This is a genomic window from Gordonia marina (assembly GCF_052036135.1).
GTDB lineage: Bacteria > Actinomycetota > Actinomycetes > Mycobacteriales > Mycobacteriaceae > Gordonia.
In genome coordinates this window covers 56153-113823 of sequence record NZ_JBPSDN010000014.1, presented here as the reverse complement: position 1 = coordinate 113823, position 57671 = coordinate 56153, and the positions used below count along the sequence as shown (strand labels likewise).

Genomic DNA, 57671 nt, shown 5'->3' with positions numbered 1-57671 from the left:
TTCCCACGGCCGATCCCTCCGGCCCGCCGGCCGCCGACGTTCCGCGGGCCGGCGGTGAGCTCACGGCCGCCGATGTGCCGGCCGCCGGCGAGGTGCCGCCGTCCGATGAGGTGCCGCCCCTCGGTGCGGCCGGGGCCGACGGGACGAACGGCGCCGGAGTCGCGGCCGCCAGTCGTCCGCGCCGCCTCACCCGGTCCCGGACCGATCGCATGCTGGGCGGCGTCTGCGGCGGCATCGCCGAGTACTTCGGCCTCGACGCCACCTGGGTGCGCGTGGCGTTCGTGGTGTCGATCATCCTGCCGGGCCCCCAGTTCCTGCTGTATCTGCTGTTGTGGATCGTCATTCCCCGAAACTGAGATACCGGGCCGGACACCCTGGTCGAGATCGTCGAGAATCACGGGGTCGCTCGGGCACATGGTCCGGGACACCCCAGAATTCCTACGATCTCGACTCGAAGAGGTGGGGTTTCGACAAGCTCAACCGGCGGGACGACTCAACCGGCGGGACCGCCCAGTCCGCGGGACCACTCAATCCGCGGGACCGCTCAATCCACACGGCCACTCAATCCGTGGGACCGCTAGACCGGCGGAACGACTCAACAGGCGGGACCGCTCGACCGGCGGCGCCACTCCGTCCGCGGGATCGCTCAGCCGACGGAAGGGTTCGACCGGCGAGAGCCGGGCACGACAGGATCAGGGAATGACCGCGGCGAACTGGCCGGTCTCGACCGCGAAGTCGCCGCGGCGGCGGGCCGCCGAGGCGATCCCGAGCCCCGGGTGCCCGGCACCGGCCGGGAACCAGCCGACCTGCGGCGCCGCCGGACGTCCGCCGCCGTCGCGCCCCGGGCCGCCGGTGATCCAGACCGCGGGGACACGGGCGTCGTACCGGCCGTCCGCGGTGACCCGTCGCGAACCGGCGGCCAGGAAGCAGTGCCCCATCTCCAGCACGGCCGGGCTTTGCAGCACCCAGGCGATCCCCTCGTTCAGCAGCAACGGCGACCGGCCGCTGGTACCGATCACCGGCACCGCGTCGTTCGGCGAGTCGTCGGTGAACTCATCGCCGCGATCAGGCGCGATGACGGCGTAGAGCGGGCAGGCCGGAATCTCGATCGGCGGCACCGGCGCGAAGGCGTCGAGGTCGGCCATGCCGTCGCCGACCACCCCGGGCGCACCGGATCCGGGTAAGCGCATCAGTGGCACGAGACGGGACGGCGGCAGCATCGCGGGATCGATCGCCAGGAGCGTTTCGGGCCCACCGGGTTGCTCCAGTTCGCTGGCGCGCGACACGAACTCGGCCGCACGCATGCCCAGCATGTCGTGCACGCCGAGGTCGACGAGGCGCACGGCCTGGTCGGTCGGTGAGGGCAGCGGCGGTCGGGACATGGATCAGCCGTACAGCGCCCGCGCCCCGTTGTAGAAGTCCAGCGGGACCCTCTTGGTATGACCGACGGCCTCGGCGAACGGCACCCGCACGATCTGGGTGCCGCGCAGCGCCACCATCTTGCCCCAGTCGCCGTCGGCCAGGACATCGCTGATCGCCTGCCCGAACCGGGTGCCCAGGACGCGGTCGTAGGCGGTGGGGACGCCGCCGCGCTGGATGTGGCCGAGGACGGTCGCGCGGCTGGTGATGCCGGTGCGCTCCTCGATGAGCGGCGCCAGGATCTCCCCGATGCCGCCCAGTCGCGGCCGGTTGAACTCGTCGAGGCCGCGATCGGAGAACGCCTCGTCCATGTCCGGAAGCGTGAACCCCTCCGCCACGATCACCAGCGGTGCGCGCCGCCGGTCCTTGACGTGCACCACCCACTCGCAGATCTGGTCGAGGGTCTCCGGGGCCTCCGGGATCAGGATGGAATGAGCGCCGGCGGCGATGCCGGCGTACATCGCGATCCATCCGGCATGCCGGCCCATCACTTCGAGGACCATGCAGCGCATGTGCGAGTCCCCGGTGGTGCGCAGCCGGTCGGCGGCCTCGGTGGCGATCTCCACCGCGGTGGAGAAGCCGAAGGTGAAATCGGTGGCTTCGAGGTCGTTGTCGATCGTCTTGGGAACGCCGACCATGGGGACGCCGTCGTTCAGGAGCCGGTTGGCGGCGGCCATCGTGCCGTCGCCGCCGACCGCGACCACGCCGTCGATCTCCAGTTCTTCGAGAACCCGCTTGATCGCGTCCGGTCCGCCGTCGGGCTGCGTGTACGGGCCGAACCTGCTGGTGCGGAGGATGGTTCCGCCGTTCTTGGAGATCCCGCGGACCGCCGAACGGGTGAGCAGCTTGATGTCGCCGTAGACCAGACCCTTGTAGCCGTCGAGGAAACCCACGAACTCCTGGCCGTGCACCGCCGTGCCTTGCAGAACCATGCCGCGGATCACCGCGTTGAGGCCGGGGCAGTCGCCACCCGAGGTGAGAATTCCGTATCGAGCCATCTGCGTCGCCCCTCGATCGCTATCGCTTGCGGGTAGGAAGAACCGGTCCGCCCCATTCGATCAGATCGACGGGCCCTGGGCCACCGGGCCGGAAGATTTGGTCATTACTCGAACTATTTGAGGCCGTTCTCGTAGGCGAAGACCACCGCCTGGGCCCGGTCGCGCAGACCCAGCTTGGCCAGCACCCGGCTGACGTGCGTCTTGACGGTCTCCTCGGACACGAACAGTTCGGCGGCGATCTCGGCGTTCGACTTGCCGTCGGCGACGACGATCAGCACCTCCCGCTCGCGGGGCGTCAGCACGTCCGCGGCGGCGGTCGGCGTCCGCGTGCGCCGGGAGGTCACCTCGGTGATGAGACGCCGGGTGACCGACGGAGCCAGCAGAGCGTCGCCCGCGGCGACGACGCGCACGGCGCGCACCAGTTCGTCGGCCGGTGCGTCCTTGAGGAGGAAGCCGGAGGCGCCGATCGAGAGCGCGGTGTAGACGTAGTCGTCGATGTCGAAGGTGGTCAGCATCAGCACCCGGGTCGGCAGTCCGGCCTCGATGATCTGACGGGCCGCCCACAGCCCGTCCTTGCGCGGCATGCGAACGTCCATCAGCACCACGTCGGGCCGGAGCCTGCGCACCAGGTCGACGCCGTCGATCCCGTCGGCGGCGTCGCCGAGGACGGAGATGTCCGGCGCGGCGTTCAGCAGCGCCGCGAATCCGGCGCGCACCATGGCCTGGTCGTCGACGATCACCACGGTTGTCGGCACGTCTGCAGACTCTACGTGTGCTTCTCGGGGCCGACGGGCACGACGGCGGTCACCGCGAAGCCGCCTTCGGCGGTCGGTGCCGCGGTCAGGGTGCCGCCGAGCGCGGTGGCCCGCTCGGTCATACCGGCGATCCCCAGGCCGGGCGCGTCGGCGGTCGGTGCCGGCTGTGTGTCGTCACCGGGCGGGTCGTTCAGCACCGATGCCCGCACCGCGGCTCGATCGTCGGCCTCGGCCGGTTCGAGGGTCACCAGGATCGGCGCGCCCGGCGCGTGCCGGAGCGCGTTGCTGAGCGACTCCTGGACGATCCGGTAGAGCACCAGCCCGGCCGCGCCACCGACCGAATCGGCGTCGATCCGCGAGTCGACGTCGACCTGTGCGCCGGCGGCGCGCACCGAGCCGATCAAATCGTCGAGGTCGGTGAGTTCCGGCGCGGGCGCGAGGGGTGCGGCATCGTCGCCGGGCACCCGGGTGTCGTCCGTGCGCAGCACCCCGAGCAGGCCGCGGACCTCGTCGAGCGCATCTCGGGCGGCCACGGCGATCGACTCGAACTCGGTCACGACGGCCGGCGACATCGGGACCTCCGGGTCGGCGACGGCCAGCCGGTACCGCGCGGTCTGCGCCATCACGACCACCATCGACATCCGGTGCGCGACGATGTCGTGCAGTTCGCGGGCGATCCGCGCCCGCTCGGCGAGCACCTCCTCCCGGGCCTGCGCCAGTTCGGTCTGCTCGGCCTGCGCGGCGATCTCCCGGCGCGAACGCACCGAATAGCGGAGGAACGCCACGCCGATCGCCAGCACCGTCAGCCCGAAGATCCAGCCCAGCGCCAGGTGCCACGGCACCGCGAACAGCAGGGTGACGGCGGTGACCGCCCAGATCACCGGCACCCGGCCGAGCGGCTGGGTCACCAGCGCCGCGAAGGTCACCGCGATGAGCACGAGGAACTGCGGTACCGCGACGCGCAGATCGTCGTGCCCGGCCTCGCGCGGCAGCAGCGAGGTGAACAGGCAGACGACGACGATCAGGACCCAGCCGAACCGGACGGCGGCGCGACCGGCCGCGATCGTGGCGACCGGCAACACCGTGGCCAGCGCCAGCACCGGCAGCACGTACGCCGGGATGGCCAGGGTCTCGCCGAGCACCGGCCAGGTGCTCGCGAACATGATCACCGCGGCCAGCAGGGTGAGCCGGTTCCAGCGGTTCGCGGCATAGGTCCGCAGCTGCGGATCGGCGATCCGCTGCGGGTCCAGGCGGCGGCGCGCGGACCGGTATCTCGTTCGTATTCCCACGCCCTCCACGGTAGGGACTTCCGGTCGAGACGACGTCCCTCCGCAGGGGGATTCCGGGGTCCCCCGCGGGGGTGAACCCGGCCCGGCGCGGCCCCTTCGCGAGCACGTCCGGATTCCCTCTCGTGCGGGATCCGTGCAGGTGAACGGCATTCCTAGCGTCGACGACATGTCCGGATCACCTCGCCCCCGCCCGTTCGACCGAACCCTCGCCGCCCTGGCCCTCCTCGGCCTCGCGGCCGTCTTCTTCCTCTCCGGCCACGAGTCGGCCCGGCCGCCGGCCGCACCGCCACCGGCGACCGGGCGACCGGTGGCCGTCGCCGCGGTCACGACCCTCCCGGGTGCCGGGGCGTCGTCGGCGCTGGAGGCCCTCGTCGGGTCCCGTCCGGCGAGTGCTCTCGCGCTGATCCCCGCCGACTTCCCCGCCCGGCTCGGCTACCGCCCGGCGCTGGAGGACGGCCTGCCGGTGAACCCGGGCGGGTCGTGCTCGTCACCGGTGCCGCTGCCCGCGCGCTTCGCGGCCGCGTGCCGCATGCACGACTTCGGCTACGACCTCCTGCGGTACGCCGAGCAGACGCGCACTCCGCTGCCGCCGCACATCCGCGCACGACTCGACGCCCGGCTCGTCTCGGCGATGCACCGGTCGTGCACCGACCCGGCATGTCATTCGGCGGCGGAGCTGAGCCGCGCCGGCCTGGCGCTCAACACCTGGCGGCAGCGCGGGGGCGCCCCGGTGCGCGAGACCGGCGCGCAGATCACGCTGAGCGTCGTCGTGCGAGTGGGCGAGACTCTGGCGGGGCTGTCGTGAACGCGGACCGGCGTCCGGCGGCGCTCTGCGGTGCGGTGCTCGGCTGGTCGGCGTCGTTGACGCCGGGCGCCGTCCCCCGCTCGGCTGCCGTCGTGACGACGGCCGGGACCGTCTGTGCGGCAGTGGGTCTACTGATCGGGCTGCTGTCCGCCACCGTGTTCGGGCGGGTCCGGCGGCTACGGCTTCCGGGGATCGTCCGGGTGGCACTCGGCGTCTACGTCGCCGCGGTCCTCTGCGCCACGGTGGTCTGGGAAGAACGGCTTCGATCGGCCATGGACCTGCCTCCGGCCGGTCCGCTGTGGGTGCTGGGCGCGGTCGCGGTACCCGCGACGGTCATCGGACTCGTGGCGTGGATACCGTGGCGGCGCTTGGTGATCGGCGGTGTCGTCGCGCTGATGACGTTGCTCGGCACCCCCGGCTCACCGGCCCGTGCCGCCCCCGACGTCCCGGACTCGCCCCTGGTCCACTACGCGGGTCTCGACGGCCGGGCCGACACCGCACGCGCCGTCGACCTCGTCGCTCGCTGGCGCGCGGACGGCGGTGCGCACCAGCGCGCGGTGGTGGTCGCGGTGCCCACCGGATCGGGATGGGTCGACGGCGGCGCCGTGCGCGGCTTCGACAAGCGTTTCGGCGGATCCGTGCGGGTCCTCGCCGTGCAGTACAGCGCGATGCCGTCGTGGCAGGCCTATGTCCGGTCACCCGAGCGGGCCGGGCAGAGCGCGACGGCGCTGGTGGCCGCACTGAGCCGCGAGATCGGCACCCTCCCGCCCGGGCAGCGGCCGCGGGTGTACCTGTACGGCCAGAGCCTCGGCGCGACCGGCGCCCAGGTGGCACGACGCTGGGCGCACGAGCACCGGGTCCCGCTCGCCGGAACCGTGCTGGTCGGCGTGCCGGGCGGCGGGGCGTCGTGCCGCGACGACCCGTCGTGCGTGGTGCTGAACAATCCCAGCGATCCGGTCGCGGCGCTGAGCTGGTCGTTGCTGTGGCGACCGCCGGCGCGGAACGTGTTCACCGGCGAGGCGGGCCCGCGGCCGCCGTGGGTACCGGGGCTGTCCCTGCTCGCCACGGTGATCGACCTCGTCGGATCACGCGACGTGCCCGCCGGGTTCGGTCATCGCTACGGCACCGAACAGGGACTCGTGGCGCCGATTCCTTCCGACCCGGGACCTCGTTCCTCGGCCCCGGCTCAAGGAGCCGAGTAAGTGGCGCGGGACCTCAGTCCTCGGCCCCGGCCCGGGGAGCCGAGTGAGGGCTCAGCCCTCGAGGGGACCGCGGGCCGACTCGTAGGCGGCGCCGACCCGGTAGAGGCGGTCGTCGCGCAGCGCCGGGGCCATGATCTGCAGGCCGATCGGGAGGCCGGAGTCGTCGAGCCCGGACGGGATCGACATGGCGGCGTTCCCGGCCAGGTTGACCGGCAGCGTGCAGAGGTCGAAGAGGTACATCGACAGCGGGTCGTCCACCTTCTCGCCCAGCTTGAACGCGGTCTGCGGGGTGGTCGGCGAGACCAGGACGTCGACCTGCCCGAAGGCCTCGGCGAAGTCGCGCGCGATCAGCGTGCGCACCTTCTGCGCCTGGCCGTAGTAGGCGTCGTAGTAGCCCGAGCTCAGCGCGTAGGTGCCGATCATGATGCGCCGCTTCACCTCGGGGCCGAAACCGGCCTCGCGGGACAGCGCCATCACCTCCTCGGCACTGTGCTTGCCGTCGTCGGCGACCCGCAGGCCGTAGCGCATGGCGTCGAACCGCGCGAGGTTGCTCGACACCTCCGACGGCAGGATCAGGTAGTACGCGCCGAGCGCGTACTCGAAGTGCGGGCAGTCGACCTCGACGATGGTCGCGCCCTGCGCGCGCAGCGTCTCGCACGCCTGCTGGAACGACGCGAGCACCTCGGGCTGGTAGCCCTCGCCCTGCAACTGCTTCACGACGCCGACGCGCACACCGGTCAGGTCACCGGCCGCGCCCTCGCGGGCCGCGCGGACCACCTGCGGCACCGCGACGTCGATCGAGGTGGAGTCGCGCGGGTCGTATCCGGCGATCACCTCGTGGAGCAGGGCGGTGTCGAGCACGGTGCGGCCGCACGGACCGCCCTGGTCCAGCGACGACGCGCAGGCCACCAGGCCGTAGCGGGAGACGGTGCCGTAGGTCGGCTTCACGCCGACGGTCGCGGTGACCGCGGCGGGCTGGCGGATCGAGCCGCCGGTGTCGGTGCCGATCGCCAGCGGCGCCTGGTACGACGCGAGCGCCGCCGCGCTGCCGCCGCCGGAACCGCCGGGGATGCGGCTGGTGTCCCACGGGTTGCGGGTCACCTGGTAGGCGGAGTTCTCGGTCGAGCTGCCCATGGCGAACTCGTCCATGTTGGTCTTGCCGAGGATCGGCAGTCCGGCCTCGCGCAGCTTGCGGGTGAGCGTCGCGTCGTACGGCGACACCCAGCCCTGCAGAATCTTGGAGCCGCAGGTGGTGGGGGCGTCGACCGTGGTGAACACGTCTTTGAGCGCGATCGGCACACCGGCCAGCGGCGACGGTGCCTCCCCCGCGGCGATCGCGTCGTCGGCGGCCTTGGCGGCGGCCAGCGCCTCGTCGGCGCCCACGTGCAGGAACGCGCCCAGTTCGCCGTCGATCTCGGCGATGCGGTCCAGGTGGGCCTGCGTCGCCTCCACCGACGACAGCTCGCGCGCGGCGATCTTGCCGGCGAGCTGCGCGGCGGACAGGCCGGTGACCTCGTTGCTGGTACGGGTGCTCACGGTGCTCATTCCTCCCCGAGGATCTGCGGAACGGCGAAACGGTCCTGCTCGACGGCCGGCGCCCCGGACAGCGCCTGCTCCGGCGTCAGACCGGGCACGACGACATCGGCGCGCACCACGTGACGCAGGTCGGCCGGGTGTGCCGTCGGCGCGACGTCGTCGGCGGCCACCTCGGAGATCTGGGCGACGTGCCCGAGGATCGAATCGAGCTGGGCGGCGTACTGATCGAGTTCGTCGTCGGTCAGCGCCAGACGCGACAGGAGCGCAAGGTGAGCGACCTCGGCGCGGCTGATGGCGGGCTCGGACTGCGTCATCTAGAGCGTTCCTCTCTCGGGCTGCTGCGATGCTCCCAGGGTAGGCGGTCAGCGCCCGGCCGCCCGCCGCGGCCCCCGGCGCGACGGGCACCGGCAGCGGGTGTCGCCGATCGGTACCGTGGAGACATGATGATCGTCACAACCAACGACCTGCCCGGCTACCGGATCGATCACGTCTTCGGCGAGGTCTTCGGCCTCACCGTCCGCTCGCGCCACATCGGCTCGAACATCGGCGCGGGACTCAAGTCGCTGGCCGGCGGTGAGCTGCGCGGAATCACCCAGCTGCTGCACGAATGCCGCCAGGAAGCGCTCGGCCGGCTCGCCCAGGAGGCCCAGGGCAAGGGCGCCAACGCGGTGGTCGCGTTCCGCTTCGAGACCACCGAGTACTCCAACGGCGGCGGCGTGGAGGTGTGCGCCTACGGGACCGCCGTGGGCGTCGTGTCGCTGGCCGCCGGAACTCCGGCGTAACAGTCCCGCAACAAAGGACTCGATAATGGGTGAAGTGTCCTTCCTGATGCGCGTGACCCTGACCGACCGGCCCGGCAGCCTCGGCCTCCTCGCCGCTGCCCTCGGTTCGGTCGGCGGCGACATCCGCTCTCTCGAGGTGGTCGAACGCGGCACCGGCTACGCCGTCGACGACGTCGTGGTGGAACTGCCAACCGGCGCGCTGCCGGACACCCTGATCACCGCCGCGGAGAGCGTGCCCGGCGTCCAAGTGGACTCGCTGCGCCCGTTCACCGGCAAACTCGATCTCCACCAGGAACTCGCGCTGATCGACGCCGTCGCCGCGGCCCGCCGCGACAGTCTTCAGGTCCTCGCCGATCTGGCCCCGCGGAGCCTCAACGTGTCGTGGGCGATGGTGGTGACCCGCACCGGCCGGGACGCGGTGACGCTGACCGGCAGCGGCGGCGCCCCCGAGACCCCGCTGACACAAGCCGATTGGCTGCCGCTGCCCGCCGCGTGCGCCTTCGACCCCAACGCCGACTGGATCCCCGGACCGTGGCGCGAACACGACACCCTGCTGGCCGCGGCTCCGCTGGGCGACGGGGTCAAGGCGCTCCTCCTCGGCCGGGTCGGCGGGCCCGCCTTCCGGCCGTCCGAGATCGCCCGCCTGGGTCACCTGACGGGCATCATCTCGGGCCTGGTGCACGCGAGCTGAGACGCCGGCCGGGGGCTCGGCTTCGACTCGATCTCGGCTAGCGCCTCGATCGGCTCAACCAGCGGGCGAACACCTCGGTCGGCTCAGCCGGCGACGAAGCACCGAGATCGGCTCAACCAACGGCGAAGCACCGAGATCGGCTCAACCAGCGGGCGAAGCACCTCGGTCGGCTCAGCCGGCCGCGAAGCACCACGACCGGCTCAGCGAACGGCGAAGCGCCACGAGCAGCGACGATATGGCGCGCGATCGCCTCGATTCGGCGATTCTCAGCCCGGCAGCCAGGCCGTCACCCGGAATCCGTCCGGACCGTTGATCGCCCGCACCTCGCCGCCGTGTGCGCCGACGATCCCCCGGACGATCGGCAGGCCGATTCCCGCGGAGGCGGGCAGTGAATCGCCGGACGATCCCTCGCCGGCCGGGCCGCCACGGGCCGCGTCGGCCCGCCAGCCGACCTCGAAGATGCGGTCGAGCTGATCGATCGGCACGCCCGGACCGCGATCGGTCACCGAGATCAGCGTGCCACCGGCATCCGCGGTCTCGGCGCTGACGGTGACCTCGCTCCCGGCGGGTGCGAAGCGGATGCTGTTGCTGAGGAGGTTGACCAGGACACGGGTCATCTCGGCCGGATCGGCACGGACCACTCGGCCGGCCACGCCGTCGTGCACCACCCGCAGTCGGCGTTCGGCCGCGTAGTCGCCGATCTCGGCGACCGCATCGGACACCACGTCCAGCAACTCGACCTCATCGACCTGCAGGATCAGGCCCGCCTCGTCCAGCCGGGCGAGCGCGAACAGGTCGTCGACCAGCTTGTTCATCGAGTCCACACGCAGCCGGATCCGCCGGTAGTACTCCTGCGGATCGTCGGTGGCGCCGTCCTCCAGGACCTCGGCCATCGCCCGCAGTCCGGTGAGCGGGGTGCGCAGATCGTGCGACACCCAGGCGAAGAACTGGCGCCGGGTGGCGTCGAGCGCCTCGGCCGCGCGGCGCGCCTCGGCGAGTTCCCGCGAGGCCGCGGCGAGTTGCCGGGAGACCTCGGCGAACTCGCGCCACACGGTGGGATCGGCGTCGACCACCTGCCCGTCGCCGACGCGCCGGGCCGCCGCCGACAGACCGGACGAGGCGGCCCGCACCCGGTAGCCGAGGAACAGGGCGGCGGCCACGCTCAGCACCGCCGAGACCCCGGCGACCCACAGCAGCACCTGCAGATCGTGGCGGGACACATACATCTGCGCGGCGATGGCGGTCACCGCGAGGACCATCGACAACGGGGCGGCGAGTCCCACCAGCCACAGCTGGACGGCGATGCTGTCGCGGCGGCGCCACCGGGCGATCAGCAGACCGGCCACCGTCACCGCGACGGCGGCGCCGGCCGCGATGAGCAGGATCTGGAGGATGGCCTCGCCGCTCAGCATCCTCGGTTCCCCCCGGATTCTCCCGGCTCGTCGTCGGCCACGAAGCGGTAGCCTGCGCCCCATTCGGTCAGCAGGTGCCGCGGATAGCGGGGCTCGGCCTCGATCTTCTCGCGCAGACGGCGCACGTGGACGGTCACCGTCGACGCGTCGCCGAACGACCAGCCCCACACCTCGGCCATGATCTCGTCCCGGCCGCACACCCGGCCCGGGTTCTGGACGAAGAAGGCGAGCAGTTCGTACTCGCGGGTGGTGAGGTCGATCCGGACGCCGCCGCGGTAGGCGATGCGGTGCGCCGGATCGACACGGAACGGGCCGGCCTCGAGCAGCCCGACGTCGGTGCGCGCCCGGGTGCGCCGCAGCAGTGTGTCGATGCGCAGGTGCAGTTCACGCATGGCGAACGGCTTCGTCAGGTAGTCGTCGGCGCCCTGTTCCAGACCGCGGATCCGTTCCGGTGCCGCGCCGAGCGCGGTCAGCATGATCACCCCGACCTGCGGCAGGGTGTCGCGGATCTGCCGGCACAGCTCGTCACCGCTCACCCGCGGCAGCATCCGGTCGAGCACCACCACATCCGGGATCCGTTGCCGCAGCGCCGTGCGCGCGGCCGCGCCGTCGGCGATCTCGACGACCCGGAACCGGTGGGCGCGCAGATAGTCGCCCACCGCGCCGCGCACGGTGGCGTCGTCCTCCACCACCATCACTTCGGCCTGCTTCGTCGTCACTCCTCCGAGGCTATCGCCGCACGACGCCCACCGGACCGCCGCAATTCTTACGCCCCTGAAATGTTTCCCCTGCGCCGCGGCTGGCGTGCCTAGATTCGGCCTTGTCCGACGACGGCGGCACCGGAATTCCGCCGTCTCCCCCGATGAAGGAGCACCACCATGACGACTCGAACCCGCACCACCGGCGCCCTGGCCGGCGCCGCCGCCCTGGCCCTGGTCCTGACCGTCTCGGCCTGCGGCAGCGATTCCAGCGACGACCACCCCGCGATGGCGAGCAACACGATGAGCGCCATGACGCCGTCGACGGGCGCCCCCATGCCGATGGCCACCGGCGCCGAACGCACCGGCATGTTCGCCGGCGAGAACGGCAAGTCGGTCACCGGCACCGCGACGATCAGCGGCGACACCCTCATGCTGACCGGCTTCCACTCCGACGAGGGACCTGACCTGCACGTGTACCTCACCGACGGCACCGACGAGGCGGCGGTCGGCGGTGGCAAAGAACTCGGCAAGGTGACCTACGACCGCGCCGCGCAGTCGTTCTCGCTGACGGGCGCCGACGCGGCGAAGTACACCCACGTGGTGATCCACTGCGACAAGGCCAAGGCCGTCTTCGGCGCCGCGATGCTGTCATGACCGGCCGGCTCCGGCCGCCGCCGGCCGTCGGGCACGCGGCAGCGAGCCTGGCCCGCACGGTGCTGGGCGCGCTCTGGCTGCACGAGGCGTGGGTGAAATATCACGCGGGGTTCGGCGCCGCCGACATCCGGCTGGTGACGTCGAGCATCGCCGCGAACCCGCGGGTACCCGACGTCTACCGCGTGCTCGGCGATCACCTGGTGGCCCCGAACGCCGGCGTGCTGGGCGTCGCGGTTCCGCTGCTGGAAGCGACCCTCGGGGTGCTGCTGATCTGCGGGATCGGCACCACCGCGGCCGCGGCGGTCTCGGCCCTCACCCTCACCGTGTACTGGCAGGCCGATCAGCTGATCTGGGAGTATCCGCCGATGATGGTGCTTTCGGTTCTGACGGTCCTCGCCCGGCCCGCGGCGTCCGCGTGGTCGCTGCCCGCGCTCTTCGCCAGACGCGGTATCAGGCGCCGGAGGAATCCGGCGCCTCCTGTTCCGGATCCTCCGTCCCCGGCTGTTCCGGCTCCTCCTGTTCCGGCTCCTCCTGCTCCGTCCCCGACCGCCCCGTCTCCAGCAGGATCTTGAAGGCGTCCTCGTCGAGGATCGGCACGCCCAGCTGCTCGGCCTTGGCGGCCTTGCTGCCGGGGGCGTCGCCGATCACCACGTAGTCGGTCTTCTTCGACACCGAGCCGGACGCCTTGCCGCCGCGGGCGATGATCGCCTCCTTGGCGCCGTCGCGGGTGAAGTCGTTCAGCGAGCCCGTGACGACGATGGTCTTGCCCTCCAGCGTCCGCGGCGTGGACTCGTCCACCTCGTCGGCCATCGACACCCCGGCCGCGCGCCACTTGGCGACGATCTCCCGGTGCCAGTCCACCTCGAACCAGTCCCGGACGCTCGCGGCCAGGGTCTCCCCGACGCCGTCCACCTCGGCGAGCTCCTCCACACTCGCCGCCTCGATCTTCGCCAGCGAGCCGAAGGCGGTCGCGAGCGCGCGGGCGGCGGTCGGGCCGACGTGCCGGATCGAGAGCGCCACCAGAACCCGCCACAGCGGCGCGTCCTTCGCGGTCTCCAGGTGCGTCAGCAGCCGTTGCCCGTTGGCCGACAGCTCCCCCTTGGTGGTGGTGTAGAACGACGTCCGCGCGAGGTCGTCGGCGGTGAGCGTGAACAGGTCACCCTCGTCCTCGATCACGCCGCTCGCCAGCAGCGCCGTCGCCCCCTCGTAGCCGAGCGCGTCGATGTCGAACCCGCCGCGCCCGGCCAGATGGAAGAGCCGTTCCCGCAGCTGCGCCGGGCAGTGGTGCGCGTTGGGGCAGCGGATGTCGGCGTCGCTCTCCTTCTCCGGCCGCAGCGCGGCGCCGCACTCCGGGCAGTGCGTCGGCATCACGAACTCGCGTTCGGTGCCGTCGCGCAGATCCACCACCGGCCCGAGCACCTCCGGGATCACGTCGCCGGCCTTGCGGATGGTCACGGTGTCGCCGATCAGCACGCCCTTGCGCTTGACCTCCGAGGCGTTGTGCAGCGTCGCGCGAGCGACCGTCGACCCGGCGACCAGCACCGGTTCCATGTCGGCGTACGGCGTGACCCGTCCCGTGCGGCCGACGCCGACCTTGATGTCGAGCAGTTTGGTGGTGACCTCTTCGGGCGGATATTTGTAGGCGATCGCCCAGCGCGGGGCGCGCGAGGTGGACCCCAGCCGCCGTTGCAGGGCGACGTCGTCCACCTTCACCACCAGCCCGTCGATCTCGTGCTCCACCGAATGCCGGTGCTCGCCCCAATAGGCGATGGTGTCGAGGATCGCGTCGGCGCCGGTCACCTTCGAGGTGTGTGCAGACACGGGGAGACCCCACTCACCGAGGGCCAGGTAGACGTCGTGCAGCGACTCCGGGCGCCAGCCGTCGATCCGTCCCACGCCGTGGCAGATCATGTGCAGATTGCGTTGCGCGGTGATCTGCGGGTTCTTCTGGCGCAGCGATCCGGCCGCCGAATTGCGGGGGTTCGCGAACGGGGGTTTGCCCTGCTCCACCAGCGAGGCGTTGAGGACCTCGAAATCCTCCAGCCGGAAGTACACCTCGCCGCGCACTTCCAGGAGGTCGGGCAGCGGGCGGCCCGGCGCCGGAGTCAGCTGGTTCGGGACGTTCGCGATGGTGCGGGCGTTGAGCGTCACGTCCTCGCCGGTGCGGCCGTCGCCGCGCGTCACGCCGCGGATCAGCCTGCCGTTCTCGTAGGTCAGCGCGAGCGCGACGCCGTCGATCTTGAGCTCACAGAGGAACTCGACGCCGCCCGGTTCCGCGGCGCCGGCGTCGACCTCGGTGCGTGCCACCCACGCACGCATCTCGTCGTCGTCGAAGACGTTGTCCAGCGACATCATCCGTTCGAGGTGGTCGACCGGGGTGAAGGCCGTGGAGAAGCCGCCGCCGACCAGCTTGGTCGGCGAGTCCGGGACGGCCAGCTCGGGGTGCTCGTCCTCCATGGCCTGCAGGCGCCGCAGCAGCGTGTCGAACTCGGCGTCGCTGATGATCGGCGCGTCGTTGACGTAGTAGCGGAACTGGTGGTCGCGGATCTCGGCGGCCAGCTCGGCCCATTCATGCTCGGGAGACGTCACGAGACGATCTTAGGGCCGGGCGCCGACAGCCCCGCCTACCCTGGTGGCATGCCGCATCCGATCATGTTCGACGACTCCGATCCGATCCTGGGCAAGCTGCGCGAGATCGCCCTCGCCCTGCCGGAGGCCACCGAGAAGATCGCGCACGGCCGGCCGACGTTCCGCTGCGGCAAGATGTTCGCGATGTACGGCGGGGCGCGCAAGGGCGAGACCAAGGTCCGGCGCGATCACGCGCTCCTCTTCATCCCCGACCCCGGCGAGCGGCGAGCCCTGGAACAGGACGAACGCTTCTACGTGCCCGCGTACGTCGGCGCCTACGGCTGGCTCGGCCTCGACCTGGCGCTCGACGTCGACTGGGCCGAGGTAGCCGAACTGCTCGACGCCAGCTTCCGCCAGATCGCCCCGAAACGCGCCATCGCGCGGTTGCCGGCGGCCGACTGACCGGTCGTTCCGCCCCGGCGTCGTCGGCCATGGGCATATCTGGGGCCACGACGGGAATCTTCCCCCGTGACCCGGCATATGCCGGTCACCGACACGACCGGGCCGCCCGCGACGACGGTCGTCTCCGCGCGCCGGTCGGTACCGAACCCGCGGCGGGCGTCAGTGCTGACCGAATGCCCCGCGACGTGCACCGATCCAGAGTCCGGGCAGCAGCGCCAGGGCCACCACGGCTCCGACGTAGCCGACCGCGCCGAAACCCGCGCCCGCCATCAAGAGCCCGGCGAGGGCACCGGCGGCCGCCCCCGACAGCGCGATGAGCACGTCGATCGAGCCCTGTGTCTTGGGCCGGTTCGTGGTCGTCGTCGCGTCCACGACCAGCGCGGTGCCGGTGATGAGCCCGAAGTTCCAGCCCAGACCGAGCAGGATGAGCGCCACCGTCAGCCAGCCGGTGGATCCGGCCGGCGCCAGCGAGGCGAGCAGCCCGGCGACCGCCAGGCAGAGGCTCGACGCCGCCGCCATCGGCAGGCGGCCGATCCGGTCGACCAGCGGGCCGGTGACCAGCGACGGCAGGAACATCGCGGCGATGTGCAGGCTGATCACCAGCCCCACCGCCCCGAGACCGTGGTGATGATCCACCATGTGCACCGGCGTCATCGTCATCACGCCGGTCATCACGATCTGCGTGGTGACCATGACGGCGGCACCGGCGTACAGGGCCGACCGGGGCAGCGTCGCCGCGCCGGATTCGGCCACCTGGACACCGTCGCCGGCCGGTGCGGCCGCCTCAGCCTCGGCGACCCGTCGCGCCAGCAGATACGGGTCGGGGCGCAGCAGCAGCTGGAAGCAGATCCCGGCGGCACCGAACGCGACTGCGGCGAGCAGGAACGGACCGGCGAGCACCGGGATGCCGAGCGTCTTCGCGAGGTCGCCGAGCGGCGTGATCAGGTTGGGACCGGCCACCGCGCCCAGCGTCGTCGCCGCCAGTGAGACGCTGATCGCCCGGCCCCGCCGATACGGTTCGGCGAGATCGGTGCCCGCGTAGCGTGCCTGCAGATTGGTGGCGGTACCGGAGCCGTAGACGAACAGCGCGACCAGCAGCAGCGGGATGTTACCGATCGTCGCGGCCACCAGGATCCCCACCGCGCCGAGCGCACCGGCACCGAAGCCGAGCGCCAGACCGGCCCGGCGGCCGCGCCGCTGGGCGATCCGGCCCACCCCGAAGGCGGCGAGCGCCGAGCCCAGCGTGAACAGCGCGGCGGGCAGCCCGCTGAGCGCATCCGAGCCGAGCATGTCCTTGGCGAGCAGCGCGCCGACCGACACTCCGGCCGACAGACCGGCGCCGCCGAGGATCTGGCTGGCGACCACCACGGCGAGGGTCCGGCGCTGCACGCGATCGATCTCCGCACGATCGATCGCCCCCGCGTCGATCTCCGCGGGGCCGATCTGCACGGGATCCGCGGCGGCGGAGGTCGGGACGTCGTTCACAACGACTAGGATCCTAGTTGGATCCCAGATGCGCAAGCCGTATTCCGGACGCGGGCCGTCCGCGGCCACGACGATAGGCTCGTCTGACAGGGAACAGCGGGAGGAAGGTGACCGATGAGCGAGGCTTCGGCGGCCGATCGCGCGCTCGCGCACATCCGCTCGGCGGTGCTGTCGGGCACCTATCCCCCCGGGACCATGCTCAGCGAGTCGGCGCTCGCGGCCGACCTGGCGCTGAGCCGCACCCCGATCCGCGCGGCCCTGCGGCTCCTGCAGGACGAAGGGCTGCTCACCATCTATCCCCAGCGCGGCGCGCTGGTCCGGGAGCTCAGTCCGCGGGAGGTCCGGGAGGCGGCCGAGGCACGGAACGCGCTGGAGACGGCCGGGGTGCACTTCGCCGACGAGGCGGCCCGCCGGGGCCTCCGCGCCCGGCTCGCCCCGAGTCTCGCCGCGCAGGAACGCGCACTGGAGGCCGGCGACTTCCCCACCTTCGTGCGGGCGGCCATGGAATTTCACCGCAGCTTCGCCGGGCTCGCGCAGAACGCGGTGCTGCTGGACCTCTATGACCGGCTCCAGGACCGCCAGATGCTCTCGATCCTGCGCAGCACCCCGGCCATCACCGGTCAGCCGCGGCAGGTCCTCGACGAGCATCGGGCCCTGCTCGACGACGCCGAGTCCGGCGACTGGGTGTCGTTCGCCGGGCGCCTCCTGGCGCACCAGGAGGAGAGCCATCGCTTGCCGTGACGACGACGCTTCCGATTCTCACCGATCGACGACACCGGTCACGCGGTGGCCTCGCCCCGGTCTCACGACGGCCGGGCGCAGCCCCACGACGACCGAGCACAGCCCCACGACGGCCGAGCACAGCCCCATGACGATCGAGCGAAGTCGAGATCACCCACAACGACCGAGCACAGCCCCACGACCACCGAACCCAATCGAGAACACCCGGCCACTTAAGCGGTCTCGACTCCGCTCGACCACCATGCCCGCACCACTCACGCGGTGGTGAGGGCGTCCGCCACGGTCGTGGAGATCGCCAGGGCGGCGCGCGCCCAGGAGGCCGTCGCACCGGCGAGACCGCACGTCGGAGTGACGAGCAGTTGCTCGCGAAACACACCGCGCGGCAGGCCGATCCGGTCGATCAGGCCGGTCAGCCGGGTGACCAGGTCGTCGGCCACCTGGTTCTGCGGCAGACCCGGATCGACGGCGGGGACCACTCCGGCCAGCAGCGTGCGGCCGGAGTCGAGGGTCTCGCCGAACCGGTCGTAGTCGGCCACCCGCAGCTGTGTGAGGTCCATCGAGAGCGCGTACGACCGCGCCGCGCGCAGCAACTCCCAGCGAGGCGGCGCACAGCTGTGCAGGATCATCGGGCGCGCGACCTGCTGCGCCACCCCTTCCAGCAGCTGCGCGATCTCCGGGACCGGGATCGGCAGAATGGGGTCGAGTCTGGTCAGCGGGGTGACGGTACCGTCGATCACGTCACCGATCGAGGGCTCGTCGAGTTGCACCACCACCCGCACACCGAGGCGACGTTCGAGTTCGGCCGCCTGCCCGTCGAGCCCCGCGGCGAGCGAGGCGGCGACGTCGCGCAGCGCCCCGCGGTCCCGGATCACCTTGTGTCCGCCGCGCAGTTCGACGTGGGCGGCGAACGTGAACGGCCCGGCGGCCTGGATCTTGACGACCCCGGCCTCGCCGCGCAGGCCCGCCGTCTCCCAGCGCTCCTCGAGCGCGTCGAGATCCCACCGAAGGTAGTCCCGGGCGCGCCGGGTCTCCGCCGTCGGCGACGCCGCGAGACGGTAGGTGCGGTGCACGTAGTCGACGGGGAGGTCGACCAGCAGTCCGGCGGTGCGGCCGATCACGTCGGCGCCCACCCCGCGCGCCGGCAGTTCGGGCAGGAAGACGAGTCCGGACCCGCCGAGTTCCCCGGCCGCGAGTGCGGCGGCGCCGCGGGGATCGGTGCCCGGCAGCGAACCGATCCCGGTCGCCGTCCCCGTCGGGATCGCGCTCTGCGCGTCATCACTCACAGTGGCCCACCCAATTGTCGCGTGCGCTACCCGGCCGCACGACGATCCGCGTCACTCACCGGCATGCGCGTCACCCGCGACCGCCGCGGCGGTCGACGACTGCCGCGGATCCGCTCGGAACAGAAGGGGTACACGCCACGCCGCAGGACTCAGGGGGTGGCCGAGGAGATGCGGCCGGAGCCCAGGACCAGGTCACCGCGCTCGGCGTCGGGGCGATACAGCACTGCGGCCTGACCACGGGCGACGCCGCGCAGCGGCTCGCGCAGCGCGATCTCGATGCCCGGCCCGTCCCCCGAACCCGTCGCGGGGATCGGGGTCGCGACGGCCTCCGCCAATCCACCGTGCGCACGCACCTGCACGACGCACTCGATCGGCCCGTCCGGCACCACGCCGGACGACCACACGGCCTTGGTGGCGACGATGGTGCGCACGTCGAGATCCTCCGCACCGCCGACGGTGACGGTGCCGCTGGCCGGGTCGATGGCGGTCACATAGCGCGGTGCGCCGTCCGCCGCGGGCGCGTCGATGCCCAGGCCCTTGCGCTGGCCGATGGTGAAGCCGTGCACGCCGTCGTGCCCGCCGAGCCGCTCCCCCGTCGCCCCGTCGACCAGCGCTCCGGGACGCACGCCGATGCGGGCGCCGAGGAAAGCGCGGGTGTCGCCGGTCGGGATGAAGCAGATGTCGTGCGAATCGGGCTTGTTCGCCACCAGCAGGCCGCGGCGCTCGGCCTCCTCGCGGATCCGCGGCTTGGGGGTGTCGCCGATCGGGAACATCGCGCGGGACAGCTGGTCGTGGTCGAGCACGGCCAACACGTACGACTGGTCCTTGTCGTGATCGACCGCCCGCCGCAGTTCCCCGCCGGACAGCCGCGCGTAGTGACCGGTGGCCAGCGCATCGAAGCCGAGGGCCTGCGCCCGCTCGGCGAGCGCCGCGAACTTGATCTTCTCATTGCAGCTCAGGCACGGATTCGGGGTCTCACCGGCCGCGTACGACGCGACGAACTCGTCGATCACGTCTTCCTTGAAGCGGTCGGCGAAGTCCCACACGTAGAACGGGATGCCGAGCATGTCGGCGACGCGGCGGGCGTCGTCGGCGTCCTCGCGCGAACAGCAGCCGCGCGAGCCGGTCCGCAGTGCGCCGGGCGCGGTCGAGAGGGCCAGGTGAACGCCGGTCACGTCGTGTCCGGCCTCGACGGCGCGGGCCGCGGCGACCGAGGAGTCGACGCCGCCGCTCATCGCGACGAGGACCCTTCGACGGCGTGTCGTCGCAAGCTCCGCCACGGGCTCAGGGACCGCCCTTCGACGGGGGGACGTCGCAGGCTCAGGGATCGTGCCTCGACGGGGGGTCGTTTCGACACGGTCACTCACTTCGTTCGCGACCGGCTCAACGGGCTGCGAGACGACGGGCTGAGCGGCAACGGGCTGAGCGGCAACGGGCTGCGAGGCAACGACGGGCTGAGTGGACGCGGCCGGCGGTGACGACGGGGCGGGCTGCGAGGTCATCAGCGCACCCCGGTCAAGCCGGCGGCGAGGGCGCGGTCGATCACCTCGTCGAGCACGACCCCGAGCCGCACCACGTCGGCGGCGGTGTTGTCCGGCCCGAACGAGAATCGCAGCGAGCCGCGGGCGGCGGCCCGGTCCATCCCCATCGCGAGGAGGACGTGACTGGCCGAGGCGACCCCGGCGGTGCAGGCCGAGCCGGTGGAGCACTCGATGTCGCGGGCGTCGAGCAGCATGAGCAGCGAGTCGCCCTCGCAACCGGTGAACGTGACGTGCACCAGGCCGGGCAGGCCGTCGGGCCGCGAGTTCACGACCGCCCCGTCGATGCCGTCCACGATCCCCAGCAGGTCGTCGCGCAGCCCTCCGAGGTGCGCGGTGTGCGCGTCCATCCGGTCGACGGCCACCCGCAGCGCGGCCGCCATGCCCGCGGCCCCGGCCACGTCCTGGGTGCCCGACCGCAGGTCGCGCTCGTGTCCGCCGCCGTTGAGCAGCGGCTGGCACGGGACGTCGCGCCCGAGGATCAGGGCGCCGACGCCCTGCGGGCCGCCGAACTTGTGCGCGGCCACACTCATCGCGCAGAGTCCGCTCGCGGTGAAGTCGACCGGCACGTGCCCGATCGCGGCCACCGCGTCGGAATGCATCGGGATGTGGTACTCGCGCGCCAGCGCGGCCAGATCGGCGATCGGCTGCAGCGTCCCGACCTCGTTGTTGGCCCACATGATCGAGATCACGGCGACCTCGGCGGCGTGGTCCTCCAGCTCGGCGGCGAGGTCGGCCGGATCGACGCGCCCGGTCGCGTCGACCGGCAGGACCACCAGTTCGGCGTCCTCGTGGTCGGCCAGCCACTGCGCCGGATCCAGGACCGCGTGGTGCTCGACGGCGGAGATCACCACGCGCCGGCGACGGCCGTCCTGGGCACGCCGCGCCCGGTAGATCCCCTTGAGCGCGAGATTGTCCGACTCGGTACCGCCCGCGGTGAACAGCACCTGCGACGGCCGGGCGCCCAGCAACCGCGCGATCGACTCGCGCGACTCCTCCAGGGTCCGGCGGGCGCGGCGCCCGGCGTCGTGCAGGGACATCGGGTTGCCCGGACGGCGCCAGGCATCGGTCATCGCCGCGACGGCCTCGGGGACGATCGCTGTGGAGGCGGCATTGTCGAGATAGACGGACATGATCGCTCCCCAGGATAACCGCGCGGAGGCGGATCGACCCAATGCCGTCCGCCGGGCCGACGGGGCTGACACGAAAGTCCCTGCGCATGTGTCGCCGCCGAAGCGGACCGCGGTCAGCGCACCACCTGCCCGACGGCGAGCACGCCGGCCGGGTCGTAGCGCTGGGCGAGCGCGCGCAGCCACTCGACGGTGTCGGCGTCGTAGCAGGCGGTGATCACGGCCGGATCGCCGCTGGCGGCGAAGTTCGGGAGCCGCCCGCCGGTCAGCCACGGCCCCATCGCCCCGGCCAGAGCCTGCTCGGCCGGGGCGACGGCCTCGGCGATCGGCGGCACCAGCGCGCCGATGGCGTACAGGTGGAACGGCGCGTCCCGCTGGCACACGGCACTGGCCACGGCCGGCTCGGCGGCGAACGCGCCGCCGAGCAGCCGCAGCTCCACCACCAGCAGCGGACACGGCGCCTCCGGGCCGGCGACGGCGAGCAGGGCGTCGACCGCGTCGGCGGGCAGGCCGGAGAGCAGGTGCCCGTCCTCCAGGACCGGCATGGGGTCGACCGGGTCGGCATGCACGGCGCCGATCGCCGCGTACGGGAGCACACCGAGGCCGTCGAGGATCGGCTCGGCGGCCGCCCGGATCGGCGCGAAGAGCGCGGCCGCCTCGTCGGCCGGACCGGTGTGCACATAGCGGACGGCGACGGTGAGCCGGCCGGCGAGCTGCGGCGGGACGCCCGGCAGGGCCGGGAGGCGCAGCAGCGCGATCGAGGTGTTGGCCTCGGCGGGCAGGTCCCGCGTCCACGACCGCCAGGCGTGCAGCACCGCGGCCGCGTCGGCGCCGTCGAAGTACAGTGCGCCGCCGTAGAACCGCGGGAGTTCGAGCAGTCCGATCCGGACTTGCGTGACGATCCCGAGAGTGGCCTTGCCGCCGCGCAGTCCCCAGAACAGGTCGGCGTTCTCGGTCGGGGTGGCCGTGCGGATCTCACCGTCACCGGTCACCACGTCGATCGCGCGGACGTGGTCGCTCGACGCGCCCACGGTGCGCACCAGCGGCCCGATGCCACCGCCGGTGAGGAAGCCGGCGACGCCGACACTCGGCGCCGACCCGCACAGCGGGGCCAGCCCGTGCGGCGCGGCGGCGTCGATCACTGTCTGCCAGCGCACCCCGGCGCCGACCCGCGCGATGCGGGCGGCCGGGTCGAGTTCGACGATGTCCAGCGCGGACGTGCGGACCAGCAGGGTATGGCCGTCGATCGGGGTGGCACCGTGGCCGGTGCCGTGTACGGCGACGGTCATCCCGTTGGCGGCCGCGAACGCCACGACCGCGGCGACGTCGTCGGCGTCGAGAACGTCGATGACGGCCCAGGGCCGCCGCGAGACGGCGACGTTGAAGCCGAGCGGCTGGTAGCCGTCGTCGGTGGGCCGGTGGACGGTGCCGCGGACGGCGGCGCGCAGGGCGGCGATGTCGGCCTGGTCGAAGCGGCGGTCGGTGCTCATGGAGTTCTCCTCGGGGTCGGTGCGGCCGGGGCCGGCCGCGTCGGAGATACCGTCGCGCCGGGCCCTTGCGGCCCCCTTGGGAAGTCCTTGAACCGCTGGTCAGCCGAGCAGCTCGGCGACGGCGTCGACCACCGCGACCATGCCGATCGCGTCCGCGTCGGCGGCGATCGCGGTCAGTGCCGCGGTGCGTTCGGGCGATGGTGGCGCGTGCCGGGCTTCGAGCAGCCGGCAGTGCAGCAGGCCGGGCGGGCTGTCTTGTGCCACACAGAGTTCGCGGGCCCGGGCGACGGCGGCGCGGGCGGCGGGCTCGTCACCGACCAGGAAGTGCAAGCCCGCCAGCACGACGTCGACGGGTCCGACGCAGCCGACCTGCCCCACCGTCGCGATGCGGCCGGCGAACGGGCTCAGACAGTCGAGGAACGCCGGAGCCAGCTCGGTCAGCGCGAAGTCGGCGACGAGGCCGCCGAGGATCACCGCTTGGGCGAGCGAGGTCCACACCATCGGCCGCGGCGCATCGATGAAGATGCGGGCCATCTCCTCCACCAGCGCGGCGTCGCCGTGGCTCCCGGCGAGCGACGCGACGCCGGAGGCGAGCAGGACCACCACCTCGTTGTCCGGGGTGGCCGCCAGCATCCCGCGCGCCCACTCGAGCGGATCGTTGCCGTTCAGGCCGAGCGCCTGATCGGCGATGTCGTCGAACACGCCGCGCTGGGTGGCCAGGGCCGCCAGCGCGGCGCTGCCCGACACGTAGAGCTCGGTCTGGAAGTGCACCGACACGGCGGTGCGGAAGTGCTCGCGGGCGAGGGCGAAGTCGCCGCGCCAATTGGCGAGCGCGGTCTCCATCCAGCGCAGCTGGGCGCGCAGGACCGGCAGCCGCATGCGTTCACTGCCCGCGATCCCCCGCCGCAGGTGCGCCTGGGTACCGGCCAGATCGCCGATCGACATCAGCGCCATCGTCACCACCGAGTCGGCGATCACCCGGTCGAGGTCGGCTTCGGCGTGCGGCAGGTCGTACAGCTGCCGAGACAGGGCGATGGACTCCCGGGTGTGCGTGGCGACACCGGAGTAGGTCAGCAGGCGGGCCAGCAGGACGTCGGCGGTCACGTCCGGGTCGCCGAGCCGTTCGGCCAGTTCGGCGGCGCGGGCGAGGTTCCCGGCCGGCACCGCGGCGTCGTGGGCGTAGCACTGCCCCACGGCGAGGGCGCCGAGGACCCGCGCGTGCGCGGCGCGGTCGTCGGCGACGGCCTCGGCGGCGGCCAGGAGCGCGTCGTGGACGGGTCCGCCGAGCGTCGCCGGAGCCACCCACGGCCAGCCGCCGCCGGCCCGCAGCAGCACCCCGGCCAGTCGGCCGGCCGTCGCCGTCGCACCGTTGGCGACGGCCTCCCCGAGCCGAACGACGACGGTCTCCAGCACGCTCTGGTGCCGCCCGGCCCGCGTCTCGGCGCGCAGCATCGCGGTGAGCAGGGCATCGCGTTCGGCGAGGTCCCGGTCGGCCGCGGGCAACGACTCGTAGGTGCGCAGCGCGGCCCGCAGCCAGCGCGCCGCCGATTCGGAGTCCCAGCCCGCGACCGCATCGTCGGCCGCCGTCCGGCAGGCCGCCACCACCTCGGCGACGTCGGCGACCGGCAGCGCGTCGAGCAGATGCGCGGCGCGCGCGGCGCGGGCCGCCCCGCCCCGACGTTCGGCGAGGATCTCCGCGACGCGCAGATGCATCCGGCAGCGCCGCAGCGGCCGGATCGCCGCCATGGCCTGCTCGCGGAGCAGGGCGTGCGCGAACGCCGGTCGCCCACCGGCGGCCGACCGCACGACGATCCGCTCGTCGGCGGCCTCGTCCAGGCAGTCGGCGATCTCGGCCGGATCCCGGTCGGCGACGCGGGCGAGCAGCGCCACGTCGATGTCCTCACCGAGGATCGCCGCGTGCCCGATCACCTCGCGGACCGCCGGATCGAGCGTCGCCAGGCGGCGGTCGAGCACCGAGCCGACCGCGGCGGGCACCATCTCGCGGCGCTGCTCGGCGGGCAATCGCGCGTACTCGGAGACGAAGAGCGGGTTGCCGCCGGTGCGGGCGGTGAGCGCCGCCGCCTCGGCGGGCGAGAGCGCCTCGGCGGCCAGCGCCTCGACCAGATCGGCCACCTCATCGTCGCCCAGGCTGGGCACCATCGCGACGTGGCCGCCGCGCACCAGGTCGTCCCGCAGGCGGGCGACGGCGGCGCCGGTCTCCTCCTCGCGAATGGTCAGGATCACGCACAGTCCGGGGCTCATGGTGACGGTGACGAGGTAGCGGAGCAGGCCGGCGGTCAGCGGATCGGCCCAGTGGACGTCGTCGACGATCACCGTGACCGGGTGCGCGGCGGCGGCCTGTTCGAGCAGGTGCTGGACGCGCTCGTAGACGGCGAAGCGCGCGGTGTCGGCGTCGACCCCGCCCGGGACCCGCAAGATCGTGTCCGGATCGGCGTCGAGGTCCCGGCAGAGCTGGCGCAGCGGCCACCACGGCGGCACCCCCTCGGTATCCGGGCAGCGCACCCAGATCACCTGTTCGCCACCGGCCGCGGCGCGCGCCGCGGCCTCCTGCGCCAGCCGGGTCTTGCCGATGCCCGCCGGGCCGAGCAGCGCGAGCCAGCGCGGACCGCTGGACGTGCCGCGGTACAGACCCTCGATCCGGGCGACCAGGTCGGTGCGGCCGACGAGCGGGATCGCCTGCGCCTCCGCCGGTTCCTCGGCGCGGTCCGGGCCGGCCGGCGTCTCCCCGGCCGCCGGCGAGGGCGCCGCGGGCGCGGGCTCGGGCGGGTGCGCGGCGCCGGTCCAGTGCGGCGGCCGCGGCCACGCCTCGATCTCGGGGTCGTGCCGGAGCAGGGCGCCCTGCAGGTCGCGCAGCGCGGTCCCCGGATCCAGGCCCAGCGACTCGCCGAGCGCGGCCGCGTGCGCGGCGTAGACGTCGAGCGCCTCGGTGGTGCGTCCGGAGCGATGCAGGGCGATCATGTGCAGCCACACTCCCCGTTCGCGCAGCGGGTCGTCGGCCCGCAACGCGGTGATCTCGGCGAGAGCGCGCGCGATGTCGCCCTCGGCCAGCAATGCCGTGACGTGCAGCTCCACCACGCCCGACCGCAGCCCGGCGAGGCCGGCGGCGGGCACACCGACCCATTCGGCGTCGCCGAACTCGTCGAGCAGACCCCCGCGCCACTGCGCCAGCGCCCGCTCGCTGAGGTCCAGCGCCTCGGGCCACCGCTGCGCGTCGTGCGCCTGTGCGGCACGACGCGCCAGGTCCTCGGCGACCGCCAGGTCGAGGACGTCGTCGCCCGGGTCGAGCCGGTAGCCGGGACTGACGCGCTCGATGGGTGACGGCCCGGCGTCGCCGTCGCGCAGCGCCCGCCGCAGGTTGGAGAGGTACGCCTGCAGGCTGGTCGCCGCGGCCGCGGGCGGCTGGTCGCCCCACACCGCGTCGGCGAGACGATCGGTGGAGACGACGGCGCCGCGGGCGATCAGCAGGGCGCCGAGAACCGCGCGCTGCTTGGGCGATCCGAGGTCGGCCGCGGTGCCGTCGACGAGGACCTGAAGCGGTCCGAGGACCCGATACTCACGCATCGGGCCACCGGTGCGGGCGGGCGTTCACGGTGCGAGTGTAGAGGCCGGAACGGCCGCATGGGCGGGCTGTTCCGACTCCGCCGGCGCCGGGTCGGCGGCCCGCGCCTTGCGCATGGTCAGCGCCGCGGCGAGCGCGCCGGCGAGGGCGACCGCGGCACCGATCCAGAGGGCGGTGTTCAGCGCGTCGACGAACTCCGTCGGCGAGCCTCCGGCCAGCACGGACCGGGCCGGGAACACGGCACCGAGCGCGGCCACGCCGAGCGCGATGCCCGCCTGCCGGAAGACGTCGTTGATCCCGGCGGCGAGCCCGGCGTCGTCGTCGCGGCTCTCGGCGAGCACCACGCCGCTCATCACCGGATTGAAGACACCGGCGCCGACGCTGGACAGGATGAACCCGGGCGCCATCGCCCAGCCGCTGCCGCCGACCGCCGCGACGGTCATCACGGCGAGTCCGGCGGCGACCGCGACGAGGCCGCCGGTGATCATCCACCACGCCGGGATCCGGCCGATCAGCGAACCGGTGAGGCCCGCGACGACGAACATCACCGCGGTGCCGGGCAGGTAGATCAGGCCCGCGCCGATCGGCGACAGTCCGAGCACACCCTGCAGGTAGAGGGTGACGTAGACGAAGACGGCGAACATCGACGCCGAGATCGCGAAGGTCGCCACCTGGGCACCGGCGAACGACGGATTGGCGAACACCCCCAGCGGCAGCATCGGCTGCTCGACGACACGTTCGACCAGTACGAACAGCCCGAGCGCGACCGCGGCGACGGCGAACGTCCAGAACGTGCGCGGGTCGGTCCAGCCCTTCTCGGCGGCCTCGAAGAAGCCGTAGGTCAGGGCCGCGAGGGCGATGATCGCGGTGACCTGTCCGGCCCAGTCACCGCGCCGCGGCGCGGTGCTGCGCGACTCGGCCACCCAGCGGGTCGCGGCGAGCATCGCCAGGCCGACCGGAACGTTGATCAGGAAGATCGCCCGCCAGTCGAGCCACTGGGTGAGGATCCCGCCGAGCAGCGGGCCGATCGCGAAGGCGCCGCCGATCGTCGCCCCGTAGGCCGCGAGGGAGGTCGCGCGCTCGGCGCGGCCGGGGAAGGCGTGCGCCAGCAGGGCGAGCGAGGTGGCGAACAGCAGTGCCGCGCCCAGCCCCTGCACCACGCGGGCCGCGTTGAGCAGCGTCATGTCGCCGGCGGCGGCACAGACGCCGGAGGCGACGGTGAACACCACCGCACCGATCACGAACACCAGGCGCCGCCCGGAACGATCCGCCCAGGCGCCCGCGGTGAGCACCACCGCGGCCAGCGCCAGGGTGTAGCCGTCGACCACCCATTTGAGGGCGCTCATCCCGGCGCCGAATTCACGGGCGATGGCCGGCAGCGCGGTGTTGACCACCGCGATGTCGAGCATCAGCATGGCGGTGGCGGTGCACACCACCGCCAGCGTCACCCGCTGGGTCCGGGTGAACCGCCCGGGCGGTGCGGTCGCGACGTGGTCCATCATCGTGCTCCTTCATCTCGATTCGATCGGTGAAGGAAGGATCGGCGACGGCGCTTGGGACCTGGTTGCGGTCGGCTTGGACCCGGGCTTGGATTCCGCGCGGGGGTTTCGCGACCGGTACTCAGGCCGGGACGGGCGTCGGCGTCCCGGGTGTGGGCGCCGGTATCGGCGGGACCGGCAGGGCGCGCACCGGCGGATGGATCACCCGCTGGCAGACCGCCGCGAGGTCGCGGCGGTCCCCGGCCGGCGGCACCGGCGGGTGCACGGCGATCGAGACGGTGAGGCCGCGGGCGCGCAGCACCCGGCCCAGGGTGTCGGCGAGGCCGTCGTCGCCGAGGTAGCCGGGCGAGGTGACCGGGTACCCGTCGCGCAGGTAGCACAGCCGGATCGGCACCACCGGCGTGCCGGTGTCGATGGCCGTCTGGAAGAACGCGGGCCGGAACCGGCCGCGGGCCACCCCGCACCAGGTGGTGCCCTCCGGGAAGACGACCACCGGCCGTCCCCGGTCGAGGATCCCGGCGACCCGCTCGATCACCGCGGGGAGTTGCCGCAGCGCGCCGCGGCTGACCGCGAGCACCCCGAAGCACCGCAGCAGCGGCGAGACCGCGCCCATGGCCAGGACCTCCCGCTTGGCGACGAACCGGGCCGGGCTGACCACCGCGACGGCGAAGACGTCGAGGAAGGAGATGTGGTTGGCGACGACGAGCGCACCCCGGAGCCGTCGCGCGTGACGGGGCCGGTGATCGACGATCCGCACCCGCAGTCCGATCGCGACCAGCCCGCAGCGGGCGGTGAAGCGCCAGTACGCGACGCGGGCTGGGCGCGGGGTGAGCAGGGTCAGCGCGCCGAGCGGCAGCAGACTGAGCAGGATCGCGGAGAGCGCCGTCATCCGCCAGACGACCCGCAGCTTTCCGGCCGGCTGTCGTTCGGGCGGCACGCACGACGTCCCGCAGCTGCTGCGCGGGACCCAAGGATTCCCGGCGGGCGCCGCCGCATCGGTGCCCGGAATCATACCCGGCGCGTTCAGTTCGACTCCGCTCCGAGTCCGGGCGCGCTCAGCCGGGCGAGCGCACCGCGGAGGCGGGCCAGGTAGCGCTCGTCGCCCTTCTCCCGGTCGACGATGGTGAGAAAGTCGCCGACGTCGAAGATCTCGTCGAAGGCCGGCTCTCCGCACACCCGCGCGCCGAGCCGGATGTAGCCGCGCAGCAGCGGCGGCAGGACCGGTCGCTCCACGGCGAGCAGGTCGTCCAGGCTCGCGCCGTCCACGTCGACCGTGCGGTACGGGCGCACCCGCCAGGGCGCGGCGTACTTCTCGGCGGCGAGGTCGCGCACCCCGCGCAGTTCGCGGCCGCGACCGGCGGCGGAGTCGAGCGGGACCGAGACGCAGCCCATGAGGTAGCGGTAGCCGCCGTCCTCCAGGTAGCCGAGCACCGCGGTCCACAGCAGGCCGGTGACCGCGCCGCTGCGGTGCTCGGGGTCGACCACCGCGCGGCCCATCTCCACCGTCTCGGGGGCGATCGGGGCCAGCTCGGTGAGATCGAATTCGCTCGCCGAGTACCAGCCGCCGGCGGCGATGGCGCGCGAGGGCGGCAGCACCCGGGCGCAGCCGGCGAGCCGGCCGGTGGGCAGGTGCCGGATCAGGAGGTGGTCGCAGAAGTCGTCGAAGCGGTCGGCGTCCAGGCCGGACTCGTCGTCACCGATGGCGTCGGAGTAGCCCGGCTCGGCGCGGAAGACCTCGAAGCGCAGCCGCTGGGCGGCGCGGATGTCGGCGGGGTGTTCGCTGACGACGACGTCGTACTCCCCCGCGGTGAACAGGATCCGGCGGGCGGGCGAGGCGGTGAGCGGGCTGTGGATCGGAATTACCGTCATGCCCCGAATGGAAGCCGCCGCGTTCGACGCGCAGGCCGCCCCGAAGTGAAACCACGCGGCCGATCCGGTGAACGGACGGATGTCACATTCTGCTCAGTGGGCCCGGACAGGGGGTCGTTTCGACACCCCTCCTCACTCCGTTCGTCGGCGGCTCAACGGGCTACGGAGATACCAGCCCGTTACGCCGTCGGTGGTACCGGATTGCGGAGTACCAGCGCGTTACGCCGTGGGTGGTACCGGACTGCCGAGATACCGGCCCGTTACGCCACGGGTGGTACCGGACTGCGGAGATACCAGCCCGTTGAGCCGTAGGTGGTACCGGGCTGCGGAGGTACCAGCCCGTTACGCCATGGGCGGTACCGGACTGCGGACGTAACAGCCCGTTACGCCATGGGCGGTACCGGACTGCCGAGATACCAGCCCGTTGAGCCGGGCGACGAAGGAGCCCGTGTCGAAACGCCCCGCTAGAAGCCTCCGGCCCCGGATTCGCCACAAGTCACGCGTCCCCTCCTCAGACCCAGCCACGCACATCCGGGGCCGGACCAGACAACGAAAAGCCCGGCAGCTCGAGCGAAGCGAGCACTACCGGGCTATTCGTTGTCTGGGCGAGCGAAGCGAGCCGACTGAAAAACAGTCTTCAGTCGAAAGCCGTCCGCCAGGACGGCCTTACTTGCGCTTGTTGACCTCTTCGGTCAGCTGCGGGGCGACGTCGAACAGGTCGCCGACCACACCGAAGTCGCTGATCTCGAAGATCGGGGCCTCTTCGTCCTTGTTGACGGCCACGATGGTCTTCGAGGTCTGCATGCCGGCGCGGTGCTGGATGGCACCGGAGATGCCCAGCGCGATGTACAGCTGCGGCGACACGGTCTTGCCGGTCTGACCCACCTGGAACTGGCCCGGGTAGTAGCCGGAGTCGACAGCGGCGCGGGAGGCACCGACGGCGGCACCGAGCGAGTCGGCGAGGGCCTCGACCACCGAGAACTTCTCGGCGGAGCCGACGCCACGGCCACCGGAGACGACGATCGACGCCTCGGTGAGCTCCGGACGGTCGCCGCCGACGTTGGCGGAGAAGCCGGTGATCTTGGCGGCGTTCTCGGCCTGCTCGGGGACGGCGACGTCGACGCGGGTGCCCGCGCCGGCGGCCGGGGCGGCCTCGACGGCGCCCGGGCGGACCGAGATGACGGCGGTGTCGCCACCGGCGACCGAGTCGACGGTGAACGCGCCACCGCGGATCGACTGGACGGCGGCGTTGCCCTCGCGGACCTCGATGACGTCGGTCAGCAGACCCGAGCCGAGACGCACGGCCAGGCGACCGGCGATCTCCTTGCCGTCGGCGTTAGCGGCGACGAGGACGGCGGCGGCGCCGTTCTCCTCGGCGAGCGAGGCGAGGACGTCGACCTTGGGCGAGACGAGGTAGCCCTCGACGTCGGCCGACTCGGCGACGTAGATCTTCTCGGCACCGGCCTCGGCGAGCGCGCCGAGGATGCCGTCGGCCTTGCCCGGGCCGGTGATGACGACCGCGGACGGGGTGCCGAGCGCGCGGGCGGCGGTGATGAGTTCGTTGGTGACCTTCTTCAGCCCACCCTCGGGGTCCTGCTCAACGAGCACGAGTACTTCAGCCATGATTTTCTCCTGAATGTCTTTGCTGGTCGCGAGTGTCGGGTGGGGGTCAGATGATCTTCTGGCCGATGAGGTACTCGGCGACCTTGACGCCACCGTCACCCTCGTCGGTCACTCGCTCACCCGCGGCACGCGGCGGCTTCGGGGTCACACCGGTCACGCTGCTGCCGGAGTTGGCGACGCCGACGACGCCGTCCTCGATGCCCAGCTCGGCGACCGTGAGGATCTCCGGGGTCTTCTTCTTGGCGGCCATGATGCCCTTGAAGGACGGGAAGCGCGGCTCGTTGATCTTCTCGTTGACCGAGACGATGGCCGGCAGGGTGGCCTCGACGTTGTAGATGCCGTTGTCGGTCTCGCGCTCACCGCGCAGGGTGTCGCCGTCGACCTCCAGCTTGCGCAGGTGGGTCAGGTGCGGCAGGTCCAGGTACTCGGCGATCATGGCCGGCACGGCGCCGGAGCGGCCGTCGGAGGCCTCGTTGCCGGCGATCACCAGTTCCACGCCCTCGATGGTGCCGAGCGCGGTGGCGAGCAGGTAGGCGGTCTGCACGGCATCGCTGCCGTGGACGGCGTCGTCCTGAATGTGGATGGCCTTGTCGGCACCCATCGAGAGGGCCTTGCGGATGGCGTCGGTGGCCTGCGCGGGACCGGCGCAGAGGATGGTCACCTCGCCGCCGCTGGCTTCCTTGATCTGCAGCGCTTCTTCCACGGCGCGCTCGTTGATCTCGTCGATGATGCCGTCCACGGCGGCACGGTCGAGCGTGTAATCGTCGTCGGAGAGCTTCCATTCGGAAGTGTAGTCCGGCACGTGCTTGATCAGAACAACTACGTTCGTCATGGGTCTAGAAGACCTCCTGCATCGGTTTCGGCAGCCTACCGGCCGGTAAGGCCATGGGTCATCGTTACTGTAACCGCTCGCGGATACGACACGAAGACCGCCCGGGGAGAAACCAGGGTCGCCTTACTCACATCGGACAGATGTGTCGCAGTGTCACATTCACCGCCCTGCGGGGCCGGGCACCCGGCAGGATGCCCTAATGTCGTGCGAATGAGCGATTCCCAGTCCTCACCGCTGCAATCCCTGCCCCTCGACGAGCAGCTCGCCCTCACCGGCGAGCGGACGGTGCCCGGTATTCCGGCGGAGAACTACTGGTTCCGCCGGCACGAGGTCGCCTATCAGCTGATCCGGGAGCGGTGCGCGGGACAGGACGTCCTGGAGGCCGGTTCCGGGGAAGGCTACGGTGCGGCGCTGCTCGCGCAGGCCGCGGCGACGGTGACCTGCGTCGACTACGACGAGCAGGCCGTCGCGCATACGCGCCGCCGCTATCCGGAAGTGACTGTGCACCAAGGCAATCTGATCGATCTGCCGCTGGACGACGCCTGTATCGACACGGTGGTGAACTTCCAGGTGATCGAGCATCTGTGGGACCAGGGCGCCTTTGTCCGCGAGTGCCACCGCGTCCTGCGGCCCGAGGGTGAACTCCTGATGAGCACCCCGAACCGGATCACCTTCTCCCCCGGCCGCGACACCCCGCTCAATCCCTTCCACACCCGCGAACTGAGCGCCGCCGAACTCACCGAACTGCTCACCGGCGACGGCTTCGAGGTGACCGACATGCTCGGCGTCTTCCACGGCCCGCGCCTGCGCGAGCTCGACGACAAGTGGGGCGGTTCGCTGATCGACGCCCAGATCGACCGCGCCCTGGCCGGGGAGCCGTGGCCGGCCGAACTGATCGACGACGTCGCCGCGATCACCGCCGACGACTTCGAGATCGTCGACGCCGAACTCCGCGACATCGACACCAGCCTGGATCTGCTGGCCTTCGCCGTCCGCCGGGACCCTTCGACGGAGTGGTTCCTGAGCGGAGCCGAAGGGCTCGGGGGACACCGGCAGTGACTCGAGTCCGGGTTCCGGGCCGGTTCACCCTGGTCCTGCACTCCCATCTGCCGTGGCTGATCAACCACGGCCGGTGGCCGGTCGGCGAGGAATGGCTGTACCAGTCGTGGGCCCACTGCTATCAGCCGGTGTTCGCGGCGCTGCGGCGGCTGGCCGCCGACGGATTCACCGATCAGCTGTCGCTCGGGATCACCCCGGTGCTGGCCGCCCAGCTCGACGATCCGGCCGCCACGTCGTCGATGTACGAGTGGCTGGCCGACTGGCAGCTCCGCGCCATGGAGGCCGCGCTCGACGACGACCCCGACCGCCGGATCAGCGGCCACCGCGAATACCGCGCGGCCGCGGAAGCGCTCGCCGACTTCGAGCGGCACTGGCGGCACGGCGGCAGCCCGCAGATCCGCGAGCTGCTGTCGACCGGTGTGATCGAACTGCTGGGCGGACCGCTGGCGCACCCGTTCCAGCCGCTGCTCGACGGACGGCTGCGCCGCCTCTCCCTGCGCGAGGGCCTGGCCGACGCGCAATTGCGCTGGGGCACACGGCCGTCGGGCATCTGGGCGCCCGAATGCGCGTACACGCCCGGAATGGAGACCGAGTACGACGCCGCCGGCGTCGGGCACTTCATGGTCGACGGTCCCACGCTGCGCGGCGACACCGCGCTCGGCCGGCCGGTCGGCGACGGCGACGTCGTCGCGTTCGGCCGGGATCTGACCGTGAGCTACCGCGTGTGGTCGCCGAAGTCCGGGTATCCGGGACATGCGGCGTACCGCGACTTCCACACCTACGACCACCAGACGGGATTCAAACCGTTCCGGGTGACCGGCAAGAACGTGCCCGGCGAGGCGAAGAAGCCGTACGACCCGTCGCTGATCGACGCGGTGCTCGACGCGCATGTCGACGACTTCGTCGACTGCGTCCGGAAGCGGCTGATCGGCGAGTCGGAGCGGATCGGGCGGCCCGCGCTGGTGGTCGCCGCCTTCGACACCGAACTGTTCGGCCATTGGTGGCACGAGGGCCCGGCATGGCTGGAGCGGCTGCTGCGCCGGCTCCCCGAGGCCGGCATCGACGTCGGCACCCTCGCCACGGCGCGGCGCGACGGCTTCGTCGGCGAGCCGGTGGCGCTGAACGACTCGTCGTGGGGGTCGGGCAAGGACTGGCGCGTCTGGGAGGGGCCGCAGGTGGAACACCTGGTACAGCTCAACGACGAAGTCACCGAGACGGCCCTGCACAGTCTGGACAAACGGCGGGACGGCGCCCCACCGGCCCGCGACACCGTCGCCGACCAGATCCTGCGCGAGACGCTGATGACGGTGCAGTCGGACTGGCCGTTCATGGTCTCCAAGGACACCGCGGCCGGATACGCGCAGGACCGCGCGTACAAGCACGCCCATGCCACCCGGGAGATCTGCGAGGCCGCCGCTTCCGGCCGCGGTCACCGGGCCGAGCGCCTGGCCGCCGGATGGCGGCGGGCCGACAACGTCTTCGGCGCACTGGATGCACGACGTCTGGAGGATCGATGATCTCGCCCCCCGAACCGCCGACGGACCAGGCGAACACGACGATCCCCGAGCCGCCGACGAACCAGGCGAACCCGACGCCCCCTGAGCCGCCGACGAAGGAGGCGAACCCGACGCCCCCTGAGCCGCCGACGAAGGAGGCGAGTCGAAGGGTCCTCATGGTCTCCTGGGAATACCCGCCGGTCGTCGTCGGCGGGCTCGGCCGCCACGTGCACTACCTGGCCGAAGCCCTGGCGGTGCAAGGGATCGAGGTGACGGTGCTGACGCGCCGGCCGTCGGGCACCGACCCGTCGACCCACCCCACCACCGACACGATGGTGAACGGCGTGCGGGTGATCGCGGCCGCCGAGGATCCGCCGGAGTTCGACTTCGGCGTCGACATGATGGCGTGGACGCTCGCGATGGGGCACGGCTTCCTGCGCGCCGCGATCGCGCACCTGCGCGGCACCGACGGCCCGGCGTGGCAGCCCGATGTGGTGCACGCGCACGACTGGCTCGTCGCCCATCCGGCGATCGCTCTCGCCGAGTTCTTCGACGTGCCGCTGGTCGCCACCCTGCACGCGACCGAGGCGGGCAGGCACAGCGGCTGGGTGGCCGGTCACGTCAACCGGCAGGTGCACTCGGTGGAGTGGTGGCTCGCCAACGCGGCCGACGCGCTGATCACGTGCTCGTCGTCGATGCGCGACGAGGTGACCACCCTCTTCGCCCCGGAGGCGCCGGTGACCGTGATCCACAACGGCATCGACCTGACCGCCTGGGGCTTCGCCGAACGCACGCCCGGCGACGGGCCCGCGGAACTGCTGTTCGCCGGGCGCCTGGAGTACGAGAAGGGCGTGCAGGACCTGCTGGAGGCGCTGCCGAAGATCCGGCGCGCACACCCCGGCACCACGCTCACCATCGCCGGTGAGGGCACGCAACTCGACTGGCTCACCGGGCTCACCCGGAAATACCGCATCGCCCGGTCGGTGACCTTCGCGGGCAAGCAGGACCACGACGGCCTGGTCGCCCTGATGCACCGCTGCGCGGCGATCGTGCTCCCGAGCCGGTACGAGCCCTTCGGCATCGTCGCCCTCGAAGCCGCCGCCACCGGCATCCCGCTCGTGACCTCCACCGCGGGCGGCCTCGGCGAGGCCGTGCACGACGGCGAGACCGGCCTCACGTTCCCGCCCGCCGGCACCGCCGCGCTGGTCGATGCGGTCTGCGCCACGCTCGACGATCCCGCTGCCGCCGCCGCCCGCGCACGACGCGCCCGTGCCGTCCTCACCGAGGAGTTCACCTGGCCGGTGATCGCCGAACGCACCGCCGCGGTCTACCGGACCACCACCCGGCGCCGCCGCCGGCCCCTCCCGCGCCCGGACATCCCCCTGCGCCCCCTCCCCGACCGCGACCCCGGCAAGTAACCCCGGCGACGAAGCTGGCGTATCTGGACCGTGCTGGCGGATCTGGACCGTGCTGGCGTATCTGGACCGTGCGGGTCAGGTAGCGCCAGCGCTGTCCAGATCCGGCAGCACGACGGAAGTCCGCCGGCAGAATCGGCAGGCGCGGCAGCCGGAGGCATCCGAGGAACCGCGGCGCGACCGCCGCGCGTGCCGGCGACCGCCGCGAATCCGGTCGACGGGGCCAGATCCCTCCGCGGTCAGGCGGACGGGGAGTCGGCCGGGCGGGACTCGGCCTCCGCCTGCGCCTTCTTGCGCTCGATGTCGGCCAGGGCGCGCTCCAGCTCGGCGCGCTGCTCGGCACCGGCCTCCCACGCCTGCCGCCGGTTCTTCACGACGCGGGCCGGGGAACCGACGGCGATGCCGTAGTCCTCGATCACCCCGCGGGCGACGGTGTGCGCGCCGAGCACGCAGCCGCGGCCCACGATGGTGTTGCGCAGCACGGTCACCTTGGTGGCCACCCAGGTGTCCGGTCCGATCCGGACCGGCCCCTTGACGATGCCCTGGTCCTTGATCGGGATGCCGATGTGGTCGGTGACGTGGTCGAAGTCGCAGATGTAGCACCAGTCGGCGACCAGCGTCGACCCGCCGATCTCGATGTCCAGGTACGCGTTGACGACGTTGTTGCAGCCGAACACGGTCTTGTCGCCGATCCGGAGGCTGCCCTCGTGGCAGCGGATCGAGTTGCCGTCGCCGATGTGCACCCAGCGGCCGATCTCCATCCGCGCCATCTCCGGGGTCGCGTGGATCTCGACGTTCTTGCCGAGGAACACCATGCCGCGCAGCACGATGTGCGGGTTGGCCAGCCGGAACCGCGCGAGCCGGTAGTAGCGCACCAGATACCAGGGGGTCCACGCCTTGTTGCGCTTGATCCAGCGCAGCGAGTCCAGCGTGAGGAAACGGGCCTGGTCGGGGTCGCGGCGGCGCAGCCCCGCCCGCCAGCGCGAGCGATAGGAGGCGTTCCACATGGTGGTCATGACCACAAACCCTAATCGACGCGCCCGGCCGATCCGCGCGAGCGGGGAACTGTTCGGCGGACACGACGCGATAGAGTCATGCCCGATGAGGCCGCACGCGACCGGGCGGCCACCGATCGAAAGGCACCCGAGCACCGATGCGCCAGGCCGACCGCTCCACCCGCCGCGCCCGCGCGTCGCGCCCCGCCGCTGTCGTCGTGCTGCTGGCGGTGGCCGGTCTGCTGCTCTCGGCCTGCTCCGACGGTCACCACGAGGTGCGCGCGATCCCGGCCGCCGGCTGGCCGGTGTACGGCGGGCACGGCGACAACGCCAACTACACCCCGGTCACCGCACCCGGCGGCCTGTCGCTGAAGTGGCAGCGCCCCACCGGCGGGCCGATCACCGCCCCGCTCACCCTGAACGCCAACGGCGACGTCGGCGTCACCGCGCGCACCACCAACGGCTGCAACCTCTTCGTCTTCAGCAATACCAACGGCCGCAAGAACTTCTGTAAGCGGATGGCCGACGGCAACCAGTTCAACGCCATGGCCTTCGACCAGTACTCGCAGCCCTACGTCGGCGAGTCGGGCATGTTCCTGGCCTTCAACGGCGGCGGCGCCATCCGGTGGCGCATGCCCACCATCGGCCTGCCCTTCTCGGCCAAGTTCGCCGGTCCCGGCCAGGTCCTCTCGGTGACCCAACTCGGCCAGATCCTGCTGATCGACGCCCAGACCAACCGGTTCGACGCCCCGGAGGTCCGGCTGCGCCCGAACGCCGACCCGGCCCAGCCGTTGTTCGGCCTGGGCGACTGCATCTCCGGCGGCCCGCTGTGCGCGGTGTCCGCCCCGCCCGCCGTCGACGCCGGACACGAACGCTTCTACCTGAACTACCGTCCCGACGGAGCCCCTGCCGCTCAGCTCACCGCGATGAGCTACGCCGAGGGCCGCGACGGCCGCCGGATCACCGGCGTGTGGAACGCGCCGGTGCCCGGCGGGATGGTCGGTCCGGCGACGGTCTCCCCGAACGGCGAGACCGTCTACGCGTTCGGCCGCGACGGCAAGCTCTACGCCTTCGCCGCCGGCGACGGCAGACAGCGCTGGAGCTACGACCTCGGCGGCTACGGATTCGCGACGCTGTCGGTGTCCCCCGACGGTGTGCTGATTCCCACCGGCACAATCGGCGCCCCGCTGACCATCCTCAAAGACGACGGCGACAAGGCCGAGCTGCGCGCCAAGCGCGACGACGTCCAGGCCGTGAGCCTGGCGACCCAGACCGGCAAGGACACGGCGTGGACCGTCGTGCGCACCGGACCCGCGCAGAAGCTGGTGCTCACCGAGTTCTCGACCGCCGACGGCGCCACCAAGCGTTCCCTGGATCTGCCGGAGGCCACCGGGTTCACCACGGGCGTCGCGGTGTCCTCCTACGGCAGCATCGCCGTCGCGACCAACCTCGGCGAGGTCTACTACTTCGCCTGACCGGAGCCGTGCGGTACCGCACGATACCCGCTGAACGGATGCCCACTGAATCAGTGGGCGTCGCCCATCCACGTCGTTCTCGCCCACCCGGCGGTGTGGGCGACATCGAAGTCAGTGGCCGATCGCCTCAGGCCCGCACGCCCGGCTCGCACAGGAAGGCCGCGCCGGTCCGGCCGATGCGGGTGAGGATCAGCGCGTAGGGCGCGTCGCCCTTCAGCCGCAGGCGTTTGCGCAGCCGGTCGGGGTCGACGTCGAGCCCGCGGACCAGGATCTCCAGGCTGCCGCACCCGCGCGCGGCGAGCGCGCCGCGCAGCACCTTCTCGGTGACCGGCAGGCGTTCGAGCACCCGGAAGCCGCGCTCCCCCGCGGGCACCGCGTCGCCGGTCAGGTACGCGATCTGCGGATCCAGCTGTCGCAGCCCGCGGGCGTGCGCGTACTGGCGGACCAGCCCGGCCCGCACCACCGCACCGTCCGGGTCGACGATCCACTCGTCGACACCCGGTTCGGGGAGGTCGTCGGGATCGTCGGACGTGACCTCGTAGAGACTGGTGAGGCCGCCCGGCGCCGTTCGCAGCACACTCGCCCGATTGGCGGGCGCTTCGGGCAGTTCCGTCCACAGGACGGCTTCGCGCACGCCGCCGTCGAGCGAGACCACCTGCACCTGCCCGTCGAACCCGAAGCGGGTGCGCAGATTGCGGTAGTCGAGGCCCGGCGCGCACTTCACCGCGAGCGCGCGGCCGGCGTAGACCGAGAGCAGTTCCAGCAGCGGCGGATCGAGCTGGTCCATGCCGAAGACCCTCCCCCGGGCGTTGCGGCGGCCCGGATCGGCGATCACCACGTCCGCGATCGAGACCGGGGTCAGCGCGTCGGCGCGCAGCAGGGTGGGCCGGCGCCCGGCACCGAGCCCGACGTCCAGGTTGTGCTGGGCCATCGCCAGCCGCACCGGATCCACATCGGAGCCGATCACCCCGGCCAGGCCGGGTTCGCCGGCCAGCGCCAGCAGCTCACCGCCGATGGAGCAGGTGATGTCGTGCACGACGGCCCCGCGATGCCTGCTCACGATGTCGGCCGCCCGCAGGGCGGCGACCGGCGCGGCCGTGGCCTGCTGCACCGCCGTCTCGTCGGCGATCAGCGCTTCGGCGTGCCGGAGCTTCCCGGCCGCGCGGCGGCGGGCACGCACCGTCTCGGCCAGCGCCGCCGCGTGCTCGGGATACCGGGCACGCAACGTCGTCAGGTCGCCGAGCAGGCTGGACGCGGTCAGCGCCAGTTCGGAGGCGTTCTCCAGAGCCTTGCTCCCGTAGCGGGAACGGAGGAAGGCGACGTCCGCCTCGCTCAGCTGGTAGGTCACCGCGGTCAGGCCTGCGCGCCGGGCTCCGCGTCGCTCGCGCCGGGCTTCACACCGGTGATGAGCACGTTGTAGAAGAACTGCGGCGGCACCACCTTCTGCAGGACGTTGTCGTCCAGCCAGGTCATCCGCTTCCAGCCGCCGAACGCGAACCGCGCCCAGCCCCAGCCGAGCTTCTCCGCCGGAACGGCCGCCTCGAACGTGCGCACCGGCCAGCCGAGCATGGCCGCGGCCAGTTCCTCGCTCGCCGAGGCCACCTGCACGGCACCGGCCGCGGTGGCCAGCTTCTCCAGGTCGTTCGGCGAGAACGTGTGGATGTCGACGACGGCCTCGAGCGCGGCCGCGCGCGACGACTCGTCGAGCTCTTCCTGCGGACGGCGCCACGTCTGCAGCGGACCGAACTTGGTGAGGTTGGTGGTGGCCCACCAGGTCGCGCGGCTCATCCAGCGCGCGTAGAAGTCGCCGAGGGTCGACGGCTCGCCCGCGAACACGAAGCGCCCGCCCGGCTTGAGGACGCGCAGCACCTCGCGCAGCGCCTGCTCGACATCCGGGATGTGGTGCAGCACCGCATGGCCGACGACGAGGTCGAAGGTGTCGTCGTCGTACGGGATCTTCTCCGCGTCCGCGACGCGGCCGTCGACGTCGAGCCCGAGGCCCTCGGCGTTGCGCAGCGCCACCTTCACCATGCCCGGCGACAGGTCGGTGACCGAGCCCTTGGTCGCCACCCCGGACTGCATCAGGTTGAGCAGGAAGAAGCCGGTGCCGCAGCCGAGCTCCATGGCCCGCCCGTAGGGCAGCGGCGCGTCGGGCACGATACGGTCGAGCCGCCCGCGCGCGTAGTCGATGCAGCGTTCGTCGAAGCTGATCGACCACTTCTCGTCGTAGGTCTCGGCCTCCCAGTCGTGGTACAGGACCTGGGCGAGCTTGGTGTCGCTGAGCGCGGCCTCCACCTGCTCGGCGGTGGCGTGCGGATTCGGCTGGGGATCGTCGATCGACGTCATATGGTGTTCTGCTTACTTTCCGGTGAACTCGGCCTTGCCCGGCCCGTTGGCGATGAACGACGACATGCCGGTCGCGCGGTCATCGGTGGCGAAGAGCTGCGCGAACAGGTGCGCCTCGATCTTCAGCCCGGTTTCCAGATCGGTGTCCAGGCCCTCGTCGATCGCGGCCTTGGCCGCGGCCAGCGCGAGCGACGCGGCGCCGGTGAAGCGGCTCGCCCAGCGCACCGCGGCGTCGTAGACGTCGTCGGGGGCCACGACCTCGTCGACCAGACCGATCGCGAGGGCTTCCTCCGCACCGACGAAGCGGCCGGTGAACACCATGTCCTTGGCCCGCGAGGGGCCGATCAGGCGGGCGAGCCGCTGGGTGCCGCCACCGCCGGGGATCACACCGAGGGTCACCTCGGGGACGCCCAGCTTGGCGTTGTCACCGGCGATGCGCCGGTCGGCGCCGAGGGCCACCTCCAGGCCGCCGCCGAGGGCGTATCCGGTGATCGCGGCGACGGTCGGCTTACTGATCTCGGAGATCGCGCCCAGTCCGCGCTGCAGGCGGCGGGCCACCTTCGCCATCTCCTGGAACGACATGTCGTTCATCTCTTTGATGTCGGCGCCGGCCGCGAAGACCTTCGGGCCGCCGTAGACGACCACGGCCTTGACGTCGTCGCGGGAGTCGGCCTCGGCGGCCGCCGCGACGAGTTCGTCCTGGACCTGACGGTTCAGCGCGTTCATCGGCGGGCGATTCAGGGTGATCACCCCCACCCCCGGGTGCTCTGGCGCGATGGAAAGGGTCACGAACTCTGCCATACCGGCAGGCTACCGGGCGGGCCCGCCGTCGCCGCAACCGCACCCGCACTCGTGAGACGCACGACTAAGGTTGTGCCATGAGTGACAGCGCGGTCGAGCTCGTCGTTCCCGGATCGGCGCGGACCGGCGCCCCGGAGCGCACCGTCCGGCTCAGCAGCCCGGACCGCGTGTACTTCCCCGAGGCGGGACTCACCAAGCTCGACCTGGCCCGGTACTACCTGAGCGTGGGCGACGGCATCGAGCGCGCGCTGCACGCGCGGCCGACCATGCTGCACCGGTTCCCCAAGGGTCTCGCCGGACCGAAGGTGCACCAGAAGAAGCTCCCCGCGGGTGCGCCGGACTGGATCGAGACCGTGCCGATCTTCTTCCCCCGCTACTCCCGGATCGTCGACGAGCTGTGCCCGGCCGAACTGGCGCCGATCATCTGGGCGGTGCAGATGTCGACCGTGGAGTTCCACCCCTGGAACTCGCGGCGCGCGGACGTCGAGCGGCCCGACGAGTGGCGGATCGATCTCGACCCGATGCCCGACTGCGACTTCGCGCGGGTGCGGCGCGTCGCCCACGCCGCCCACGAGTTGCTGGACGAACTCGGTATCCGCGGCTTCCCGAAGACCTCCGGCGGCCACGGTCTGCACATCTACGTGCGGATCGAGCCCGAGTGGGAGTTCGGCGACGTCCGGCGCGCCGCCCTCGCCTTCGGCCGCGAACTCACCCGCCGCCTGCCCGGTGACGCCACCGTCACCTGGTGGCGCAAGGACCGCGACCCGTCTCAGGTCTTCGTCGACTTCAACCAGAACGCCCGCGATCACACCATGGCCGCGGCCTACTCGGTGCGCGCCACCGGCCGGGCGACGGTCAGCACCCCGATCGAGTGGGACGAGCTCGACAGCGCCGAGCCCGACGACTTCACGGTCGCCACGGTGCCGGAGCGCTTCGCCCGGATCGGCGATCTCTTCGCCCCGATCGACGACGTGTCCTACCGGCTCGACATCCTCCTGGAGTGGGCCGACCGCGACTCCCGCGACGACGAGGGCGGAGGGATCAGCGGATGATCTGCTCCAGTTGCGTCAGGCGGCCGTCGTTCAGGACGGCGAAGTAGTCCGCCGAATCGGCGAACCCGAGACCCATCACGCCGCCGTCGGAGGGGACGGCCGGCTCGATCGCGGTGATCACGCGGGGCTCGGCGATCAGGTCGGCGACGGACTCGTGCCGGGCGATCTCCCGCAGCTGCGTCCACGTCGGCGGCAGCAGGAACCGCCGTCCCGACTGCCAGTCGGCGAGCGCCGCCTCCGCGGTTGCCCACTCGGTGGCCTCGGCCTCGCTGGTCGCCCCGTCCGCGTTCTGTCCCTCCGGAAGCGCCGCCAGGAAGAAGCGCGTGTCGTACCGCCGCTTCTCGTTGCGCGGCGTGATCCAGTGCGCGAGCGGCGCCAGCAGATCGGTGCGCACACACAGGTCGTTCTCGATCAGGAACTGCGCGAACGAGATCTCCTTGGCGACCAGGCGGTCGCGCTCACCGGCGTAGACCGCCGGATCGGGCACGACGGCGTCGGCGGTCCCGGCCAGCAGCACGCCGCACTCCTCGAAGGTCTCCCGGACGGCCGCGGACACGAGGGCCCGGGCGGACTCCTCCTCGGTACCGAGCTGGTGCGCCCACCAGCGCAGATCGGGACCGATCCAGCCGATCTCGGCCTCCCGGTCCCGGGGATCGACGCCGCCGCCGGGGAACACCGTCATGCCGCCGGCGAAGGCCATCTGCCGCACCCGATGCTGGAGGAAGACCTCGATGGCGCCGTCACCGTCGCGCACCAGCACCACGGTGGAGGCATCGCGCGGCGACGCCTCCGGCTGCCGGTTCGTCGCCTCATCGCTCATCGTCGCCTGCCTTCCGGTCCGTCGCTCACCGACCGAGCGCTCACTCTACTTAGCGACTGTAACGGTCATCGCTCAGCGGCACGACGGTGACCGCCCGCACGCCGCGCCCGGCGCGCGAAGTAGCGGCCGTCGTCCTGCGTCAGCGCGATGTTCTGCCGGAAGGTGCGCGTGAGGTTCTCCGCGGTCAGCGTGTCGGCGATCGGTCCCTGCGCCGTCACCTGGCCTTCGGAGAGCATCATCAGGTTGGTGAAGCCCGGCGGGATCTCCTCGACGTGATGGGTGATGAGCACCATCGCCGGGGCGTCCGGGTCCAGCGCCAGCATGCTGAGCCGGTCGACGAGCTCTTCGCGGCCGCCCAGGTCCAGTCCGGCGGCGGGCTCGTCGAGCAGCAGCACCTCCGGATCGGTCATCAGGCCGCGCGCGATCAGCACCCGCTTGCGCTCCCCTTCCGACAGGGTTCCGAACGTCCGGCCGGCGAGGTGCTCGGCCCCCATCGATTCCAGGACGTCGGCCGCGCGCTCGCGGTCGAACTCGTCGTAGTCCTCCCGCCACCGGCCGAGGACCGAGTAGCCCGCCGAGATCACCAGGTCCGAGACCACCTCACCGGCCGGGATGCGGCCGGCGATCGCCGAACTGACCAGCCCGATGCGGGTGGTCAGATCGCGCACATCGGTGCGGCCCAGGCGTTCGGCGAGAACGAAGGCGACGCCGGACGTCGGCTGCTCGATCGCGCCCGCCATCCGCAGCAGCGAGGTCTTGCCTGCGCCGTTGGGGCCGATGATCACCCAGCGCTCGTCGAGCTCCACCTGCCAGTCGACCGGGCCGACCAATTCCTTGCCCCCGCGCCGCAGGACGACGTCGTGGAAGTCGAGAATCAGGTCCGGGTCGGTCTGCGCGTCAGTCACCCCCCCATGATGGCCGATGACCCCGGTGTCGCGGCGCAGGTACCACCGGCGCGGGAATATCGGATCGCGCCTCGGCCTTGAACCGGAGGTGAGTGTCGCCGAATCGTCCGTGCCCCTGTCCCTTCTCGACCTGGCGCAAGTCGGTCCCGGCGAAACCGTCGCCGCCTCGCTGCGGCACTCGGAAGACCTCGCGCGGCTCGCCGACGACTCGGGTTACCGGCGGCTCTGGTACGCCGAGCACCACAACATGGCGGCCATCGCCTCGTCGGCCCCGGCCGTGCTGATCGCCCACATGGCCGCGATCACGACCCGCATCCGGCTGGGCGCGGGCGGCGTGATGCTGCCCAACCATTCGCCGCTGACCATCGCCGAACAGTTCGGCACCCTCGCCGAGCTGTATCCGGGGCGCATCGACTTGGGACTCGGCCGCGCGCCCGGCGGCGACCGCGCCACCTTCGCGGCCCTGCGCCGCGACCCGGCGGCGGCCGAGTCGTTCCCGCGGGACGTCGTGGAACTGCAGCGCTATCTGCGCGGAGTGCCGCAGGAGTCCGGCGTGGTCGCGACGCCGGGTGCCGGCACCGACGTGCCGCTGTACATCCTGGGTTCCTCGCTCTTCGGTGCGCAGCTCGCCGCCTACCTCGGCCTGCCGTACGCCTTCGCCTCGCATTTCGCCCCGGCCGCGCTGGAGCAGGCGATCGCGCTGTACCGCACCGAGTTCCGGCCCGCCCCCACCCTCGACGGCGGGGAGACCGAGCCGTACCTGATCGTCGCCGCGGGCGTGATCGCCGACGATGACGAGGCGGTCGCCCTCGAACAGGCACACGTCACCAAGCGACAGCGCGCGAAGCACCTGTTCGCCCGGGGCCGCCGGCTGACCGACACCGAAGCCGACGACTTGCTCGCCGGTCCGGTCGGCCGCCAGGTCGAGGAGATGATGCACCACGCGGCGGTGGGCACCCCCGCCCGCGTCCGCGCGCAGATCGCCGACTTCGCGTCGGCCACCGGCGCCGACGAGGTGATGCTCGCGCCGATGGCCCCGGACCGCCGCGTCTGGCTCGGGACCGCCACCCACCTGGCACCGTAGCGACTCTGAGACCCTGTCGTCCGCCGGCCGAGCCCCGCCGACTCCGCTCAGGTACCACCAGCGAAACGTTGGGAGACTGCTGAAGAATCCGGTTGTTTGCCGCTGCCAGCCGGCCCCGCCGGCGGGTGAGCATTTCGACGGAGCTCACTATGAACTCCGCGAGGAGCCGTGTCGAAACCCATCCTCATTGGCCACAAGTCGTTGTGTCCCAGCGCATGTCGCGGCGTTCGACACGGAACTCCGTTAGATGAGTGATTCCCGGTGTCGGTGATGGACATGGCGGCGTTCGCGGGTAGTGGCAGTGCTCGGGGGACCGCTGCTGGTGTGCCGGGTCGCTACCGGTAATCGTGTACGCCCTGGCGGCCTGGCCACCGTGGTGGTGGTCAGGCGGCCAGGTGCTGTTCTAGGAGGCGTTCGACGCCGGAGCCGGTGGTGTCCGCGCGTGCGGGTGCGACGGGCATGTCGGGGCGAGGAGCCTCGACGCCAAGCCCTCCGGCCCGCTCGCTGGTCTCGCCGAGCCGGTGGTTCACGGTCGGTGGTGGGGAGCGGTCTTCGGCCGGGAGGTCTGGGCCGGTGCGGAGTTTGTCGGGGTGGAACAGTGGGTTGATGATCCACGGCCCGGCGCGTCCGGCGGGCCGCCAGCCGACGCGGCCTTTGTCGGGGCCGTCGGTGAGGACGATCGATTCCCAGGTTCCGGGTTGTTTGCCGTTCCACCGGTTGTGTGTCCCGCAGGCCCCGCCGAGGTGATCGGCGTCGGTGGGACCGCCGTCTTGCCAGTCGGGCATGTGGTGCATCTCGCACTGGGTGAACGGGCGGGTACAGCCCGGCGCGGTACAGCCGCGGTCGCGGGCGAACAACGCCAAGCGTTGCGCGCGCGACGCGAGGCGGTGGGCGCGGCCGAGGTAGAGGGGCTGCCCGGTGGCCTTGGCGAAGACCGCGAGGTAGGGGACGGCGTCGGCGGCGATCGTCACCAGGTCCGAGACGGGGATGCGGGTGCCGGTGGTGGTCCAGGCGATCCCGGTGTGGCGGGCGAGGTCTTCATCGGTGACGGTGACGACGATCTGATTGCGCAGACTCTCTGGGCGCGCGTGGGTGTTCTGGGCATTGACCCAGGCGAGTAGTGCCAGGAGGGCGTCGTGCTGGCGGCGCCCCAGCAGCCGGTCATCGCGTTCGGCCGCGGCAGCCAGGACCGCGGGGTCGAGACCGGGCTGATCGGCCGCCCCGTGCGGGGAGTCGGGATCGTCGGGGTTGTTCATGCCGGGAGCGGCCCACTGGACGAACACGACCTCGAACTCGGCCCGCAACTGCGGCGTCAGGCGGGCCTGGACCGCGCTCATGAGTTGCCGGTCCTGGGCGGACAGCCGGAACTTCGCTTGCCGCTGCCGGTCCTCATCGTCAGCCAGGGTGCCATCGGGATCGAGATGGGCCAGAATCCGGTTCCCGACCATCGTCACTCCGGACGGATTGAGCCGCCGGGCGGCGTCGGCGAGCATGGCCTCAGCCTTCACCCGCGCCTCCGGATCGACCGAGGTGGGGATCTTGTCCATCACCTCCTCGATCACCCACACATGCGTCTCACCGATCGCACCCTCGGCCACCGCGGCCGCGGTCACCGGGAACTTCGAATCCAGACGCTCGCCGGTCATCGCCGTGAACCGGCCGATCGAGGCCGCCACCACCCGGCGCCTCCGGGACTCGCCCTCCCCGATACGCAGGCCCTGCGTCAGCAACTGGTGCACGGTGCTGTATCCGGCCCGCCGGCAGGCACCGCGGTCGGAGATCTCCACGAACACGGCTGCGTCGACCCCGACACCTTTCCGGCGGGCCTGCTCCCGCGACTCCAACAGATCCAGCAACCCATCCTCGGACAGCGCAGCCAGCGGCGCCTCGGCCAGGGATTCTTCGGCGGCATCGATCACCGCGACCAACTCGGCGGGAGACAGACCGGCCACACGACCGCGGGCGTCGAACACGTCATCGTCACTCATCACGGACCCCCTTTGCCGGCCGACGGTAGATGGTTCTTCCCCTACCCCCAGAATACGCACACCGAGATGTGTATGCAACAGTGGCATAGAACTTGCATTCGAGTAGATCGGTTGCAGGTGTCCTGCCCTCCTGGCCCGGGTGAGCGTCACAATCATCGTCGCCAAAGGAGACACCGGCAGCGCCGTCGAAGCCGAGCCGACCGAGGCTGGCGTCACCCGGCTCAGACCGACCCGCACGGGCGAGAAGCAGCGTCCCCATCTCCGCTAGCACTCCGTTCCGCCGGACCGGGCTGCTGTAGGCAATCGCAACCATTGATCAGCAGTCTCCGAGCCGAGTCCAAGCCACCCGTCGTCAGGCGACCTCGGCGATCACCGTGCACGACCCCGGCGTCACCTCCGTGTACCCGGCATCACGCACGGCGATCGCGGTCCCGGCCTCCTCGGCGGCCAGCAGTTCGGCCCAGCGTGCCCGCGTCGCCTGCCGCACCGCGAGCGGGCAACCGTCGTCGTACCACCCGGCGAGCCGGTCCCGAGCTAGGAGCGGGGCGCCCAGCATCGAGGCGTGCGAGACCTGCGCGGCGAGCTTGCCGACGGTCATCGGCAGATCCGGAGCCACCCAGAGACCGAGGGTGCCCGGCGCCGGCCGCTCGGTGGACAGGTCGCCCGGCACCTCGGTGCCGCCGATCTGCAGCTTCGCGATGCGGCGGTCCGTGGCGCCGACCGGTCCGGGTACACAGGCCCGCGCCTGGGCACCGCCGGCGTCGACGGTGATCCCCGGGACCTGGTCCACCGCCGCCCACGACGCTCCACGTGCCCGCCGGGCGATCTTCCGGATCCGGCCCGCGCACCACGCGTCGAAGGCGTCCGCCCACTCCCCGCCCGCGGCGGCCCGCGGATCCAGACAGGCCAGCACCGTCGCCCGCGCCGCGGCCTCCAGCACCGCCGCCCGGGGCGGTGGATCGGCCTTCGGGAGATGCAGCACCAGCGGCATCGCGAGGACGGCCGCGGGATCGTCGGGGTCGGCGCGCCGCGGCGTGTAGCCGGTCAGTCGGGACAGATTCTCGGTGAGTGCCATCGGGCACCACGGTAGCCGAGCGCCTACCCGGGTACTATCCGGTGAAAATCGGACTTTCTGACAGGAGTGCCATGGCGGGGGGACCGGTCCGGCGCCGACGATTCGCCCGGACAGCGGCGCTCGCGATGAGCGTCGTGCTCGCCGCCGGGATCGCGGGGTGCACGCCGGAGACGGGCGGGCGGGCCGTACCGGTACCGTCGACCGCCCGGGCCGCCCCTTCCGGGCCGGTGCGGCTCGGCTCCAATGTGCCGATGACCAGACTGGCCCCGGGCCAGCGGCCGCCCCAGTTCGTCCTGTTCTCGTTCGACGGCGTCGGCGTCGGCCCCAACTGGAATCTGTTCCTCGACACCGCGAAGGCGACGGACGCGCGGTTCTCCGCGCTGATGACCGGGCTCTACTTCCTCACCGACGCCGCCCGCAAGAAATATCAGGGCCCGGGCCACCGGCCCGGCGAGTCGGCCATCAATTTCGGCGGCTCCAAGGCCGAGGTGATCGAAGAGATCGAGTATCTGAACAAGACCTGGTACGCCGGCCACGAGATGGGCACGCACTTCGTCGGGCATTTCTGCCGGGGTACCTCCTACCCCGGCGCGCAGTGGACCACCGCCGACTGGAATCACGAACTCGACCAGTTCTTCTCGCTGATGGTGAACTGGCGCAAGAACACTGGGATCACCACCGGCCCCGACCTCGCCTTCGGCCCGGACGTCGTCAAGGGCGGACGCACCCAGTGTCTGGAGGGCAGCCAGGAGGCGCTGTTCCCGGCGCTGATCGCGCACGGCATGATCTGGGATTCGTCGATGGCGGCCCGGCAGCCGGGCATCTTCTGGCCGGAGAAGACCCGCGGCATCTGGGAGTTCCCGATCCCCTACGTGTACTCCCCCGCCCTCAAACGGCGCCAGACCGCACTCGACTTCAACTACTGGTACACGTACAACGGGGCGCGGAACCGTCCGAAGGATGCCCCCAGGATCCGCCGCATCGTGCGCGAAAGCTACGAGTACATGTACCGGCGCGCGTTCGACGGGAACCGTGCCCCGCTGGTGATCGCCAACCACTTCAACCAGTGGAGCGGGAACGCCTTCAACCCGGCCACCGCCGACTTCATGCGCGAGACCTGCGGCCGGCCGGAGACGATCTGCGCCACCTACTCCGACGTCATCGAGTGGATGGAGTTGCAGGACCCGCAGGTGCTGCGCGGCTGGCAGGGGCTCCCACCCGTCGCGGTGGACGCCCACCGCTGAGGGCGGCCGACCCGGCTCAGGCGTCGAGCGGTACCCGCCGAACCACGCCGTCGACCGCGTCGGCGGCCTCCACCTCGTCGCGGGTCACGCCGAGCATGTAGAGCACCGCATCCAGGAACGGGTGATCGAGGGTCGCATCGGCGACCTCGCGGAGGGCCGGCTTGGCGTTGAACGCGATGCCCAGGCCGGCGGCCGACAGCATGTCGATGTCGTTGGCGCCGTCGCCGACGGCCACCGTCTGCTCCATCGGCACCCCGCGCTCGGCGGCGAAGGCCGCCAGTGCGCGCGCCTTGCCCGCGCGGTCGACCACCTCGCCGATCACCTTGCCGGTGAGCTTGCCGTCGACGATCTCCAGGGTGTTCGCGCGAACGAAGTCCAGGCGGAGTTCACTCGCGAGCGGCTCGATCACCTGGCGGAATCCGCCGGACACCACGCCACAGTGGTAGCCGAGCCGGTGCAGGGTGCGGATCGTCGTCCGGGCGCCCGGGGTCAGTTCGATCGACTCCGCGACCCGGTCGATCACACTCGCGTCGAGACCTTCGAGGGCCTTGACCCGCTGATGCAGCGACTGCGCGAAGTCGAGCTCACCGCGCATGGCGGCCTCGGTGACCGCGGCGACCTCCGCCTCCCGGCCGGCCTCGGCGGCGAGCATCTCGATCACCTCGCCCTGAATCAGGGTGGAGTCGACGTCGAACACGATCACCCGCTTGGCCCGGCGCGCCAGGCCGCTGCGCTCGACGGACAGGTCGATCGGGTAGCGGGCGGCGACCGCGCCGAGCCGCTGCTTCAGCGCCGCGCCCGAGGCGTCGCCCTTTCCAGCGGTGACCATCAATTCCAGACCGGTCAGCGGGTAGTCCGCGATGCCGCGGATCGAATCGATGTTGGCACCCTGTCCGGCCAGCTCGGTCGCCACCGCCGCGAACGCCTCCGCCGACACGGGACTGCCGAGGATCACCACGGCGTGCGTCGAGGCCGCGTGCGGCGAATCGTCCTCGTCGTCGGAGAAGACGACGTCCATGTCCCGCGCCGACATGCAGGCGGTGACGGAGTCCTTCAGCTCGTCGGACGATCCGGTCACCGAGACCAGCACCCCGAGGGTCAGGTGCTCGTGGATCACCACCTGCTCGACGTCGAGCAGGTCCACCCCGCACCCGGCGAGCACCGTCATCAACGACGACGTGACGCCGGGCTTGTCCGGACCGCTGACGGTGATGAGGACCGGCTGCCCCGGCGTCGCATTCTCCACCCCGCAATTATGGGCCCTGCGCGCCGGCGGGTCCGCATCGGGCTCACCGCACGTGAGCGAGACCACGGAGACGAAAAGACCAGGTCCGCCCGAGGAGGATTCGGGCGGACCTGGTCGTTGTCGTGCGGTGCGGCGGACCGCTCAGTGCGCGTCGGGCTGGTGCTTGTCGCTGCCCCAGCCGACGTGGGCCTCGGCGCGCATGCGCTCGACCATGTGCGGGTAGTGCAGCTCGAACGCCGGACGCTCGGAGCGGATACGCGGCAGCTCGGTGAAGTTGTGCCGCGGCGGCGGGCAGCTGGTGGCCCACTCGAGCGAGTTGCCGAAGCCCCACGGATCGTCGACCGTGACGACCTCGCCGTAGCGGTAGCTCTTGAACACGTTCCACAGGAACGGGAACATCGAGATACCCAGGATGAACGCACCCAGCGTCGACACCATGTTGAGCGTGGTGAAGCCGTCGCTCGGGAGGTAGTCGGCGTAGCGGCGCGGCATGCCCTCGTTACCCAGCCAGTGCTGCACCAGGAAGGTGGTGTGGAAGCCGATGAAGGTCAGCCAGAAGTGCCACTTGCCGAGCGTCTCGTCGAGCATGCGGCCGGTCATCTTCGGGAACCAGAAGTAGATGCCCGACAGAGTCGCGAACACGATGGTGCCGAAGAGCACGTAGTGGAAGTGCGCGACCACGAAGTAGGTGTCCGAAACGTGGAAGTCCAGCGGGGGGCTGGCGAGCAGAACTCCGGTGAGGCCACCGAAGAGGAAAGTCACGATGAAGCCGATCGCGAAGAGCATCGGCGTCTCGAAGGTCATCCGCCCCTTCCACATGGTGCCGATCCAGTTGAAGAACTTCACACCGGTCGGGACCGCGATGAGGAAGGTCATGAACGAGAAGAACGGCAGCAGGACGGCGCCGGTGACGTACATGTGGTGCGCCCAGACGGCCACCGACAGGGCAGCGATCGCCAGGGTGGCGTAGACCAGGCCCGAGTAGCCGAACAGCGGCTTGCGGGCGAACACCGGGAAGACCTCGGAGACGATGCCGAAGAACGGCAGCGCGATGATGTAGACCTCGGGGTGGCCGAAGAACCAGAACAGGTGCTGCCACAGGATCACGCCGCCGTTGGCCGGGTCGTAGATGTGGGCGCCGAACTGGCGGTCCACCTCCAGCGCCAGCAGAGCCGCGGTGAGCAGCGGGAAGATCAGCAGGATCAGGACGCTGGTGACCAGGATGTTCCAGGTGAAGATCGGCATACGGAACATGGTCATGCCGGGCGCGCGCAGGCACACCACGGTGGTGATCATGTTGACGGCGCCGAGGATGGTGCCCAGGCCGGCGACGCCCAGACCCATGATCCACAGGTCGGCGCCGATGCCCGGCGCGTGCACGGCGTCGGTCAGCGGGGTGTAAGCGGTCCAGCCGAAGTCGGCCGCGCCACCCGGGGTGAGGAACCCGCCGAGCGCCACCAGGTTGCCGAACAGGAAGAGCCAGAAGCCCATCGAGTTCAGGCGCGGGAACGCGACGTCGGGGGCGCCGATCTGAAGCGGCAGCACGAAGTTCGCGAAACCGATGACGATCGGCGTCGCGAACATCAGCAGCATCACGGTGCCGTGCATGGTGAAGAGCTGGTTGAACTGCTCGTTCGAGAGGAACTGCAGGCCGGGGTGAGCGAGCTCGGCGCGCATCAGGAGGGCCATCAGACCGCCCACCAGGAAGAACGCGAACGACGCCACCATGTACATCTGACCGATCAGCTTGTGATCGGTCGTGGTGATCATCTTGTAAAAGAACGCACCCTTTTTCTGGTAGCGCTCCGGGTACGGACGAACCGGTGTCACCTCGGTCGTCGGCTGGTCTAGCGCGGTCACAGATCCTCCTCCTGGGTGCCGCCGGGGCACCTGGACTCTCGCCATTCGCAGCGCACGGCGACGCCGTACGACGCCAACGCTGTACACCGATCGTAAACCAGAGTGGGGCCGCCCACCGCGCGGGTCCTACGATCTGTCGTATTCGATTCTCTCCGACCCGGGTTTCCGCAGGTCGCGACCGGCGCGGGCGGGACGCGCGGGGCCTGGAGCCGGGGGGTCGTTCTGCTAGCGTAGGCCCGTGTTCACTGACTTCCCGATCTCTCCGGCGCGCCGCCGGATCGTCGCCGCGGCCGTCACCGTCGCTCTCGCCGCCGGGCTGACCGCCTGCGGCAACGAGGACGACACGCTCCGCACCCCGGACGGCAAGGAGATCTCGACGGTCACCACCCGGATCGCGCGCGTCAACATCGTCAACGCCGGCCGCGACTTCGCGCAGACCTGCCTGGCGCCGACCGCCGCCGATCCCGGCCACAGCGACGTCTCCCGGATCGTCGTCACCGACCCGGCACTGCTCGACGCGGTCTGCGCGCTCGGCATCGGCCCCAAGGTCCGCGCGGTGACCGCCGGCGCCGGGTCCGTTCCCGCCTACCTCGGCCCGGCGCTGGGCGCCGTCCCCACCATCGGCGACCGCCCGTCGCGGGACGCGGTGGCGACCGCCGCCCCGCAGTTGGTGCTGACCACCGCGTCGACCACGTCGGACGTGGAGGCGATGCGCGCGACCGGCGCCCTCGGCGCCGCGCGGGTGGTGACCATCGCCCCCGGTGATTGGCGGAGCGTCTTCACCGCGGTGGCCGGCGCTCTCGGCCGGTCGCGGGCCGGCGCGGATCGCCTCGACGAGTTCGACACCGAGGCGACTCGTGTCGGCCGGGTGCAGGACGCCGCGCACAGCCAGGTGTCGCTGGTCCGGTTCACCCCGGACGCCGAGCTTCTGGAGGGCACCGGCAACTTCGCCGCCCAGATCCTGGCCCAGATCGGCGTGCAGCGGCCCGCACCGCAGCGCGGTCCCGATCCGGTGACCGTGACCGATGCCAACTTCACCGACGCCGACGCCGACCTCATCTATGTGAGTGCGGACGGCCCGAAGGGTCTCGAGCGCGGCACCAAGGTCCTGCAGAGCGACCGGTGGCAGGAGATGGGCGCCCCGAGCTGGTCGCGTGTGCTCTGGGTCGACGACCAGGTCTGGTACGCCTCGTCCGGCCTCGCCGCCGCCTGGCTGGTCCTCAACGACGTCAAGAGCTCGCTGAACGGCAGCTCGGCCGGCGAGTAGGCCGTGGACGACGGCCCTCGCGCCGCACACCGCCGGCTGGGCCTGCGGGCGCTGTGGCGCCCGGGACTGGGGCTGACCCTGTGGCCGGACGTGCCCGAGCCGGTCGCCGCGGACGACTCGCGGCCGCTCGGCGAGATCGTCGATCTCCCCGAATCCGTGCACGATCTGCTGGCCCGGCGGCGGCTTCGGCACACCGTCGATCACACCGGCCCCGGCGGCGCACGCACGCTGCGGCGCGCAGTGGCGCTCGGCGTGCCGACCGCCATCGAGTTGCTCGACCGATGCGCCTACCTCGACGTCGGCGGCGACCTGGCGTTCTATCGGTATCTGCTCGCCGGCGCGCGGGCGCTGCGGGACGCCGGAGCGGTGGCGCCCGGCGTCGCGGCCGCCGGCGACGAGCAGGTGCTGGCCTGGCGGCCGCTGCCGGTTCCGGCGTGGCAGGGCTGGCAGACGGTGATCACCGCGAGTGCGCCGCCGGCGCTGATGTCCGGCGGCGGCACCGATGGGCTGATCGACTTCGTCGACGAGGTGGTCGACGCCGAATGCCGCCGCACGCTGGCCGCCGAACACGGCCGATCCCGGATCGGGGTGATCGACGACCTCACCGCCCCGGTGTCCGCGCCGGTGCCGCCGCACGGCGCGGCGACGGCGGCGGCCGCCTGGCAGAGCTGGCTCGGCACCGGCCGCCCGGACGGGCCCTCGCTGGTGCTGCGCCTGCACGAGCCCGAAGAACCCGATGACGACCTCGGCCTCCCGCTCGCGGCGGCGAGCCCGGACCGCTGGCGGCTGCAGGTGTGCCGCCGGCTGCCCACCGGCGAGGTGGATCCGGTGGTACCGCACCGGCTGGGTGCGCACGACCTCGACGCGCTGACCACCGAACTCGCGACCGCGGTCGCCGCCTACGGCGAACTGTCCCGCGCCGAGACCGATCCGCACACCCTCGACTTCCTGCTCACCACCGACCAGGTGGCGGCCTTCTTCACCGGCGGGGCGGCGGCGATCGGCGAGGCCGGGATCAGCGTCCTCCTCCCCCGCACCGTCGCCGTCGTCAGCCCGACGATCGCGCTGCGCGGCGGCGCGGTGCCCGGCGGCGGGGTGCGCCCCGGCCTGGTCGGACTCGACCAGATCGCCGATTTCGAGTGGCGACTCGCGCTCGGCGACGGCAGCGCGGCACTGAGTCAGGACGACCTGAACGAGCTCGCCCGCCAGCACGGCGACCTGGTGCGGGTGCGCGGCCGGTGGGTCCGCGCCGAGGGTGCCGCGCTGAGCCGGGCGGCGGCCTTCCTGACCGCGCGGAACGCCGTCCGCGGTACCGCGCCGCTCGGACTGACCGAGCTGATGGGCCTGGTCACCTCCACCGACGACCGCCTCCCGGTGCCGGTGTCCTCCGTCGAAGGTCTCGGCTGGCTCGACGACATTGCCGCCGGCGGCGCGCTCACGCCCGAGCCGGTGACTCCACCCGAGACACTGACCGCCACCTTGCGGCCGTATCAGCGGCGCGGGCTGGACTGGTTGCACGCCCTGAGCCGGATCGGCGCGGGCGGCGTGCTCGCCGACGACATGGGGCTCGGCAAGACGGTGCAGGTGATCGCCCTGATCACGAGCCGCCGGGCCGCGGTGTCATCCACCCCGCCCGTCGAGCTCGTCGAAACGTCGCCGCCCGCCCTCGTGGTGTGCCCGATGTCGGTGATCGGGAACTGGCAGCGCGAGCTCGAACGGTTCGCCCCCGGACTGCGGGTCGTGATCCATCACGGGCCCGGCCGCGACACCGCCCGATTGCCCGCCGCCGCCCCGGACGTGGTGGTCACCACCTTCGCCACCCTCACCCGGGACCGGGCGGCGATGACGGCGCTCGACTGGGATCTGCTGGTGGTCGACGAGGCCCAGCACGTCAAGAACGTCCGGACGGCGGCCGCGAAGGCCCTTCGCGCGCTACCGGTCCGGCGTCGTATCGCGCTCACCGGCACCCCGGTGGAGAACCGGCTCGAAGACCTCCGCGCGGTGATCGATCTGGTGAACCCCGGGCTCCTCGGGTCGGCGTCGTCGTTCCGGGCCCGCTTCGCCGAACCCATCGAACGCGACCGCGACCCGGAGGCACTGGCCCGGCTGAACGCGCTGACCCGGCCGTTCGTGCTCCGCCGGCTCAAGACCGATCCGGCCGTCGCCGCCGACCTGCCGGAGAAGTCCGAGCTGACCGTGCGCACCAATCTGACCTCCGAGCAGGCCGGGCTCTATCAGGCGATCCTCGACGATCTGCACGACGCGCTCTCCGAACGCCGGCCCGGGATGGTGCGCCGCCGCACCGTGCTCGCGGCGCTGACCAGGCTCAAACAGGTCTGCAATCACCCGGCGCACTACCTCGGCGACGGCTCGCCGATGCTGCGCCGCGGCAAGCACCGCTCGGGCAAGGTGGAACTGCTCACCGACATCACCACCACCCTGGTCGACGAGGGCGACCGCGCACTGATCTTCACCCAGTTCGCCGCCTTCGCCGAACTGCTCAGCGAATGGCTCGCCCCGATCCTCGGCCGGGACGTCCCGGTGCTGCACGGCGGCCTGCCGCGCGCCGAGCGCGATGCCCTGGTCACCGGTTTCGGCGCCGACGACGGCCCGCCGGTGCTGATCGCCACCCTCAAGGCCGGCGGCACCGGACTGAATCTGGTGGCCGCCAATCACGTGATCCACGCCGATCGCTGGTGGAATCCGGCGGTCGAGGAGCAGGCGACCGACCGCGCCTACCGGATCGGCCAGACCCGCGCGGTGCAGGTTCGCAAGTTCGTCTGCGTCGGCACGCTCGAGGAGCGGATCGACGAGTTGATCGCGGCCAAGCGCGAGCTGTCGTCACTGACGGTGAGTACCGGGGAGACCTGGCTGGGCGACCTGGGCGACGACGCCCTGTTCGACCTGCTGGCCCTGCGCGCCGAGGCGGTGGGCGAGTGATGGCACAGCGTAAACGGGCCCGCGGACCGGTCCGCGGCTACGGCATCACGGCGTGGGGCCGGTCGTTCGCGGAGGTCGTCGAGTCCGGCGCCGATCACCGGCACGTGACCGGTGCGCGCCGCTACTTCCGCGATCACCACGTCGACGGGCTGGACATATCGCCCGGCCGGATCACTGCGGCGGTGCGCGGCAGCCAGCTCGATCCGTTCGAGGTGGTGCTGACCACCCGCACCGTCGACCCGGCGACCGTGGTGTCGCT

The 57671-nt window shown here is 71.9% G+C and carries 48 protein-coding genes (1 of these 48 cut by a window edge); 18 read left to right on the top strand and 30 right to left on the bottom strand.

All coding sequences use genetic code 11. From position 1 onward, the window contains the following. Positions 1-110 precede the first annotated feature (110 nt). Positions 111-356 carry a PspC domain-containing protein gene (locus ACSEEN_RS11265; RefSeq protein ID WP_283255312.1) on the top strand — a complete coding sequence of 82 codons (246 nt, stop codon included), beginning with the start codon at positions 111-113 and terminating at the stop codon, positions 354-356. Positions 357-692: 336 nt separating this feature from the next. On the opposite strand, the gene ACSEEN_RS11260 is transcribed toward ACSEEN_RS11265, so the two are convergent. From ACSEEN_RS11260 to ACSEEN_RS11245, 4 genes are all read right to left on the bottom strand, one after another. Then, positions 693-1382: a DUF5701 family protein gene (locus ACSEEN_RS11260; protein ID WP_247864403.1), complete on the bottom strand. Its 690-nt coding sequence runs from the start codon at positions 1380-1382 to the stop codon at positions 693-695. A gap of 3 nt (positions 1383-1385) precedes the next feature. After that, a complete protein-coding gene (locus tag ACSEEN_RS11255) occupies positions 1386-2417 on the bottom strand; it encodes an ATP-dependent 6-phosphofructokinase (RefSeq protein WP_247864404.1) in 1032 nt (343 codons plus the stop codon). A gap of 113 nt (positions 2418-2530) precedes the next feature. Further along, positions 2531-3172 (bottom strand): response regulator, encoded by a 642-nt coding sequence (locus tag ACSEEN_RS11250; protein ID WP_440713205.1) that lies wholly within the window; start codon positions 3170-3172, stop codon positions 2531-2533. An 11-nt stretch (positions 3173-3183) separates the two neighbouring features. Continuing rightward, positions 3184-4461 carry a sensor histidine kinase gene (locus ACSEEN_RS11245; RefSeq protein WP_440713204.1) on the bottom strand — a complete coding sequence of 426 codons (1278 nt, stop codon included), beginning with the start codon at positions 4459-4461 and terminating at the stop codon, positions 3184-3186. 166 nt (positions 4462-4627) lie between these two features. Between ACSEEN_RS11245 and ACSEEN_RS11240 the strand changes: the two genes are divergently transcribed. Together ACSEEN_RS11240 and ACSEEN_RS11235 are read left to right on the top strand one after the other, a co-directional pair. After that, on the top strand, positions 4628-5266 hold the full coding sequence (locus ACSEEN_RS11240) for a hypothetical protein (RefSeq protein ID WP_440713203.1): 639 nt from the start codon (positions 4628-4630) through the stop codon (positions 5264-5266). Then, a complete protein-coding gene (locus ACSEEN_RS11235; protein WP_440713202.1) occupies positions 5263-6468 on the top strand; it encodes an alpha/beta-hydrolase family protein in 1206 nt (401 codons plus the stop codon). The genes ACSEEN_RS11240 and ACSEEN_RS11235 overlap by 4 nt, the downstream gene beginning before the upstream one ends. A gap of 51 nt (positions 6469-6519) precedes the next feature. Here ACSEEN_RS11235 and gatA read toward each other — a convergent pair whose 3' ends face one another. Together gatA and gatC are read right to left on the bottom strand one after the other, a co-directional pair. Continuing rightward, on the bottom strand, positions 6520-8013 hold the full coding sequence (gene gatA, locus ACSEEN_RS11230) for an Asp-tRNA(Asn)/Glu-tRNA(Gln) amidotransferase subunit GatA (protein WP_440713201.1): 1494 nt from the start codon (positions 8011-8013) through the stop codon (positions 6520-6522). Further along, the gene (gatC, locus tag ACSEEN_RS11225; protein ID WP_247864410.1) at positions 8010-8318 is read right to left on the bottom strand and encodes an Asp-tRNA(Asn)/Glu-tRNA(Gln) amidotransferase subunit GatC; all 309 of its coding nucleotides are present in this window, start codon (positions 8316-8318) and stop codon (positions 8010-8012) included. The genes gatA and gatC overlap by 4 nt, the downstream gene beginning before the upstream one ends. A 126-nt stretch (positions 8319-8444) precedes the next feature. Between gatC and ACSEEN_RS11220 the strand changes: the two genes are divergently transcribed. Together ACSEEN_RS11220 and ACSEEN_RS11215 are read left to right on the top strand one after the other, a co-directional pair. Further along, positions 8445-8786, top strand: a complete 342-nt coding sequence (locus tag ACSEEN_RS11220) for a YbjQ family protein (RefSeq protein WP_247864411.1) — start codon at positions 8445-8447, stop codon at positions 8784-8786. Between the two features lie 25 nt (positions 8787-8811). Then, positions 8812-9477 (top strand): ACT domain-containing protein, encoded by a 666-nt coding sequence (locus ACSEEN_RS11215; RefSeq protein ID WP_247864412.1) that lies wholly within the window; start codon positions 8812-8814, stop codon positions 9475-9477. A gap of 266 nt (positions 9478-9743) precedes the next feature. On the opposite strand, the gene ACSEEN_RS11210 is transcribed toward ACSEEN_RS11215, so the two are convergent. Further along, complete coding sequence (locus ACSEEN_RS11210; protein ID WP_440713200.1) at positions 9744-10889, bottom strand: sensor histidine kinase; 1146 nt, start codon at positions 10887-10889, stop codon at positions 9744-9746. Further along, a complete protein-coding gene (locus tag ACSEEN_RS11205) occupies positions 10883-11584 on the bottom strand; it encodes a response regulator transcription factor (RefSeq protein WP_440713210.1) in 702 nt (233 codons plus the stop codon). Before ACSEEN_RS11205 ends, ACSEEN_RS11210 begins: the two co-directional genes overlap by 7 nt. Positions 11585-11767: 183 nt before the next feature. Between ACSEEN_RS11205 and ACSEEN_RS11200 the strand changes: the two genes are divergently transcribed. After that, positions 11768-12244 (top strand): DM13 domain-containing protein, encoded by a 477-nt coding sequence (locus tag ACSEEN_RS11200; protein ID WP_440713199.1) that lies wholly within the window; start codon positions 11768-11770, stop codon positions 12242-12244. A 450-nt stretch (positions 12245-12694) separates the two neighbouring features. Here ACSEEN_RS11200 and ligA read toward each other — a convergent pair whose 3' ends face one another. Further along, entirely contained in the window at positions 12695-14833 is a 2139-nt protein-coding gene (gene ligA, locus ACSEEN_RS11195) for an NAD-dependent DNA ligase LigA (RefSeq protein ID WP_247864415.1), read from the bottom strand. A gap of 48 nt (positions 14834-14881) precedes the next feature. On the opposite strand from ligA, the gene ACSEEN_RS11190 reads away from it, so the two are divergent. Continuing rightward, positions 14882-15274: an MmcQ/YjbR family DNA-binding protein gene (locus ACSEEN_RS11190; protein WP_440713198.1), complete on the top strand. Its 393-nt coding sequence runs from the start codon at positions 14882-14884 to the stop codon at positions 15272-15274. Between the two features lie 159 nt (positions 15275-15433). Here ACSEEN_RS11190 and ACSEEN_RS11185 read toward each other — a convergent pair whose 3' ends face one another. After that, entirely contained in the window at positions 15434-16717 is a 1284-nt protein-coding gene (locus ACSEEN_RS11185) for an MFS transporter (protein WP_440713209.1), read from the bottom strand. A 156-nt stretch (positions 16718-16873) separates the two neighbouring features. On the opposite strand from ACSEEN_RS11185, the gene ACSEEN_RS11180 reads away from it, so the two are divergent. Continuing rightward, positions 16874-17500, top strand: a complete 627-nt coding sequence (locus ACSEEN_RS11180) for a GntR family transcriptional regulator (protein WP_440713197.1) — start codon at positions 16874-16876, stop codon at positions 17498-17500. Between the two features lie 254 nt (positions 17501-17754). Here the strand turns inward: ACSEEN_RS11180 and ACSEEN_RS11175 are convergent, their stop codons facing one another. From ACSEEN_RS11175 to ACSEEN_RS11130, 10 genes are all read right to left on the bottom strand, one after another. Beyond that, positions 17755-18783, bottom strand: a complete 1029-nt coding sequence (locus ACSEEN_RS11175; RefSeq protein WP_440713196.1) for a uroporphyrinogen decarboxylase/cobalamine-independent methonine synthase family protein — start codon at positions 18781-18783, stop codon at positions 17755-17757. Positions 18784-18932: 149 nt separating this feature from the next. Next, positions 18933-20063 (bottom strand): tRNA 2-thiouridine(34) synthase MnmA, encoded by a 1131-nt coding sequence (gene mnmA / locus ACSEEN_RS11170; protein WP_440713195.1) that lies wholly within the window; start codon positions 20061-20063, stop codon positions 18933-18935. Between the two features lie 221 nt (positions 20064-20284). Further along, on the bottom strand, positions 20285-21454 hold the full coding sequence (locus tag ACSEEN_RS11165) for a cysteine desulfurase family protein (protein ID WP_440713194.1): 1170 nt from the start codon (positions 21452-21454) through the stop codon (positions 20285-20287). Between the two features lie 113 nt (positions 21455-21567). Then, positions 21568-22941, bottom strand: a complete 1374-nt coding sequence (locus ACSEEN_RS11160) for an FAD-binding oxidoreductase (RefSeq protein ID WP_440713193.1) — start codon at positions 22939-22941, stop codon at positions 21568-21570. 99 nt (positions 22942-23040) lie between these two features. Continuing rightward, complete coding sequence (locus tag ACSEEN_RS11155; RefSeq protein ID WP_440713192.1) at positions 23041-26523, bottom strand: ATP-binding protein; 3483 nt, start codon at positions 26521-26523, stop codon at positions 23041-23043. Between the two features lie 24 nt (positions 26524-26547). Continuing rightward, on the bottom strand, positions 26548-28023 hold the full coding sequence (locus tag ACSEEN_RS11150) for an MFS transporter (protein WP_440713191.1): 1476 nt from the start codon (positions 28021-28023) through the stop codon (positions 26548-26550). 118 nt (positions 28024-28141) lie between these two features. After that, entirely contained in the window at positions 28142-29032 is an 891-nt protein-coding gene (locus ACSEEN_RS11145; protein ID WP_440713190.1) for a lysophospholipid acyltransferase family protein, read from the bottom strand. Positions 29033-29043: 11 nt separating this feature from the next. Beyond that, complete coding sequence (locus tag ACSEEN_RS11140; protein ID WP_440713189.1) at positions 29044-29889, bottom strand: GNAT family N-acetyltransferase; 846 nt, start codon at positions 29887-29889, stop codon at positions 29044-29046. 666 nt (positions 29890-30555) lie between these two features. After that, the gene (locus tag ACSEEN_RS11135; RefSeq protein WP_247864426.1) at positions 30556-31512 is read right to left on the bottom strand and encodes an electron transfer flavoprotein subunit alpha/FixB family protein; all 957 of its coding nucleotides are present in this window, start codon (positions 31510-31512) and stop codon (positions 30556-30558) included. Between the two features lie 46 nt (positions 31513-31558). After that, positions 31559-32344 carry an electron transfer flavoprotein subunit beta/FixA family protein gene (locus ACSEEN_RS11130; protein WP_247864427.1) on the bottom strand — a complete coding sequence of 262 codons (786 nt, stop codon included), beginning with the start codon at positions 32342-32344 and terminating at the stop codon, positions 31559-31561. Between the two features lie 210 nt (positions 32345-32554). Between ACSEEN_RS11130 and ACSEEN_RS11125 the strand changes: the two genes are divergently transcribed. From ACSEEN_RS11125 to ACSEEN_RS11115, 3 genes are all read left to right on the top strand, one after another. Then, positions 32555-33403: a class I SAM-dependent methyltransferase gene (locus tag ACSEEN_RS11125; RefSeq protein ID WP_298442273.1), complete on the top strand. Its 849-nt coding sequence runs from the start codon at positions 32555-32557 to the stop codon at positions 33401-33403. Beyond that, positions 33400-34920 carry a 1,4-alpha-glucan branching protein domain-containing protein gene (locus ACSEEN_RS11120; RefSeq protein ID WP_440713188.1) on the top strand — a complete coding sequence of 507 codons (1521 nt, stop codon included), beginning with the start codon at positions 33400-33402 and terminating at the stop codon, positions 34918-34920. Before ACSEEN_RS11125 ends, ACSEEN_RS11120 begins: the two co-directional genes overlap by 4 nt. A 155-nt stretch (positions 34921-35075) precedes the next feature. Further along, complete coding sequence (locus ACSEEN_RS11115; protein WP_247864431.1) at positions 35076-36317, top strand: glycosyltransferase family 4 protein; 1242 nt, start codon at positions 35076-35078, stop codon at positions 36315-36317. Positions 36318-36553: 236 nt separating this feature from the next. On the opposite strand, the gene ACSEEN_RS11110 is transcribed toward ACSEEN_RS11115, so the two are convergent. Further along, positions 36554-37330 (bottom strand): acyltransferase, encoded by a 777-nt coding sequence (locus tag ACSEEN_RS11110; protein WP_247864432.1) that lies wholly within the window; start codon positions 37328-37330, stop codon positions 36554-36556. Positions 37331-37467: 137 nt separating this feature from the next. On the opposite strand from ACSEEN_RS11110, the gene ACSEEN_RS11105 reads away from it, so the two are divergent. Then, positions 37468-38784, top strand: coding sequence for an outer membrane protein assembly factor BamB family protein (locus tag ACSEEN_RS11105; RefSeq protein WP_247864433.1), 1317 nt, complete (start codon positions 37468-37470; stop codon positions 38782-38784). 127 nt (positions 38785-38911) lie between these two features. Here ACSEEN_RS11105 and ACSEEN_RS11100 read toward each other — a convergent pair whose 3' ends face one another. The 3 genes from ACSEEN_RS11100 to ACSEEN_RS11090 are packed head-to-tail and all read right to left on the bottom strand — an operon-like array spanning position 38912 to position 41931. Then, the gene (locus ACSEEN_RS11100) at positions 38912-40132 is read right to left on the bottom strand and encodes a THUMP-like domain-containing protein (protein ID WP_298442277.1); all 1221 of its coding nucleotides are present in this window, start codon (positions 40130-40132) and stop codon (positions 38912-38914) included. A gap of 5 nt (positions 40133-40137) precedes the next feature. Further along, positions 40138-41130 (bottom strand): class I SAM-dependent methyltransferase, encoded by a 993-nt coding sequence (locus ACSEEN_RS11095; protein ID WP_247864435.1) that lies wholly within the window; start codon positions 41128-41130, stop codon positions 40138-40140. Between the two features lie 12 nt (positions 41131-41142). Beyond that, positions 41143-41931: an enoyl-CoA hydratase/isomerase family protein gene (locus ACSEEN_RS11090; RefSeq protein ID WP_247864436.1), complete on the bottom strand. Its 789-nt coding sequence runs from the start codon at positions 41929-41931 to the stop codon at positions 41143-41145. Positions 41932-42008: 77 nt separating this feature from the next. On the opposite strand from ACSEEN_RS11090, the gene ligD reads away from it, so the two are divergent. Further along, a complete protein-coding gene (gene ligD / locus ACSEEN_RS11085; RefSeq protein ID WP_247864437.1) occupies positions 42009-42983 on the top strand; it encodes a non-homologous end-joining DNA ligase in 975 nt (324 codons plus the stop codon). On the opposite strand, the gene ACSEEN_RS11080 is transcribed toward ligD, so the two are convergent. After that, the gene (locus ACSEEN_RS11080) at positions 42973-43803 is read right to left on the bottom strand and encodes an NUDIX hydrolase (protein WP_247864439.1); all 831 of its coding nucleotides are present in this window, start codon (positions 43801-43803) and stop codon (positions 42973-42975) included. The two genes, ligD and ACSEEN_RS11080, sit on opposite strands and share 11 nt — an antisense overlap. Before the next feature lie 65 nt (positions 43804-43868). Next, complete coding sequence (locus ACSEEN_RS11075) at positions 43869-44708, bottom strand: ABC transporter ATP-binding protein (RefSeq protein WP_298442280.1); 840 nt, start codon at positions 44706-44708, stop codon at positions 43869-43871. Positions 44709-44823: 115 nt separating this feature from the next. On the opposite strand from ACSEEN_RS11075, the gene ACSEEN_RS11070 reads away from it, so the two are divergent. After that, entirely contained in the window at positions 44824-45792 is a 969-nt protein-coding gene (locus ACSEEN_RS11070) for an LLM class flavin-dependent oxidoreductase (protein ID WP_371307612.1), read from the top strand. 383 nt (positions 45793-46175) lie between these two features. Here ACSEEN_RS11070 and ACSEEN_RS11065 read toward each other — a convergent pair whose 3' ends face one another. Further along, positions 46176-47780, bottom strand: a complete 1605-nt coding sequence (locus ACSEEN_RS11065) for an HNH endonuclease signature motif containing protein (protein WP_440713187.1) — start codon at positions 47778-47780, stop codon at positions 46176-46178. Between the two features lie 352 nt (positions 47781-48132). Then, positions 48133-48855, bottom strand: a complete 723-nt coding sequence (locus ACSEEN_RS11060; RefSeq protein WP_247864446.1) for a peptidyl-tRNA hydrolase — start codon at positions 48853-48855, stop codon at positions 48133-48135. 71 nt (positions 48856-48926) lie between these two features. Here ACSEEN_RS11060 and ACSEEN_RS11055 point away from each other — a divergent pair, with 71 nt between their 5' ends. After that, entirely contained in the window at positions 48927-50099 is a 1173-nt protein-coding gene (locus ACSEEN_RS11055; RefSeq protein ID WP_298446713.1) for a polysaccharide deacetylase family protein, read from the top strand. Positions 50100-50115: 16 nt separating this feature from the next. Here the strand turns inward: ACSEEN_RS11055 and serB are convergent, their stop codons facing one another. Together serB and ctaD are read right to left on the bottom strand one after the other, a co-directional pair. Then, positions 50116-51345, bottom strand: coding sequence for a phosphoserine phosphatase SerB (gene serB, locus ACSEEN_RS11050; protein ID WP_298446712.1), 1230 nt, complete (start codon positions 51343-51345; stop codon positions 50116-50118). A gap of 141 nt (positions 51346-51486) precedes the next feature. Continuing rightward, positions 51487-53205, bottom strand: coding sequence for an aa3-type cytochrome oxidase subunit I (gene ctaD / locus ACSEEN_RS11045; RefSeq protein WP_247864450.1), 1719 nt, complete (start codon positions 53203-53205; stop codon positions 51487-51489). A gap of 238 nt (positions 53206-53443) precedes the next feature. Here ctaD and ACSEEN_RS11040 point away from each other — a divergent pair, with 238 nt between their 5' ends. The 3 genes in view from ACSEEN_RS11040 to ACSEEN_RS11030 are tightly spaced (at most 3 nt apart) and all read left to right on the top strand, a layout consistent with a single transcriptional unit that may run on beyond the window. Further along, a complete protein-coding gene (locus ACSEEN_RS11040) occupies positions 53444-54472 on the top strand; it encodes a TroA family protein (protein ID WP_371306881.1) in 1029 nt (342 codons plus the stop codon). A 3-nt stretch (positions 54473-54475) separates the two neighbouring features. After that, positions 54476-57412: a DEAD/DEAH box helicase gene (locus tag ACSEEN_RS11035; RefSeq protein WP_440713186.1), complete on the top strand. Its 2937-nt coding sequence runs from the start codon at positions 54476-54478 to the stop codon at positions 57410-57412. Next, positions 57412-57671: the start of an SWIM zinc finger family protein gene (locus ACSEEN_RS11030; protein ID WP_440713185.1), read on the top strand. The gene runs 568 nt beyond the window's last position; 260 of the gene's 828 nt are visible here — the first part of the coding sequence; it begins with the start codon at positions 57412-57414; its stop codon lies off the right edge, out of view. The genes ACSEEN_RS11035 and ACSEEN_RS11030 overlap by 1 nt, the downstream gene beginning before the upstream one ends.

Excerpts from the sequence above, each read along its gene's own strand:
- ACSEEN_RS11220 (WP_247864411.1), top strand. The coding sequence starts at position 8,445 with ATGATGATCGTCACAACCAACGACCTGCCCGGCTACCGGATCGATCAC.
- ACSEEN_RS11060 (WP_247864446.1), bottom strand. The coding sequence starts at position 48,855 with ATGGCACTCACCGAGAATCTGTCCCGACTGACCGGCTACACGCCGCGG.
- ligD (WP_247864437.1), top strand. The coding sequence starts at position 42,009 with ATGAGTGACAGCGCGGTCGAGCTCGTCGTTCCCGGATCGGCGCGGACC.
- ACSEEN_RS11205 (WP_440713210.1), bottom strand. The coding sequence starts at position 11,584 with ATGGTGGTGGAGGACGACGCCACCGTGCGCGGCGCGGTGGGCGACTAT.
- ACSEEN_RS11180 (WP_440713197.1), top strand. The coding sequence starts at position 16,874 with ATGAGCGAGGCTTCGGCGGCCGATCGCGCGCTCGCGCACATCCGCTCG.
- ACSEEN_RS11055 (WP_298446713.1), top strand. The coding sequence starts at position 48,927 with ATGGCGGGGGGACCGGTCCGGCGCCGACGATTCGCCCGGACAGCGGCG.
- ACSEEN_RS11130 (WP_247864427.1), bottom strand. The coding sequence starts at position 32,344 with ATGACGAACGTAGTTGTTCTGATCAAGCACGTGCCGGACTACACTTCC.
- ACSEEN_RS11260 (WP_247864403.1), bottom strand. The coding sequence starts at position 1,382 with ATGTCCCGACCGCCGCTGCCCTCACCGACCGACCAGGCCGTGCGCCTC.
- ACSEEN_RS11080 (WP_247864439.1), bottom strand. The coding sequence starts at position 43,803 with ATGAGCGATGAGGCGACGAACCGGCAGCCGGAGGCGTCGCCGCGCGAT.
- ACSEEN_RS11190 (WP_440713198.1), top strand. The coding sequence starts at position 14,882 with ATGCCGCATCCGATCATGTTCGACGACTCCGATCCGATCCTGGGCAAG.
- ACSEEN_RS11160 (WP_440713193.1), bottom strand. The coding sequence starts at position 22,941 with ATGAGCACCGACCGCCGCTTCGACCAGGCCGACATCGCCGCCCTGCGC.
- ACSEEN_RS11125 (WP_298442273.1), top strand. The coding sequence starts at position 32,555 with ATGAGCGATTCCCAGTCCTCACCGCTGCAATCCCTGCCCCTCGACGAG.
- ACSEEN_RS11090 (WP_247864436.1), bottom strand. The coding sequence starts at position 41,931 with ATGGCAGAGTTCGTGACCCTTTCCATCGCGCCAGAGCACCCGGGGGTG.
- ACSEEN_RS11095 (WP_247864435.1), bottom strand. The coding sequence starts at position 41,130 with ATGACGTCGATCGACGATCCCCAGCCGAATCCGCACGCCACCGCCGAG.
- ACSEEN_RS11165 (WP_440713194.1), bottom strand. The coding sequence starts at position 21,454 with ATGTCCGTCTATCTCGACAATGCCGCCTCCACAGCGATCGTCCCCGAG.
- ACSEEN_RS11210 (WP_440713200.1), bottom strand. The coding sequence starts at position 10,889 with ATGCTGAGCGGCGAGGCCATCCTCCAGATCCTGCTCATCGCGGCCGGC.
- ACSEEN_RS11110 (WP_247864432.1), bottom strand. The coding sequence starts at position 37,330 with ATGACCACCATGTGGAACGCCTCCTATCGCTCGCGCTGGCGGGCGGGG.
- ACSEEN_RS11240 (WP_440713203.1), top strand. The coding sequence starts at position 4,628 with ATGTCCGGATCACCTCGCCCCCGCCCGTTCGACCGAACCCTCGCCGCC.
- gatA (WP_440713201.1), bottom strand. The coding sequence starts at position 8,013 with ATGAGCACCGTGAGCACCCGTACCAGCAACGAGGTCACCGGCCTGTCC.
- gatC (WP_247864410.1), bottom strand. The coding sequence starts at position 8,318 with ATGACGCAGTCCGAGCCCGCCATCAGCCGCGCCGAGGTCGCTCACCTT.
- ACSEEN_RS11215 (WP_247864412.1), top strand. The coding sequence starts at position 8,812 with ATGGGTGAAGTGTCCTTCCTGATGCGCGTGACCCTGACCGACCGGCCC.
- ACSEEN_RS11115 (WP_247864431.1), top strand. The coding sequence starts at position 35,076 with ATGGTCTCCTGGGAATACCCGCCGGTCGTCGTCGGCGGGCTCGGCCGC.
- ACSEEN_RS11200 (WP_440713199.1), top strand. The coding sequence starts at position 11,768 with ATGACGACTCGAACCCGCACCACCGGCGCCCTGGCCGGCGCCGCCGCC.
- ACSEEN_RS11255 (WP_247864404.1), bottom strand. The coding sequence starts at position 2,417 with ATGGCTCGATACGGAATTCTCACCTCGGGTGGCGACTGCCCCGGCCTC.
- ACSEEN_RS11135 (WP_247864426.1), bottom strand. The coding sequence starts at position 31,512 with ATGGCTGAAGTACTCGTGCTCGTTGAGCAGGACCCCGAGGGTGGGCTG.
- ACSEEN_RS11150 (WP_440713191.1), bottom strand. The coding sequence starts at position 28,023 with ATGATGGACCACGTCGCGACCGCACCGCCCGGGCGGTTCACCCGGACC.
- ACSEEN_RS11140 (WP_440713189.1), bottom strand. The coding sequence starts at position 29,889 with ATGACGGTAATTCCGATCCACAGCCCGCTCACCGCCTCGCCCGCCCGC.
- ACSEEN_RS11155 (WP_440713192.1), bottom strand. The coding sequence starts at position 26,523 with ATGCGTGAGTATCGGGTCCTCGGACCGCTTCAGGTCCTCGTCGACGGC.
- ACSEEN_RS11065 (WP_440713187.1), bottom strand. The coding sequence starts at position 47,780 with ATGAGTGACGATGACGTGTTCGACGCCCGCGGTCGTGTGGCCGGTCTG.
- ACSEEN_RS11105 (WP_247864433.1), top strand. The coding sequence starts at position 37,468 with ATGCGCCAGGCCGACCGCTCCACCCGCCGCGCCCGCGCGTCGCGCCCC.
- ACSEEN_RS11145 (WP_440713190.1), bottom strand. The coding sequence starts at position 29,032 with ATGATTCCGGGCACCGATGCGGCGGCGCCCGCCGGGAATCCTTGGGTC.